This is a genomic window from Shewanella xiamenensis (assembly GCF_014647135.1).
Taxonomy (GTDB): domain Bacteria; phylum Pseudomonadota; class Gammaproteobacteria; order Enterobacterales; family Shewanellaceae; genus Shewanella; species Shewanella xiamenensis.
This window is the reverse complement of the sequence record NZ_BMOP01000002.1, coordinates 1-57,671: the sequence shown is the minus strand read 5'-3', so window position 1 is coordinate 57,671 and position 57,671 is coordinate 1. Positions and strand designations below refer to the sequence as shown.

Here is a 57,671-nt window from a genome sequence, read left to right as displayed (position 1 = left end):
ATGCCACAGAGCAGGCCGAGATCCAGACCCTGCGTGACCAGCTAAAAGCCATTCTTGGCGACGCCTTGGGCAAAGGTGCGGCCAAGCAAGGGGGGCAGGCATAATGGCGATCGAGAATCTGATTACCGACCACCTGGATCTCTGGACTGCGGCGGTGCGCCCCAAAAGCAGTGCCGGGCGCGGCAGCAACAGCAAGCTGGAACTTACTGGTATCAAAAAGTTGCGTGAGCTGATCCTGGAGCTGGCCGTGCGCGGCAAATTGGTGCCACAAGACCCCAGTGATGAACCGGCCTCCGTGCTGCTTGAGCGCATTGCCGCTGAAAAGGCGCGTTTGGTGAAAGAAGGCAAGATTAAAAAGCCCAAGGCGCTACCAGAAATTGCTGAAGACGAGAAGCCGTTTGAGCTGCCGGATGGGTGGGAGTGGTCAATGCTTGCAGAGATCGCAGAGATCAATCCACGTAATGAAAGCGATGATACTGTTGACGCATCATTTGTACCCATGTCTTTAATCAGCACCGCATATAACGGGCAGCATGAATTTGAAGCAAGGAAGTGGGGCGAGATAAAGAAAGGTTTCACCCATTTTTCTAATGGGGATATTGGCATAGCAAAAATAACACCTTGCTTTGAGAATAGTAAGGCTGCAGTTTTTCGTGGTTTAATTAATGGAATAGGCGCAGGAACGACAGAGCTTCATATAGCTAGACCATATACAGATTATGTTTCAGCATTCTTTATATTGTTAAATATAAAATCGCCTATATATCTCAAAAAAGGTGAGGCAGGAATGACCGGAACCGCAGGTCAAAAGCGACTTGCCAAGGACTTTTTCTCATTCTATCCATTGCCAATTCCACCATTTGCAGAACAGCACCGTATCGTTGCCAAAGTGGATGAGCTAATGGCTCTCTGCGACAAGTTGGAGCAGCGCAGCGACTCACAGTTGGCGGCCCATCAGACGCTGGTGGAAGCCCTGCTGGCGACCCTGACCGACAGCACCGACGCCGATGAACTGGCACAAAACTGGGCGCGGCTAAGCACTCACTTCGATACCCTCTTTACCACCGAGGCGAGTATCGAAGCTCTGAAGCAGACCATCTTGCAACTGGCGGTGATGGGCACGCTGGTACCGCAAGACCCGAGTGATGAACCCGCCTCAGCTCTGCTGGAACGCATCGCTGCCGAAAAGGCGCAGCTGGTCAAAGAGAAGAAAATAAAAAAAGAGAAGCCGCTACCTGCGATTAGTGAAGAAGAAAAACCGTTTGAATTACCTAAGGGATGGGAATGGTGTCGCTTGAATGATTTGGCATTATCATCAGAGGCTGGCTGGAGCCCTCAATGTGAAGCCAACCCAAGAGAAAATAAAAATTGGGGCGTGCTTAAGGTTAGTGCCGTGACATGGGGGACATTTAAACCTGATGAAAACAAAGCATTGCCTAATGCTCTTGAACCTAAACCTGAATATGAAGTCCAGTCAGGTGATTTTCTTATTTCTCGTGCTAACACAGCTGAATTAGTTGCAAGGGCCGTTGTTGTTCCAAGTGAGGCTCCACCTTGTTTGATGATGAGTGACAAAATAATTAGATTTAAATTTTCTAAATCTATTTTGGTCGATTACATCAATCTGGTTAATAACTGTGCTTTTTCTCGCGCCTACTATGCAAAAGTCGCAGGTGGGACAAGCAGCTCAATGAAAAATGTTTCAAGAGTTCAAATTCAAAATTTGGTTATTGCTTTGCCACCAATGATAGAGTCACGAGAGATAATAAAAAAGATAAATAAATTGATAGCCCTCTGCGATCAACTTAAATCCCGCCTGCAAACCAACCAGCAGACCCAGCTTGCGCTGGCCGAGTCGCTGGTGGAAGGAGCCCTTGCCTGATGCCCTACGCTCGCCCTTGGCTTAGCTATCAACAGCAACTGGATCAGCTGATTGGGCGCGGTATCACGGTCACCGACCGGGATGCCGCACTGAGCTATCTGGAGCGGATCGGCTATTACCGTTTAAGCGGCTACTGGTACCCATTTCGCCGCTTTGAGCCTGCGGCTGAGGGGGAAAGCAAACGGGAGACCCGGGCGACGGACCAGTTTTGCCCCGATACCCATCTGCTGGATGCGGTGGAGCTCTATCTGTTCGATAAGAAGCTGCGCCTGCTGGTAGTGGATGCACTGGAGCGGATCGAGGTGGCCTTGCGGGTCGATCTTGCCTATCTCCTTGGCAAGCGAAATACCTTTGCTCACCTCGATCGCAGCTACTTCCACCCCAGCTTTATCCGGCAGCCCGCATTCAGGGGGAGTCACCAGACCCGCTTTGAGGCGTGGATGGAGAAATACCGGGGGTTGGTAAAGCGTTCCAAAGAGGATTTTGTGCGCCACTACCATCAGCGCCATGGTGAGGAACTGCCGATCTGGGTGGCGGTGGAGGTATTTGATTTTGGCGCCATCTCGCAGTTGATCGGCATGATGAAGGTGTCGGATCAGCAGCATATCGCCAGCAAATACGGTTTGGACTGGCAGGTGTTTGCCAGCTGGATCTACGGTCTCAGTTACCTGCGCAATATCTGCGCCCATCATAGCCGCCTCTGGAACCGCAACGTGACGACGCAGGTGAAGTTGCCCAAGCCAAGAGAGGTGCAATGGTGCGATTTCCTGGCAAGAGACGATGAGCGGCTGGCCAAGCCATTCGTGTTGCTGGCCATCACACGGCATCTACTCAAGGTGATTTGCCCGAATACCCAGTGGCATCTGCGCCTGCGGGATCATCTGCTGACGTTCCCCACACAAAAGTCGGTGCGCAAGCTGGGGTTGGCAAATATGGGGTACATAGAGAACTGGCAGGAGTGGTGGTAAATCCACCAAATAAGAACCCCAGCGTAAGTTGCAAAGCAACCAAGAGGCCGGGGTCGTGTTGGTGCAAAGAGTAGTCCGTCATATGGACTTTTGTCAACAAGTTTTACTTGTGGGACCGTAACTGTCACTGCCGTCACCTACGGTCTTTTTGTGCGCAAACCTAGTTATATTGCTCCAGAGATTCAATTAGTTATTTTGAATTAGGTTACTAAAATTAAAAGGACTTAAGGGGTAAGTTGATGAGCATTTACAACATTTCCAACAAGAAACTCCAGCCGCTTGAGCAGACGACCTTTGCTGCAGAGGGGCTACAAGAACGCTATGACTTGCAGGAAGCGCTGAAGCATAACATTGATGCGATTACACCGGATTGCCTGATAATTTCTGATGAATTTTCGGACTGGGAAGACAGCCGTCGGCGCATCGATTTGTTGGCGATAGACAGAAATGCCAACTTGGTGGTGATAGAGCTGAAGCGGGACGACACTGGCGCGCATATGGAACTACAGGCGCTGCGTTATGCTGCCATGATCGCCAACATGACCTTTGATAAAGCCTGTGAGTACTTTGAGGCTTATATCGAGCAGGAGGGGCTGGACATTGATGCGCGCAAAACTCTGTTGGAGTTCGCCGAGTTAGATGAAAGCAGTCTTGATGACTTTGGCACCGATGTACGTATTGTGCTGGTGTCCGCCGATTTTGGCAAAGAGTTAACGACGTCGGTGCTGTGGCTGCGCGATAAAGGACTCGATATCAGCTGTGTACGGCTGACACCATTTAAGTTTCAGGGCAATGTGCTCATCAACTCCGAGCAAATTATTCCTGTGCCAGAAGCGGAAGCTTATCAAATCAAATTCCGCGAGAAGCGGGCGGAAGAGAAAAAGAGCCAATCAGGCGGGCGGGATTACTCCCAATTCAGATACAAAGGCGAAAACTATAACAAGCGCAATTTAGCCCTAGTGTTGTTGAAGGACTGGATAGAAAAGAACTCCCCAGCAAATTTAGCTGCGATTTTGTCAGTATTTGACCGAACTATCCACCGTAGCGGCGTTGCCATCTTATGGGATGACATTAAAGAGTCGAGGATGAAACGTTATCACTCCAGTGATGATGCAACAATCCTGCTTCGTTCTGGTGAATGCATCGCGATTTCGAATCAATGGAGTATTGAAGGCATCACTCGGCTGATTAACAAAATGGCCGAATTTGGAATTGTGACAGAAAAAGTTAATCAGTGAGCGCTAGAGCGAATTAGGAGAGGGCACTCTTTATTTTGGGAACTTGTGGATTAACCTTGTGCAAGGATGGCAAATATGAAATTAGGTGTACCTTTCGGGCAGGATAAAATCACTGGCGAATGGAAAGATGTTGCAGAGGTCGAGCGGGGGCTTGCCTGCGATTGTATTTGCCCTTCTTGTCATTTGCCTTTGTCCGCCCATCAGGGAGATGAGCGAGAATGGCACTTTACCCACCACACCAGAAATACACCTAAAGCAGACATTGTTGATTGCGAATTTTCTTTTGAAGTTTCAGTGAGGATGATGATCCATCAATTGCTGCGGCAAGGCGCATCGCTCAAGTTACCTGAATATCTTAAGCCTGTTAGTGTGCCAAAGGTTTTGCGAGAAAAGTATCCTCCCGAAGTTAAGGTATCTAAAGAGCAGGAGTTAAAAGTCACTGCGGATGTAAATCTTACAGTAGACGCTGATTTTTGCGGGCATAAAGTTGATGCTTTATATGAATTCAATAAAGCCTCTCTAGTGATCTATTTGGAATACCGAGGGCGCAAATGCCAACTCGAAAGGCCATTATTACAAGAGTTGAATGCTGGTGCAGCAATACTCAATATCGATGCTTTATCAACGTTTTTTTATCATCAGCCGATGGTCGAAACAGGGAAACTAGGAACTGCCAGAGCCCAGTTATTAGGCTGGCTTCAAACAAGTATCAAGGCTAAAGATTGGTATTATCATCCCCGAGAGAAGGCGTGTATTGCTAAGAGAGATGAAGATATCAATAAGGCACTGAAAGAATTAACTACCGGAAGCCATGTTTTATCTATCCCTGCACATCAACAACTCAAATGCCAGTGCCTTGGTTGCGGCAAAATGTTTATGGGTATTCGTAATAAGGTTAACCCCTGTCCAGACTGCCAAACACATCTTTATGTCACAGATAGATAGATAGGAAGCTACGAGGGTGTGCAACTTCCTAGCTATTCAATAAGTAAATGCGATTACAGGGTGGCATATGGTGTTGTAATGCATTTTTATAATCCAAATCAAAACGTAACAGACCAATCGCCATCATCGGTAAGCACATCGACTTGTTTTACATCACAATCACCATTGGCTATCACTGAAATCGATTCTCCAAATTTAAGTAATTTAGGGAGTCCCGACATTATGGTACCGCCACAATTCCCCCTGTTTATGATGACTTTGTTTATCGTTACAGTATCGCTAATCGCTTTGACGTTGATACTTGGGTACATATAGCCAAATGTTGTTTGATATTCGTAAGTAATTTCAATGTTAGCTGCGAGTTTCCACAGCCAAAAATCATCAAAGTTAAAGCTAAAATAACCAATGTTTTAATCATATAAACCACACTTTTACTGTATGTCAGAGTATCGTTGAACTCTATCAACTTGTTTTAAACCAAGTTGATTTTCAATGTTCTAGACCCACGCCCTTTGCTTTTTCAAAGGGCGAAGGTGAGTCATTACGAGGCACTATTAGTGAGCTTTTTGGTTTGGACGAAAACGGTGATTGAGTATCCAATCCCGTATAACGCTGAAAATATCCCCCATCCGGCAGAAGCTTCTAAATCAACTTCTGCAAACGCAGAGGCAAGAATGAGGCATAAAGGGAAAAACACCATTCCTATGATTGACATGGTTTTTACGACAGACATGTATAACTCCTTTTAAAAATTGTGTTTAACGACATCGCAGATCTTAAAAAGACGCTTACTTGCAATAGAAGCATTTTTTAGACCTTAAATATCAAAATGATAACTATACAGGTCGAAATGCATCATTTATGGTGTGGTTTGTCTATAGCCAGTGCTTGAGAATTATCCAGTATTCAATGCCCTGGAGTTCTCAAGTGAATGATGATGAAGTATTAAAAATGGGGATGGCCTTCGGCCGAGCGGTTAAGTTACGTCGTGTTGAGGTGGGGTTTAACCAAGAGGAACTAGCGAATAAAGCTGAACTTGCCAGATCATTTGTATCAAGTGTTGAGCGTGGTGTGGCTAAGGCATCTATCGCTTCAGTGTGGAAACTTGCCCAAGCGCTAAATTGTCACCCCTCAGACCTTTGGATTACGGCTGAAAGACTTTATGGCACTCGAAGAGAAGATTAAAAATAAAAAACTTACTACCTAAGTCTGATGGTAGTTATGGTCTACTTAAATCTAGATCTGAAGCTATATTCGAGAAATAGGAAGGTATAAGGACAATAACCCCCTTCTAAGAGAAGGGGGCATTAAAACAAGGTTGATTACTTAATCGAATTGGCTACTTGCTCACCTGCTATTCGTCCAAATACTATGGTGTCAGCAATTGCATTCCCTGCCAATCTATTTGCACCATGAACTCCTCCTGTCACTTCTCCAGCAGCAAAGAGACCTTTTATTGGTAAGCCATTGTGATCGATGACTTCAGTTTTCGCGTTAATTTTTAAGCCTCCCATGGTGTGATGGACGGCGGGTTTAATTTTGACCGCATAAATTGGGTATTGAAGATCATCTGCCATATTTTTACGGCCAAAGTCTGCATCTTTTCCCTTCATTTTAAAATCGTTATAACGTTTAATTGCGTGGTCAAATTTTTGAGCATTCATTTTAGTTGCTTTAGCTATTTCATCTGCTGAGTTGCCTTTAAAAATAATACCTAAATCCAACATTCCACGTAGTTGGCCTAGTCTATCCAAGACGGTTTCATCAAAAACTAACCAAGCATCCTTACCTTCTTGTGCCCAAATACATTCAGACACCTTATCTCTTGGCCCCATTTCATCACAGAACCGGTCACCATCATTATTTAACATGATTGCTCCGGCACCTCGTGCAGTCCCTGAAATAACCATTTTCCCTGCTGCTGCCGTTGGAAAGGCTTGAATTTCTTTTATATCAACAACCTCTGCACCTGCTTTGGGGGCAAAAGTTAGCGCATCTCCTACGTTACCTGGATTGTTTGTTGCATCGACTCCTTTCAAATCTGGGCGATATTTTGCCACTAGTTCATTATTTCGAGCAAAACCGCCTGAAGCAATAATGACTGCTTTAGCTCCAAGTATATGTAGTTTCGAGTGTTTTCCTTGAACAAGGACGCCAGTGACAACCCCTTGTTTATCTTGTACTAGCTGGATGACTTTACTATTTGTACGCGTTTCAATCCCGAGTTTCTTTGCTGTTTCCTTTAGGGTGTTAACGATTTCAGGACCTGATTTCGCCCCACCTGTAGGCCTATGTAAACGCTCAGCATTATGCCCCCCAGCACTTGATGCTGACGTTAAATCTGCTCCCATTGCTTGTAGCCAATCAATCCCAGCGCTGCCGTTTTCTGTCAAGATTTTAACGAGATCGGGGTTGTTTATGTTATGTCCACCTTTCATTGTATCTTCGTACCACAGTGCCTTACTGTCAGGATAGTTTTTAAGGGCTTGTGTGATTGTTTCTGCGGCAGACATTCCGCCTGCGGCTAACATGCTATTCCCTCCTATATAGGGTTGCTTTTCAAGAATAACGACATCTGCAACACCATGTTGTCTCGCTGAAATAGCCGCAGCATGTCCTGCTGCACCTGCTCCAATAACAACAACTTGGTGTTGTTCAACTGGAGCTTTTGCAAGGGCTGTATCAATCATTTCTTGAGTAACTTTAGGGAATTGATAGCTATCAAGAATGGGCTTGTCATCAGAAAAGGGAATTTTGAACTCATTTTTAAAAGAGTCGTGACAAGTTTGGCAGACGAATACCGGTTGTTTATGGCCTGAGTGGCAACTAGTACATGACACATCAATAAGATGGCTATGGTGTGGGGATAGTTTTGTTTTTGATTTAGTAGCTAATTTATCCATAGTACCATGACAACTTTCACAGGACTTATTTTCATAACTTTCTGCATCATCAACCTTTATAGGCTTTGTGTGACATGATTGGCAATTATTACCATTATCAATATGGAATTCTGATAATGTTTGACCATAACTAAATGTTGATATAAAAAAAGCAGATATAGCTAACGGTAATAACTTGGTGTTAAACATTACTCTTACCTCTCTAGTGTTTTAATTCATGTTTATCATTGCTGCAGAGTTGCATGTTGACAAAGCAAAAAAATTAATTTGTCAGAATAGAAAAATTCACTTAACACAAGGAAATGGCATGAGAGTTATACCTCCGATAAAATCGATTATTTATTTTGAGGCCGCTGCTAGATTGCAAAGTTTTAAACTTGCCGCAATGGAACTGAATGTTACGCCTGGTGCAATTAGCCATCAGATAAGTACATTAGAAGATTTTATTGGTAAAAAAGTATTTGAAAGAGGTAGTAGGAAGATTACTCTAACCTATTGTGGTTTAAGATATTATTCTAGAATATCTTTGATTTTGCAAAATATGGAAGAAGCTACGGTTGACCTGGGTATTGAAGGGAGTAAGCCAAAAATCAAAATAGCTATACCTCCATCATTATTAAAGAATTGGCTTCTACCAAGGTTAGTAGATAACAAGCTAAAAGAGCTTAATCGTAGTGTTGAATTTATTGATACATTAGATTACCTTGAATTTTCTAAGTGTGATTTAGATCTGGCAATACGTTATGGCTACGACTCTTGGGATAATCTCTACTCAGTTTTTTTATTTCATGAAGAAATGATTCCGGTATGCCATCCTAATTATTTTAATTCTGATGTTCTTAGCTTTAATCAGGAGATTGTCGATAAACATACTTTGATTTTTACCAACAACCGTTTAGTTCAATGGGATATTGTCATGCAGTATTTTGGAGTAGAGCGAAAATCGAGCCAGAGTAAACTTATCTTTCAAAACTCTATTCAAGCAATAGAAGCTGCAATTCAAGGTGCTGGTATTGCTTATGTGAATCGAATTCTAGTCTCAAAAGAGTTGGCTAATGGACGTTTGATTAAGCCATTCGATATATATATGCCAAAACATAAATCTCCCGCGTATCATCTTGTCAGTACTTATGAGCACATGCAGGATGAATCAACATTTAAGCTATATCAAACAATTTTAGGTTTTGCTAAATCAGTTAATGCTCAATAATTTTTGATGTCATAATTTTGTTATTTTTTGAGATTAGAACGCTAAGATATTTTTATACTATTTAATGTAAGCAATGCTCATAGCATTTATGAGCTCGATTGATGTTTTTGTTAACCGAGCTCGCGGTGTTTTTATTTAGCTATTTACAACTTTAAATCCTTTAAAGCTTGATGCAGATAGAGACCCTTTCGAGGCTTCTTCTATATGTCCACTCCACCAGCTCATCATCGGGCGTCTTCTTTCCAAAAAGTCTGTCCTGTTATATGCAGTTCTAACTTGATTTGAGTCTACGTGTGCTAATGCCGATTCAATCAAATCTGGTTCAAAACCCTGTTCATTTAATGTTGTACTGGCTAGAGATCGTAAGCCATGACTGACAAGTCGGTTTGCAAAGCCCATACGCTTTAAGGCCATATTTGCAGTTTGGCTATTGCAGTGCTCTAGAGGATTGCGATCTGAAGGGAAGACATAAGGCCTGTGTCCACTAATGGGCTTCATTGTCTCAAGAAGTGCCAACATTTGCTCTGTCAGTGGGATTGTGTGAACTCGTCTTTTTTTCATTTTCTCAGCTGGAATAGTCCAAATTTTTTCTTCGAAATTAAACTCATCCCAACGTGTTGAAGCGGCTTCAGAAGGTCTAGTCATAGTGTGTAATTGCCATTCAATTAGGCAACGGGTAGTGCGTTTGATAGAGGCATTTGCTAGGGCTAACATGAGCTCAGGTAATTCTTCAGGTTTTAGGGTTGCCATATTTTCTTTTACCGGTTTTTTGAAACCAGCTTTTACTCCAACAAGTGGATTGGCAAAAATTAGGCCGCAGTTAACAGCAAATACCATGACTTCATTTAGGCGTTGAGTGAGCCTTTTCACTGTTTCCAAACTGCCTGAAGCCTCAATAGGGCGAAAAAGCTCAATAATCATCGGTGATGTGATTTTTGATATGGGCATATCTTTGAGTTTGGGGAATACGTGACGCTCAAATGAGCGCCATATATCTGTTGCGTAATCAGCTGTCACACTATGTTTTTTGGTCTCAATCCACTGAGATGCAACATTAAACAAGGTATGTTCGGTGACACTTTGTTCTTCTAATCGCTTTTGGCTTCTGTGTTCTTTGGGATCAATTCCTTGAGCAACCAATGCTCGATTTTCGAGAGTCAATTGCCGTGCTTGAGCTAAAGATATTTCTGGGTAAGTACCTAATCCAATATTGATACGCGCTTTGGTAGTGGGATGACGATAGTTAAAGTTCCAGAGTTTAGACCCATTACATCTGACTCTGAGTTGCAGTCCGTCCCCATCCGATAAGACCTTATCCTTGTCATCGGGCTTGATTGATTTGATTTCCTTATCACTAAGACGAGTCGCTCTGGCACACATAAACTATCTCCAAACCGTTTTGGTATTCCAAATAATAGCGACATTTCGCTTGGAATACCATTTGGAATACCAGAGTATATGGCAGTTAATGGACGTTTATGGATAGTAACGGATTGTAAGCTGTTGATTTTACTTTGTTCTAGGCAAGAAAAAAGACGTCCTGAGACGTCTTCGTTCTTATATTTGGTGGAGGCGGCGGGACTTGAACCCGCGTCCAGAAAACCTACATCCAAGGCGCTACATGCTTAGTCTTTCTATTGTTTAACCGTTTGAACTCCGAAAGACAGGATCCCAAACGGTGAGTCCGGTACTGTTTCGCGGTTCACCCCCGGACAGGGTTCCCTCGCTAGCACGATGTGAGATGACCATCAAATCCACTGCCCATGTGCGAAGCGTGTGGTAGATGGCTAGCGGCATTAAGCGGCTAGAGCGTAGTTATCGTCGTTTGCAACTATAACTTTGCGGCTTTTAACGAGGCCAACCGCCCCTCGGCATGCTCCCAGGGTTTCGTGAATCCTGTCGAATCCAGAATCGCCCCCAAGAAAGTTGATTGTAACTCGTAGCGTAAAGATAACCTAGTATCATTTGCTGCAAGTTCAATCGTTTGTTCATTATCCGCGCGTTTTTTCCTTTTTCATTACGCGGGCTTTTTCGACTTCCCATTCGCGCGCTTTAGTATCTTCACGCTTGTCGTGATCTTTTTTACCTTTACCTAGGCCGATTTCCACTTTGACCCAAGCCCCTTTACGCCAGTACATGGAGATAGGGATAATCGAGTAGCCTTGGCGTTCCACTAAACCTGCTAATTTGTCCAACTCTTTACGACTTAACAGTAATTTTTTGAGTCGTATAGGATCGCACACCACATGGGTTGAAGCGGTGTTTAGCGGAATAATGGTACAGCCGTGCATAAAGGCTTCGCCATTTTTTAAGAAGACGTAGCAGTCCGATAGGTTCACTTTGCCCATGCGGATAGACTTCACTTCCCATCCCATGAGGGACAGGCCGGCTTCCATTTTTTCTTCGAAACGGTATTCGAAGGTTGCGCGCTTATTACGTGCGATTGTCGCAGGCGCGGCTTTTTTTGAGTTTTTCTTTACCATAGTGGCGCCATTATACGCACGGTGAATCAATTTGAAATGGATATAAGGGTTTATTTGAGCTATTTCAAGCCCTCATTAGTTTGTTGCTGGTTTTTTATACGGTTTTTGCTGTGTCATCAGAGGGATGTGTGAGGGGTGCGTTTTTTAAGTATCGTGGTAGAATCCAAACCAATTTTGTTAGCTTCCCTAGAGATTAGGGCGCGCGGAGTTCACTTGAGACAGCGTGTTTCCTTAGATTGAGAGTGCCAAGCCCTATGCCGCAGATTTCTCGAAGTGTGTTAGTTCGTTTTAGTGCGATGCAAATGTATGATTTAGTCAATGATGTTGAGTCGTACAAAGAGTTTTTACCCGGTTGTGTTGGCGGTAAAGTGCTTGAGTTTGATGGTAAAACCATGGTGGCCTCGGTCGATGTGAGTAAGGCGGGGATCCGTAAGACCTTTACCACGCGCAATCAGGTGGTGCCGGGAAAGAGTATCGAGTTAAGACTTGAAAATGGGCCTTTTAAACACTTATTCGGCCAGTGGCGTTTTACCGAGTTGACTGAAGATGCCTGTAAGGTGGAGTTCGATTTAAATTTCGAGTTTTCCAGCTCATTGGTCGATATGGCTTTTGGTAAAGTGTTTAATGATCTTATGGTGTCAATGGTGACGGCATTTACCAGCCGCGCTAAGGTAATTTACAGTGACAAATGAAGCAGATAAGTTCGTCGTCGATGTTATTTATGCGCTGCCGACTCAGCAGAAGGTGATTTCGGTTAGCGTATTGCCCGGCACGAGCGCGATTGACATAGTGCGTCAGAGCAATATGGTGAGTTTTTTCCCTGAGATTGATTTAGAAACGGTTAAGCTTGGGGTGTTTAGCAATGTGATTAAGCATGACCAAGTGATTTTACCTGGGCAGCGAGTGGAGATTTATCGCCCGTTGATTGCCGATCCTAAGGATGTGCGCCGTCGCCGTGCCGATAAGGCCAAGGATGAAGGTCGTGCCAATAAAGTGACCGGTGGACGGGTGTCTTAATCTGTCTGCAACACCAGCACACAAAAAAAGCGCCATGGGCGCTTTTTGTTTTTAAGGCAAGTGTTAAACCAGTGTGCTTACTTGATTGGCTTTTGAACTTGCGCTTCGGTTTGGTTTTCTTTCACTAATGGCTTTTCGTCAGGGCGCTGTGCTGGCACCTGTGGCGCAGATTCTGCGGTGTTTACCATCGGCAACTTACTTTGCTCAAGCGGCGTATTAAACTCTGGGCTTAATTCATAGTCGCCCTTCACTAAGCTTAATTTGTTACCCGTAAAGTGCAGGATCAGTTCTTTGTGGGTAATGCTCGCATCACGGCCACTCTTATAGTGGTACACATAATACCAAGTGTCATCGGCAAAGCTGTCGCGCAATACTGGGCGACCAAGAATGTATTCGGCCTGCTCTTTGGTCATGTCGATACGCAACTTTTCAACCTGTTGCGGCTCCATGTAGTTGCCTTGCGGAATATCGGGCTTATAGATCAGCCAATCAAACACGCTACAGGCACTGAGCGAAACTGAGAGCGCAATGGCACTCAGCAGGGTAAGACTTTGCTTTTTATTGATCATTGTATGCGCTACTTCTGAAAATCTGGCGGCCATCATACCCAAGCACTCCCCCTTATGACAAGGGTAATTGGGCGTTGCGGCGCTTATCGTTGCAATTGTGTGAGTTTTCGACCTAAGCGGTTGGCTTTAGTTCGCTGTGTGTGAAGATTTTTATAATGGGCGCTGATTTACGGTGATTGTTACCTGTATCGCTTTTTATTTTATATGTACCGTGTAGGGCGGTAATTAGGTCAGAAAATTTTACCAAATAGAGTATTGTGTTGTGGCATTGTTAACTAAAGATGGGTAGAGTTGTGAAGGTTTTTTGTGTTGATGATTTCAGCGATGATATTGGTTTTAGAGAGCGTTATTTCAGCGCTTGAATTTATGTATTAATCCGCCGAGATCGCCTTTTTAGGAGAGACCATTGGGATCACTCGTTTGTGTGGGTACGGGGTTACAGCTCGCGGGGCAAATTAGCATATTAAGCCGCAGCTATATTGAACATGCCGATATTGTATTTTCACTCTTACCCGACGGTTTTTCGCAGCGTTGGCTGACGAAGCTCAATCCCAATGTCATCAATTTGCAGCCGTTTTATGCGCAAAATGGTGAAGTTAAAAATCGCCGAGACACCTACGAGCAAATGGTCAATGCCATTCTAGATGCGGTGAGAGCGGGTAAAAAAACCGTGTGTGCACTCTATGGTCATCCGGGCGTGTTTGCCTGTGTATCCCATATGGCTATCACTCGCGCCAAGGCAGAAGGGTTTTCAGCCAAGATGGAGCCGGGGATTTCGGCCGAAGCTTGCCTGTGGGCCGACTTAGGGATTGACCCTGGCAACTCCGGGCATCAAAGCTTTGAAGCTAGCCAGTTTATGTTTTTCAACCATGTGCCGGATCCCACCACCCACTTATTACTCTGGCAAATCGCGATTGCGGGCGAACATACCTTAACCCAATTTCATACCTCGAGTGATAGGTTGCAGATCCTCGTGGAGCAGTTAAATCAATGGTACCCGCTCGAGCATGAGGTGGTCATCTACGAAGCGGCTAATTTGCCAATCCAAGCCCCGCGTATCGAGCGTTTACCTTTAGCGAATTTACCCCAAGCACACTTAACACCGATTAGTACGTTGTTAATTCCGCCAGCAAAAAAGCTGGAGTACAACTATGCTATTTTGGCTAAGTTAGGGATCGGTCCCGAAGATTTGGGCTAAATTGGAGTGTGATATTGAGTCATTATTAACAATAAGGAGAAAACATGTTTGCATTATCGGATTTTTTTACCCTGTTAGGCCAAGATGCACAGTTAATGGAAGACTATAAACAGAATCCCGAGGCGGTGATGCGTGCCCACGGATTAACTGATGAAGAAATTAACGCTGTAATGACTGGGGATATGGAAAAGCTCAAAACGTTAAGTGGCGATAGTAACTATCAATCCTACCTTATTATTTCATGCGGTATTGGTGATTAATTGAAGTTTTTTAGTGTTTTCATGTCGGTAATCTTGTGCATATTCTGTATGCGCTTGATTGCTGCACCTATAAATTATGATGAAACACTGACTAAGATTGAAACATTACAACATTCTGATTTACCAGCTGCTATTAACCTACTCAAGGACGTTGAGTCTGAGTTTGGTTCTATGTCTCGCTTGCAGCAGGGACGAGTTTTGCTCTTTAAAGGCGCTGCTTCTATTTACTCAGGGCAATATCAAACTGCTATTGAGTTATTGGGCCAAGCAGAAGCCTTACTCAAAGACTCGGAAATGCTATTTTCTGCATATAGTTATGAGGCAACAGCCTATATTGCTCTTCGTCATTTCAATGATGCATTTATTGCAATGGGAAAGAGTCTAAGTTTAATCGAACGAATCGAGGACATAAATCTTAAGCGTGCCTCTTATTTACGTTTAGCGAGCTTGTATTCGGCTATGGGGATCTCAGAGGAGGTTGCTACATATGCCACTAAAGCGCTTGCGCTTGCCTCCCAAAGTGATGTTAAGGATATTTGTGGAGCCAAGCTTTATCTATCTGTACACCAATTAGAGATAGCATCGTATTCGCAAGCATTTGATGAATTTAAGTCTACTCGTAGTTATTGTGAATCCAGTGGTTACCCACTAATTGCGAATATTGCATTAAAAGGTATGGGAGAATCGAGTCTTAGATTGAATGAGCCACAGTCTGCTATCTCTTACTTACTAGATTCTCTAAAGGGGTATGAATCATTTAATTTTGAGCTGGAGATTAATAGCGTACATGAGTTGCTCAGTGAAGCTTATTTATTGTTGCAAGATTTTACGAAAGCTGAGTTACATGCTCAATATGTGATGAATCTTTTAGATGATTCTAGCAATACAGAGCTTAAGCACGGTGCATCAGGTGTACTCGCTAAGATTTATGCTCAAAAACAGCAATTTGAGCAAGCCTATGAATACTCCAGAAAAGAGCAACATTATAATCAACTGATTTTTGATGAGTCGAAGATGAAAACCCTTGCTTATCAAGCGGCTAAGTTTAATGCTGATGAGCAAACGCGTGAAATCAACTTGCTAAACAAAGAGCGCGAACTTTACATCGCTCAGCAAACGGTAAAAGAGCGCGAGTACACTAATATGCTGATGTTTATCACGATATTAGTGGGCGGGCTGTTTTTCCTCGCGATTTTGTTAGTCGTGGGCAATTTGCAAAAACGGCGTTTTATGCGTATGGCCAGAATGGATGCTTTGACGGGCGTGCTTAACCGTGGTGCAGGGCAAGACCTGGGTGAAAATCTGTTTGTGCAAGCCGCTGCCCGAGGGGGCGATTTTTGCGTGATTTTATTCGACTTAGATCATTTTAAACGGATTAATGATTCCTACGGCCATGGTACGGGTGACTGGGCGCTGAAAAAAGTCGTGGAAGTATTAAAACCCCATGTGCGCAATGGTGATGTGTTTGCCCGGATTGGCGGTGAGGAATTTGCACTATTCTTGCCTTACGCCAGTGAATCTAAGGGGATGGAAGTTGCCGAACAATGCCGAAGCCGAATTGAAGCCATTGATACGCATCTGTCGGGGCATAAATTTACTATCACCGCGAGCTTTGGGGTTAGCGGTATGACAACAGAAGACTTAAGCCTAGACCCTCTACTACACCGTGCCGATATGGCACTGTATGCCGCAAAATCGAATGGTCGTAACAGTGTATTCTGTTATGAGGACGCTTTAGCCTCCGATAAACGCGCCACCAATATTACCAGTCAGTTGGTAAGGCCGTAGGGGGTAGAGTTGTATTGTCTGTGTAACTGACTGTTTAGGTTAATGTAACGCGGTTTTCTTCTTTCGCTTTTTCGCTTATTTCTTGCGTTTTCTCGATGATTTTTAGGTCAATTTTTCACACTTTTTCCTGCCTAACTAGAGTATGATTGCCAGCGGTAGCCGAAGCTTTTTTGCTTAAGGCTATACCCTATTTTTGCCTTTCGTTAACGTTGTGGAGCCCTAATGGAAGAGTCGAGTCTGCTCACTTCTGTACTGTTATTTTTATTGGCCGCGGTGATTTTTGTACCCTTGGGCAAACGTTTTGGCGCAGGACCGATTCTGTCTTATCTCGCTGCTGGGGTGATTTTAGGGCCTGGCGGCATGGCGCTGGTGTCTGATCCCGCCGCCGTGCTGCATTTTGCCGAGCTTGGCGTGGTACTCATGTTGTTTGTGCTCGGGCTTGAACTCAATCCGAGCAAGTTATGGGAGCTGCGCAGCGCCATCTTTGGTCTCGGCAGTGGTCAGTTACTCCTTTCTTGGGCGGCAATTGGCGGTTTAGCTTGGGGATTTGGCTTATCCATTGAGGCAGCATTAGTGGTTGGCGCGGCGTTATCCTTGTCATCGACGGCTTTTGCGGTGCAGTTGATGAGCGAACATCGATTACTGACTACTCCGCTTGGCCGCGATGCCTTTGGGGTGTTGTTAATGCAAGATCTCGCCGTGATCCCCATGTTGCTATTAACCGCTTATCTTGCGCCTAATTCGGCCCAGATTGAGCACCATGCGGTGCCTTGGTATTGGACCTGTGTGGCCTTAGTTGGCTTTGTGTTAGTGGGCAAATATCTGTTGCCGCGGGTACTTAAGCTTGTCGCCAGCAGCGGGGTTCGTGAAGTGTTAACCGCCTTTGCATTATTGCTGGTGATGGGCAGCGCCGAATTGATGGAGTGGCTGGGGCTATCGGCGGGTATGGGGGCATTTTTAGCTGGGATTATGCTGGCGAACTCCAGCTACCGACATCAGCTCGAAACCGATATCGAGCCTTTTAAGGGCTTACTGCTTGGGCTGTTTTTTATGGCGGTCGGCATGAGTATGGATCTCAAGCTGTTTTTAACCGATCCCTTACTTATCCTCGCGATTTTGCTGGGCATGCTGCTGATTAAGACTCTCGTGCTAATGCTGCTAGGCCGTTTACGGCACCATACATGGCGCCCGAGTATTGCCCTAGGGCTTATCTTGGCAGAGGGCGGTGAGTTTGCCTTTGTGCTGTTATCGCAGGCGCAATTATCCAGCATAGTGGATGATAAAATCGCCCAAATCTTAGTGCTCGCCATCGGTTTATCCATGGCAGTCACACCGATGATTTTCACGCTTTTTAGAGCCACTAAACCTAAGGTGGTGGATACTCGTTTACCCGATACCATTAATGTGACTGAATCCGAGGTGGTCATTGCCGGATTTGGGCGGGTAGGGCAGATCACTGGGCGGATTTTAGCGTCATCGGGTATTCCATTTGTGGCGTTAGATAAGGATGCCAGCCATGTGGATGTGATCCGCAAATACGGTGGTGAGGTCTATTTTGGCGATGCCAGACGTTTAGATATGTTGATGTCGGCGGGGATTGCACGCTCGCGCCTGTTGCTGCTGGCTGTTGATAATGTTGAGGATTCGATTGAAATTGCCCAGCAGGTGAAAACCCATTTCCCCCATATCAATATCGTCGCTCGGGCGCGGGACCGTAACCATGCCTATCGATTAATGAGCCTTGGGGTGACCGATGTGTTCCGTGAAACCTTTGGTTCGGCTTTGTCTGCCAGTGAGAAGATTTTGCAGGGCTTAGGCTTATCACAGGTACAAGCCAATGAAAGGGTGAAGATTTTTGCCGAGCACGATAAAAAGCTGGTGATCGCCAGTGCTGCCCATCAGCATGATTTAGCAAAACTGATTGATTTATCCAATAAGGGTAAAGCTGAGCTGGAGTCGCTGATGCGTGGCGACCGGGAGAATGTCAGTTAAGCCTGCCAGCTAAAACAACAAGAGAGCCGATGGGCTCTCTTGTTGTTTATGGGCTTAAGGAAAACGCTTAGAAACTGTAGCTATATTGCAGTTTCACATTACGCTCTTCGCCTGGCATGCCGCCGAGGAACATGGCTTTGCTGTAATAGTCTTTATTGAATAGGTTGTTGATATTCAATTGTAACTTCCAGGAGTCGGTGGCATAGCTGATGGCAGAATCCACTAAGGTGTAGCTAGGCACATAACCATCTGGGATACCAAATGAGCTTGAGTGCGTGCTTCTATCATCCACATACTTGGCGCCTAAACTCAGCTCAATTGGGCTGGATAAGGCAAACCAGTCTGCACCATAGGTTACCCAAGCACTGGCGGTAACATAGGGTACACCTTTTTGGCGGGTGTCGTAGTTGGCTTTGTCATTCGGGTTTTGTTTATCCCTCGCATCCTGATACATGCCGTTGAGGTTGATGCGCCAGTTATCGTTTAAGTGGGCATTGAGATCCAACTCGACCCCTTTGGTATCTTCGCTACCATCGTAAAAGTACACGGGCACCTCGGCACCTGACACGCCAGCGTTATAGTCTGGGTTGTTGTAAGGCACATTAGTGCGTGAGCTTTTAAAGAACACCAGTGATGCCAACATTTGATCATCAAAGGCTTTAAAGCGCATACCGAGATCGTTACTGACGGATTCTGAGTCTTCGCGGTCGGTATTTTCCCCAGTGATTGAGCCTAAGATGCTATAGGCGGTGCGGCCCTTTGAGTGATTAACGAAAAACGATAAATCATCAATGGGCATATAAGTTAAGCCCAAGTTGTAGGTCACACCGTTATCTTTACTATCTTCCTCAGGGGTCGGGCTCGCTTGACTTGCGCTGTAGCGCTCATCCACACCTAGGTGCTCATAGCTCTGTTTGATTTCGTTAAAGGCCACGCCAACACGGGTGGTAAAGCCATAACCTAAATAACCCACATGTTGCACGCCTAAGCCCCAAGCGCTGACTTTTTTGTTGTAGTTGGCGGTTTTGAGTGGATCGTAGTCGGCAAATTTACCCGTTCCCCAGTTTGGATTACGGATATCGTAAATATAGGGTAGCGAACCACGGTAAATCACTTCGCCTTGTTTGTTTTTAATGACTTGATCTGCATCGTAAATTGAGAATTGCTCGAGGCGAATATCGCGGTCTTCGTAGTTAGCGTTCACCAGTAATTCGTTGTCGATATTGCCGATTTGGAAGTCGTAACGTAGATCAGCAAAATACTGCCATGAGGTTTCTTCGGCATCGAGTTGGCGGTATTCCTGACGTCTGGCGGCAAAGGGATAGAGCACGCCATTTTCAACCAGTGGCGCGCGGGGATCCTGGTTAATCACATCAGTCGATACGCCACCAATCTTGATGTTTCGCTTCCAGTACACATAGTTGTAAGCCCCTGTTTGACGGGCAAAACCTGTGGTGTAGTCGCGATATTGCAACTGCTGATTGAGGAACAGATTATCGGTAAAGTAGATATTGTGGGTTAGCTTGAATCTTAATTCTTCACCTTCATTATCCTTTGCCATGGGAGAAATTAATCCCGCGTCACCAAAGGAATAGGGAGTTAAGCCATCACCACTTGCGAGTGATGCCGCCAATTGCTGACGCTGCTCGTCGGTTAGTTGTATGCCCAGCCCTTTAGGATCGTTTATCAAATCTTGCCAAGTGACTTCGCCCGCTGTTTTGCCGCCGACAGAATCGGCATTGTAGATACGGATTGGGTGGCCGATGGAGTCAACGGCAATGGCGTCTTTGATATACGCGCCGGATAGCATCAGATCTTGGCTATCACTTAATACCCACTTGAGTGAGCCGAACACTTCATCACGATCGGCGCCTAAATCACGGTAGCCTTCACTGCGGGCGGTTTTGGCAACTAAACGATAAGCAAGATCATCGGTAATTCCACCCGTGCTATCGATGGCTAGCGAGTAGGTATCCCACTGGCCAACTTCAGTGGTGAATTTGTGTTTGGACTCAAATTGCGGTTTCTTTTCAATCAGGTTGATCACACCGCCCGCGCTGCCCATACCGTAGAGTCCTGTTGCTGGGCCTTTTAAGACCTCAACGGATTCCACATTGGTTAAAGAGCGAGTGGGGTTAAAGGTGTTACCAAGGCCAGCTCCGCCATACATGCCGTCATAGGTGTAGTTTGCACCGAGGCCGCGAATCACTAAGTTATCCCCAATGCCATAGTTATTGCCTGCTTGAGTCACCCCGCTGATATTACGAATTAAGTCTTGAAGATTGTCGACTCCTTGGCTGTTAATCAGCTCTTGGTCAACGATAACTACCGCCGCAGGGGTTTCCATCAAGGACATATCTGACTTAGTCGCAAGCCCAGAGTTTTTCACTACGGAGTTTTGTCTGCCGTAGACCGTTATGCGTTCGATGTTTTCATCGCGAGCAGAAGGTGTGTCATCGGCAAAAGCGGTATGTGGTAAAGCACTGAGGCAGGCGAGTGCAATAAGTGATAAACGAAATATAGGTTGTGATACTGACATATAAAGTTCCCCCAAACAGAATGGTCGCGAATGATAATGATTTTCATAACCATTGCAACCTTTGATTGATAGGTCTTGGGAGTTAAATGTTTGTCATCTTTACGTATGATTAACGGTTTGTGGATTAATCCTGCGGTGAGTTTTGCCGCCACTAGGCGCGCAACTTGAAGCAACTCTTAGTCAGATTTCTAATTTGTTTCATTTTTTTTATAAAAAAGTGATTTATTTTTTGGGTTAACCACATCGACTCGACTTTTTGATCGAGAAACATAACCCGTGATCCCTATCACTCTCATCCTATCCTGATGACTGTTTACGTAAACGTAATATTTAAACGAGTGTTTAAATTTATGTAGTGTTTCAATTTTGTTAACTTGTTGTTTTTGTTGGTTTTACTCGCTTTCCTTAAGGTGGAGTTCAAAACGCTGTCTGTTTTCTACTTAGGTCGAATAAGGTAAAAGTGGTGTATATATTAATTTTCATTATGTAATTTAATTACGTATAAAATTACAATGCACTTGAAGTGGTAAAGTTGTCAGACAAATTTCATCACTACCAAAATAGTAATTATCGCTTAAATATAAAATTATTTTAAATCAAATATTTATATTTGAAAAATCATTTTGGTCAGACCAATTTTGTCATGGTTTTTGGTCAATTTTTTTAGCTGTCATGACACTTTTGGATAGTTGCAAATACAAATGTTTGTCTGTAAGTTTTGGTTCTAAACGAACATTTGAATGTTTTGCGGTGAATGTTTGTACATGTTACCCATGTCTTTACTGGTAATGAGTCGTAAACGAGCAAGAGTTTTGCCTCTTGGGAGGGGGAGAAGATGACGGAACAAACTTTAAGTGAGCAGCAATTGAATTCGGCACAGAATAAGACCACTGCGAATGGCGCGCTGACCATAGTGGGAAATACTATCCCTGGCCAAGAAGTGATTTTTACCGAAGGTGCGCTGGCGTTGCTTGAGTCACTTTGCCGGGAATTTGCAACTGAAGTGCCCACCTTACTCGCCAAACGTAAAGACAGACAGACGCGTATCGATAAAGGGGCTTTGCCAGACTTTTTACCTGAAACTCGCGCTATTCGTGACGGCGCATGGAAGATCCGCGGTATTCCGAACGACCTACTTGACCGCCGTGTCGAAATCACCGGTCCCGTTGAACGTAAGATGGTGATCAATGCACTTAATGCCAATGCCAAAGTGTTTATGGCGGATTTTGAAGACTCTTTAGCACCAAGCTGGCAGAAGGTGGTTGAAGGTCAGATTAACCTGCGTGATGCCGTGCGCGGTGAAATTGAATACACAGCGCCTGAAACCGGTAAACACTATAAATTAGGCCCAAATCCTGCGGTATTGATCTGCCGCGTACGTGGCCTGCACTTAAAAGAGAAGCATGTTGAATTTAACCAGCAGTCCATTCCTGGCGCGTTATTCGACTTTGCGATGTACTTTTACCATAACTATCGCCAATTGCTGGCGAAGGGCAGTGGTCCTTACTTCTATATTCCTAAACTCGAGAGCCATATTGAAGCGCGTTGGTGGGCAAAAGTGTTTGCTTTTGTTGAAGAAAGATTTTGCCTACAGCCTGGCACAATCAAATGTACTTGTTTGATTGAGACCTTACCCGCGGTGTTTGAAATGGACGAAATTCTCTATGAATTACGTTCAAACATCGTCGCACTAAACTGTGGTCGTTGGGACTATATCTTTAGTTATATCAAAACATTAAAGCGCCATAGCGACCGCGTGTTACCTGACCGCCAAGCGGTGACTATGGATACGCCTTTCTTAAGTGCCTATTCAAGACTGCTGATCAAAACCTGCCATAAACGTGGCGCACTGGCGATGGGAGGTATGGCGGCCTTTATTCCGGCGAAGGATCCTGTACAGAACGAAGCCGTGTTGCAACGGGTGCGTAAGGACAAAGAGCTTGAGGCTCGCAATGGACACGATGGTACTTGGGTCGCTCACCCTGGTCTTGCGGATACGGCGATGGGGATTTTTAACGAATATATCGGCCAAGATCATCAAAACCAATTGCATATCACCCGTGATGTGGATGCACCGATTCTCGCCGCTGAGTTATTAAAGCCCTGTGATGGCGAGCGCACTGAGCAAGGGATGCGCCTGAATATTCGTATTGCTCTGCAATACCTTGAGGCGTGGATCAGTGGCAACGGTTGTGTGCCGATTTATGGATTAATGGAAGATGCGGCAACCGCTGAAATCTCCCGCGCCTCGATTTGGCAATGGATCCAACATGGCAAGTCACTCTCCAACGGCAAACCTGTCACGAAACAATTGTTTAAAGACATGCTGGTGGAAGAGTTAGCAAACGTGAAAAAAGAAGTGGGCAGTGACAGATTCACCCACGGCAAATTTACCCAAGCGGCGGTATTGCTTGAGGATATTACCACTTCGGATGAGTTGGTCGACTTCTTAACCTTACCCGGTTACGAGATGCTAACTGCTTAATTATAAATGCGTTAACACTTAATGCGTCCTATGGAATGCGTTATGGCGGTGAAACCGTCAATTAAACCAATGGGCAGGGTGACGCGGTGGGGCAGCGTCACTTGCTACAACATCATACAGAAAGGAGTGACACTATGACTAAGGCAACACAGACTTCACGTCAGGCGCAGATTGACGCGATCAAAAAAGATTGGGCAGAGAATCCACGTTGGAAAAATGTTCGTCGCCCATACACTGCAGAAGAAGTCGTGGCACTTCGTGGTTCAATTGTTCCAGAAAACACCATTGCCAAGCGTGGTGCAGCTAAATTGTGGGATCTCGTCAACGGTGGCGCAAAAAAAGGTTATGTGAACTCGTTAGGCGCACTGACTGGCGGCCAAGCGGTACAACAGGCTAAAGCGGGTATCGAAGCGATTTATCTGTCTGGTTGGCAAGTGGCTGCCGACGCTAACTTAGCGGGCACTATGTACCCAGATCAATCCTTATACCCAGCTAACTCAGTGCCTGCGGTCGTTTCACGCATTAATAACTCCTTCCGCCGTGCTGACCAAATCCAGTGGAGCAACGGGGTTAATCCGGAAGATGAAAACTTTGTCGATTATTTCCTACCCATTATTGCCGATGCTGAAGCCGGTTTTGGTGGCGTACTGAATGCGTTCGAGTTGATGAAGTCAATGATCGACGCAGGCGCCGCCGGTGTGCACTTTGAAGACCAATTAGCGTCAGTGAAAAAGTGCGGCCACATGGGCGGTAAAGTATTAGTGCCAACCCAAGAAGCTGTACAAAAACTGGTTGCAGCACGTCTGGCTGCCGACGTAAGCGGTGTTGAAACCTTAGTTATCGCTCGTACCGATGCGAACGCGGCGGATTTATTGACCTCTGATTGCGATCCGTACGATCGTGACTTTGTGACTGGCGAGCGTACCAATGAAGGTTTCTACCGCGTAAAAGCGGGTCTGGACCAAGCGATTTCTCGCGGTCTAGCCTACGCACCTTATGCGGATTTAATTTGGTGTGAAACCGCTAAGCCTGACTTAGAAGAAGCACGCCGCTTTGCTGAGGCAATCCATGCTCAGTACCCAGACCAATTGCTGGCCTACAACTGTTCACCTTCGTTCAACTGGAAGAAAAATCTGGACGATGCAACGATTGCCCGTTTCCAACAAGCACTATCAGACATGGGCTACAAGTACCAATTCATCACTTTAGCGGGTATCCACAACATGTGGTACAACATGTTTGACCTAGCTTACGATTACGCTCGTGGTGAAGGTATGAAGCATTATGTTGAGAAAGTTCAAGAAGTTGAGTTTGCGGCAGCGAAGAAAGGTTACACCTTCGTGGCGCATCAACAGGAAGTGGGCACAGGTTATTTCGACCAAGTGACTACGGTTATCCAAGGTGGTCATTCATCGGTGACTGCGTTGACTGGCTCGACTGAAGAAGAGCAGTTTTAAGCGAAGTCTGTTGTATCGCGAATAGGTTCTACCCGTAAGATGTTGTACCCGTAAACCCTGTGTTTAGCTGCATTGCAGCTGTTGTCCCCCGTGCAGTTCGCCTACATGTGCTGCACGGGTTTTTAAGTCAACTCTTGTGACTTAACTTCCCACCCAGTCAATACTTTGCTTGCCTGTGCTTGGCGACTCTCTGAGTCGCTATTTTTTTATCTAATTGATTATTCTGGTGCAACTCTGACTCGAGTTGGTGCAATTTTTTAACCGTTTTACAAAGACTTAATACTATCTCATTGTTATTCAATGGCTATTTATCTTGGCCTAAATAATGCTGTGAATTGGCCGTAAAACTTAGCATTCACAGTGAGGTCACCGTCATGAAATATTACAGTCGTCGTTTAGTCAAACCTGAACATTTAAATCCTGCAAATACCCTATTTGGCGGCCAGTTATTGAGTTGGATTGACGAGGAGGCGGCTATCTTTGCTGCATGCCAGATGAAAAGCACCAGCCATGTGACTAAGCTGATTTCTGAAATCAATTTTATGACGCCGGCGCGCCAAGGGGATGTGTTGGAATTTGGCTTGGAGCTTGTCAGCCTCGGGCACAGTTCCATTACGGTCAGTTGCCAAGTGCGTAATAAGATGACGCAGGCGCCTGTGGTGAGTATCGATAAGATGGTGTTTGTAAATGTGAATGCGCAGGGATTACCGGTTCCCCATGGTATTCGTGCTAATGCGGCCTAAGGATTGAGCCCCGATAAAGCAGAGTGACGCACGGGCGTCACTCTGAGTCTTTAGTAAGATCTTCTTTGACCGATTTCACTGCATCTCTTGAAGCATGACCAATGGCTTTGGTGGTGTCGCGGGTGGCATGACCAATCTCTTTAGTGACATCCTTAGTGGTGGTGCCGATAGCACGCCCCGCATCCTTTAAATCGGCGCAGGCCGTGGTGACAAGTAGCAATGGCAGTATGAGGAGTGTAGCTTTTTTCATGGTTATTCATCCTGAAAACTAACGGTTGCCTCGCAAGATACCAAATAGTTACGCAAAACGCCTTAATAATCTTGCTAATGCAATTTGAGATGGGGATGAATAATGCGACTAATACCTTTAGCAAACATTAAAAGGCTGCCTTTTACCACACCGTGCAGTTCAATTAAATGTCGCCGATAGAGAGAAGTGTAAACAAAGCGAGCGATTTTACCTTCGACCATCACTCCACCGCCGATAAATGACAGCAAGTTGCCCACAGTATGAAACTTCGACAAGTTAACAAGCGACCCAAGATCTTTATAAACATACTGATGACGGGCGTCTTGTCCTGCAAGCAGTAGCATAATATTGTCGGCCGTCATGAGTGCCATTTGTCGTGCAGATTGCCCCCTTGGTGGAACAAAAGTACCGTTGGGTTGTGGGCAAGCAGCACAGTCACCAATTGCAAAAATATGCGGATCGCGGCTGGTTTGCATATTCTGTTTTACCACCAACTGGTTAATATGGTTGGTTTCTAGTCCACCAATTTCCTTCAGAAAATCCGGTGCCTTTACCCCTGTAGACCAGATCACTAAATCGGCGGGGATCATCTGCCCATCTGTTGTGGTCAACCCCGTTTCATCCACCTGATTAATGCGTGTTTCAGTCATGACCTTAACGCCGAGCGCGGCTAATTCTTTGGTCACTGAATCTGAAATTTCGCGCTTTTCTACTTTAGGTAAAATCCGTTTATCAGCTTCAATGAGGGTGACCTCCAAAAGACGTGAATCGATGTTATAGCCAAACCCGCGCAGCTGATCCACGGCATGGTGCATTTCCGCAGACATTTCTACTCCAGTGGCCCCTGCACCTACAACAGCAATTTTAATTTTATCGGCCAGCAGGCTATGGCTGGCATAACGGAGAAACTTATTCAGCAAAATTTTGCGGATTGCCATTGCTTGCTCTGTATTATCAAGAAATTGGCAATGTTCACGTACGCCTGGAATGTTAAAGTCATTAGCGATGCTGCCAATGGCGACCACTAAATAGTCATAATCAATATGACGAGATGGGAGTAGTACATCACCTTTATCATCACAAATCGCTGACAGCACTACTTGTTTGTTTTGTCTATCGATATCCGTCATAGCGCCCTGCTGAAAATGGTAACCATGGGCGGCTGCATGGCTTCGATAGCTTAAAGCGTCGATACCGACATCGAGTGCGCCAGTCGCAACCTCATGCAGTAGTGGCTTCCAAATATGGCTTTCAGCACAATCGATTAACGTTATCTTTGCTTTTCCTTTGCGCCCCAGTTTGTGGCCTAATTTAGTCGCAATCTCCATCCCGCCAGCACCACCACCCACGATAACAATGTTTGCTATAGCCATGCCGCTTATTCCTATTCGTTGTGTCGTTAGATTGTGCAGAGGGTAAGGTTGTGAAACAAAATATTAACCTTAGCTTTATGTCTCAAGCAATGAGGCCATATGTTGGGAAGTGAGTCAGGAATAATGATTATTTATTGATTTTATTAGTCTTATTTTTTTATGGGGGTTGAGTGTATGATTATGCTGATCGCAAATTGTGATGTGTGTCGTGTCACTTTTTGGTGAAATGTGCGCTGGCTCACCTGCTTGTGTCGGGAGAGTTCTTTTAACTGAAACGCTTTATGCCGCTTGTGAGCACCATCGTCATCAGTTAACTAAATCCTAGGGCGCATTGATGTATCGAGATTACATTTCATTCCGACAAGCTAGTGCTCGCGAAACGAAGAATAATGCGTAGTTATTCTACTCAAATGACATGCGGCTCTTAATGACAGAAAGTAAGAGCAAGTGCTTGTCTGACGAACTCTTCGGGCAGCGTTTCTGCTGCGTTATTGTCCGTTTATGTAGGATGACTACAAGCACGGATTTTGCCTTGTATAAACACTGGCCAAATTGCTCCAAAAACTGAAACGTCAACACGCCCTAGGCATGAGATCACAATTGCTTGCTGCAGCTTTGACTAAAGTACTTAACAAAAAGGCCAAACGTTGGTTTGGCCTTTGGGATAATTGGGCATTTGACGCTACATGCCCACGGCGAATGGTGTTCTATGCCTGTTCTAGCTTGGCTAAACGTTGCTGATAGTCTTGGATTAGGTGCTGCATAATTTCTTCAGGAGCGGCCTTGTCGCAACAGGTATCGAGGAAAATTTTAAAGGTGACGAGCGCATGACCATCATTTTTAAGTCTATCGCTTTGCATCGAAAAATAGGCTTCTTCATTTTCGGCTTTGCGGACGACAAACTTACTGGTTTCAAAGGATTTAGTGCCTGAGAGTTCATGCCATTTGGTGATACGGTTTAATGCAATTTCACTCGATTGGTTTAATTCAATGTGGTTTAACCAACTTGCGGTATGTTCGGGATCTTTGTAATGCGGACATCTAACTGTGTAGTTATATACATGAGTAATTGCTGTCATAGCGTACCTACCTGTAGAGGATGTTGCTGCCATCATAGGCATCGTTTTTGAATTCGGTCAATCATTAATTACGCTGATACCGTCCTAGATAAATCACCGTTTTTACAAGTGTTTTTATATAAAAATGAGCGAGTTAATTTATTTGCCATAGCTGTTATTTAGCATGAGTTTTTAACGAATAACTTTGGGCTATCTCTCAGTTTTGCATTCAAATTCGTTTTTGCTTAACTACTGCGCAATAAAGCACCAATTAATGATAGGTATAAAAATGTTTTGATGAGTATGCTATTTAACATTAGCAAAATATGAGGGAAGTGCATGGTTGATGAGGGCTTGAATGGACAGAGGCCCGTTCCTTAAAACGGGCCTCTCAGCTGGCTTCATCTTTTGCAGGGAAAAAGCGAACTGGAGCCAGTCTAGCGGATTTGTAACAGCATGTAACCCACCAAGATCACGTTTTTGCGCTATTTGATGGAATTTTCGATCTGCGCGATCTCAATTGCCGAAGATTAAGACGTTACGGCGGTTTTTGCTGTGATCATGTGGTGTTAAAGGTGTCTTTGATGCATAAAAAGAAAGGCCCAAACAAGGGAACTTGTTTAGGCCGATTCTATGTCGTTAGCTTGCGCTAGCCGAACAACATCCTGTCAATTGGCGCGCTGATAAGCGTTAGAGCTTGTATGACTTATAACGCATTCGTGAAGATCTGGCAGATCTCTTCATGGGTTGCCTGTTTAGGGTTAGTGAAACCACAGGCATCCTTCAAGGCGTTTTCAGCCAGCGTTGGAATATCTTCTGCTTTAACCCCGAGTAACGTCAGGTTTTCTGGAATATTTACCGCAACGGATAGGGCTTTAATCGCGGTGATTGCAGCCGCAGCACCTTGCTCATCCGTCATATTGGCAACATCGACACCCATCGCTTTGGCGATATCTTTTAAGCGATGCGGTACCACTTTAGCGTTGTATTCTTGCACATGGGGTAATAAGAGGGCGTTACACACACCGTGGGGCAGATCGTAGAAACCGCCTAATTGGTGTGCCATGGCATGCACATAACCTAAGCTGGCGTTGTTAAAGGCCATACCCGCTAAGAATTGCGCATAGGCCATTTGCTCACGGGCCTCGATATCTTGGCCTTGTTTTACCGCATTCACTAAGTTGCCCTGGATAAGCTCAATGGCCTTAATGGCGCAGGCATCGGTAATTGGGTTCGCTGCGATAGACACATAGGCTTCAACCGCGTGGGTCAGCGCGTCCATGCCCGTTGCAGCAGTGAGGCTTGCTGGTTTTTTCAGCATCAGCTCTGGGTCATTCACAGACAGTAATGGGGTGGTGTGTTTATCGACAATTGCCATTTTGATATGGCGAGCTTCGTCAGTGATGATACAAAAACGGGTCATTTCACTGGCGGTGCCGGCGGTGGTGTTAATGGCTACTAATGGCAGTTGTGGCTTAGCGGATTGGTCTAAGCCTTCGTAGTCTTTGATGCTGCCGCCGTTGGTTGCCACAAGAGCGATACCTTTAGCGCAATCGTGTGGTGAGCCGCCACCGAGTGAAATCACAAAATCGCATTGATTGGCTTTTAACAGCGCAAGACCCGCTTCAACGTTCCCAACGGTTGGGTTAGGTTGTACGCCATCAAACACGGTTGAGGTAATACCATTTTGGCCGAGTTTTTCGACAACTTCACCGACTAGGCCAATATTAACTAAAGGTTTATCCGTCACAATTAGCGCGTGTTTAAAGCCTAAGGTTTTGATATCACCAATAGCATCATCTACTGCGCCTTTGCCTAATACGTTGACGGAAGGAATAAAAAATTTAGCAGCCATATATCCACCTATTTGCTTGTATATTAAATTTGTTTCTTTCTGGTGACCAAACTACCAATTAAGGGGTAGCCAAGTTGTGATCTAGATCGGTTTAGATAGATTCCTGAGGTGAAATTCGCACTAAAGTTGGAACTAGATAACTAAATAATGAATTTTTATGACAGAGATTAAGGGCTGCATACGCTATGTTTTTTAACGTTTTTTTCAGCTTTTGCTTGTTTAGTTAAACTCAGATTATTACGCGATAAAATTGCCCGCCAAGGTGAGTTGTGGTTGAGTTTCTGGTAAGGTGCGGCCGTTGAGTTGATGAGGAGTATGTGAAGTACGATGGAAAAATATGAACAACTGCTGATTTCACTGCGCCGCGTGATCCGCGCTATCGACATTCATTCGCGGCAACTCAATAAGCATTCCGGCTTGACGGGACCACAGTTGATGGTGATGCAGAAGATTGCCCAACTCGGCGCTCCCTTAGCCAAGCAGGTGGCCGAAGAAATCACCCTCAGCCCAGCCACTGTGACAACAATTATTGATAGGCTCGAAGGGCGGGGATTAGTGATCCGCAAACGCAGCGAGTCCGATAAGCGTAAAGTCCATTTGTATTTAAGTGATGCGGGGCGTGCACTTTTAGAGGCGTCTCCTAAACCACTTCAGGAACACTTTATTAAGCAATATCAAAATCTTGAAGAGTGGGAGCAGAGTCAGCTACTCTCATCGGTGGAGCGAATTGCGGCCATGATGGACGCCGATAAAATCGACGCAGCACCTATGCTGTTGGTGGGTAAAATTCAAGGGGATGAATAATCTCCTTGGGCCGAGAATAATAAAAAGCACTGATAAATCAGTGCTTTTTATTTAACCCCGAGTATTTATCAAGCTTTGGGGCAGTTGGTTTCTGTCACACTATTAATCAAAATCTCAGTCACTGGTGTGTCGTTAAAACCGTTGCTGGTTTTGGTCGGCACAATGCTTATCTGATCGACCACATCCATCCCTTCGATGACTTTACCAAACACAGCATAACCATAGCTGCTTGCCGAAGCATCGAGCTGCGGATTATCTAACACATTGATAAAGAACTGTGATGTTGCTGAGTCTGACACTGTGGTACGCGCCATCGCGATTGTGCCACGTTTGTTGCTGATGCCGACGGCGGCCTCGTTTTTAATCGGCGAGCTCGTTGGCTTGCTCTGTAATCCCGTGGTGAAACCGCCGCCTTGGATCATAAAGTTATTAATGGTTCTGTGGAATAAGGTGCCGTTATAGAAGGACTTATCGACATACTGTTTAAAGTTCTTGCCCGTGATGGGCATATGGGTGAGGTCGATGGCTAAGGTTAAATCCCCCTTTGTGGTACTCATTAAATAACAGACATCGGCACTTAAGCTCGGTGGAGTTGGGTCGGGTTTGGGGATATTGGGAGTGAGATCATCTTCGCCACCGCCGCAGGCACTGAGGACCATGCTCAAACTGCTGGCGAGTAAAAGTCCCGTGATTCTTTTCATATCAATTTCCTTATTTTTGCGTTGTTCGCCACGCCTTTGCCTGCTTGGATAATGTAAGCGGGCATGGGTAAATGTTGCGATTAAGTGTTGTTTTTGTTTTGTGCGCGCATAGTGACAGAGCGATGAAGGGAATTTCAAGATGAAAAATGTAATTGATACAAAGTGTTGCAGCTAGTTGCCAATCTAATCACCCCCGTGCCAGAGAGGCATTCAACCTAAGGGATAAAGCTCACTAATGTACTCAAAGATAAGATGCTGTTTTGCTTGCGCCATTTAAGCGCGTTGCACCTTTTTTAATCACTCCCTGCTTCAAACTAGTGCGTTTGCTAGATAGCTCGGTGGGCAAAGGCTTGGGTGATAAAGGCACGTATTTTATTCAAGATGCTGATTTATAAGTTTTCTTTGTTGTCATCTGGCTGACACAAATCTGTCTTCATGCTGTTATTTTGCGCTGGCATGGTTACTGCCTATCTAAGACTATGGATGAGCAGTCGCGGGGGCGACAAATATGGGGCTGGAGAAGTTGCTGTATTTGCGGGGCGTGGGGGCAGACTTTACCGACTGCTTTGGCCAGTACATCCGCATTCCCGAGGCTGACAGGCAAGGGATTTTGACCTGTATGTTGCAGGAAAAAAATACTCAGTCCTGCGAGGCAAAGGATGAACCGTTAACGAGTTTACCCAGTGGCGACGAGCTTGACGCTCAGGTGTATCAACTCGATGCACACCATTGGACACAAGTGTTGCCAGCGTTTCATTGGTGCTATGTCGACGAACCTTGGGTCTGTCTGTATTTACCTCAATCTTACCGTGGCGATCTGCTGCTCACCTTTACCTGTGAGCAAGGGGAGAGGGTTATCCTCGAGGTGCCGTTTTCGGCGCTAAAACCCATTGGGGATTATCGGATTCAGGCGCAGGAGTTGGCGCAGTTTGGCAATAGCCCCTTTGCCAATGAGTGTCAGTTCCTGCAATATCGCCTCGACCTCTTAGGTCATGAGTTTTATTGCCGTGATGTGGACGATACCAGTGAGCCATATATCGATTCAGAGACTCGCCGTTCATGGGAAAATGTTAGCACCGCGCCAAATACATCTGACAATAAAGACAACTTAAGTGATTTATCTTGCCTGGGGCTTGGGTACCACACCCTGAGCGTCAGTTTGCTTGGGCTGGCGGATGATCAGCAAGGCGTATCAAGTGCAGGAACCTCAGCAGCAAGTATATCTTCTGCAAGCAAGGTGACTGAGTTCCATGGCACTTTTATGGTGGCGCCGAGAACCGCCTATCAAGGGGTGATGAGCGCTGTGGCTCAAGGAAAGCGCCATAAACCTTGGGGTGTGAGCCTTCAGCTTTATAGTCTGCGCAGTGAAAGCCAATGGGGCATGGGCGACTTTGGCGATTTAGAGCAGCTTATCGGTTTAGTGGCCGAGTATGGCGCCGATTTTATTCAACTCAATCCATTGCATGCTTTAGATATTGCCGTGCCGGAACATCCGAGTCCCTATAGTCCCTGCGATCGTCGAAGGCTTAATCCGCTATATATTCATTTACCTAGCGTGCCTGAATTTGAGCCATTAAAGGCGGAGTTTGCCACAAAGGAATGGCAAGAAGCCATTGCCCTACTCAATGCGGATAACTGGCTTGATTACCCCAAAGTCAGCGAGCTTAAGTACCGCGCCTTTGCACGTTTATACACTGTCTTTTGCGAACACCATTTACAGCCAAACACTCCAAGGGCGCAGCGTTTTAAGGATTTTGTGGCAGAGCAGGGCGCGCCGCTCAGGGAATTTGCCCAAGCCGAATCGCTACGCAGTCCAAGGGCCATCGCACAGGATGAAGGCTTTTATTTATACCTGCAGTTTGTGGCTGAAGATCAACTGCAATTGTGCCAACTCAAAGCCAAAGAAGCGGGAATGGGCATAGGGCTTATCCGCGATTTAGCCGTGGGCGCAGCGTTGCAGGGCGTTGAGGTTCAAGCCAATTCGCAGCAGTTTTGCTTAAACGCCAGCATAGGCGCACCGCCAGATCCCTTCGCGCCGCAGGGACAAAACTGGGGTCTCACGCCCCTCGATCCCGTCAAACTAAAGCAGCATCAATATCGTCATTTTATTGAGCTGACTCGCGCCAATATGACCCACTGCGGTGCGCTGCGAATCGACCATGTGATGGGGCTGCTGCGACTCTGGTGGTGGCCACTGGATAAACGTCTGGGCCATGGCGCCTATGTGTATTACCCGGTCGAAACCCTGTTGGCGATTCTCTGCCTTGAGAGTCAACGTGCTCGCTGCGTGGTGATTGGTGAGGATTTAGGCCTAGTGCCGCCCGATATTATTCATCGCCTGTATCAGGCGGGGATCTATTCCAACGAGTTGTTCTACTTCTGCAAAGACCATCAGGGCTTTAAGCCACCAAGCCAGTATAAGTTCCAGAGTTTGATGATGCTGGCAAACCACGATGTACCGACCTTAGTGGCTTGGTGGACGGGCAGCGATTTGCACCTGAGGCGACAACTCGAACTGCTCAAGACTGATGATGAACTGGGAGAAGCGCTCGCAGGGCGAGAGCAGGAAAAACACCAGCTCGCGCAGTGCTTAATCTCCCAGGGCTTATTAGCCGAGACAGATATTCAACAGATTGATATTGAAGATTTATTAACGGCGTGGATGCCCTTTGGCGCCTCGGGCAATAGCGCGCTTTACAGCGTGCAGTGGTGCGATCTGCTCGGGGATCGCCATGCGGTGAATATTCCCGGCACTTGGCTCGAGTACCCTAATTGGCAGCGGCGATTGCCCATCAGCCTAAGTGAAGCCGCAGCTAGGCCTACGCTGGCTAAGCGTTTGCAACGCATTGCTGCGGCAAGACATTTGCCAGAGACGGCTGCGCATACAGATACCCTTTGACTAAAAATGGAAGCCAAATGATGACTCAAGCCCAGACTTACTTCTATGACGGTAGCGATGTCGCGCTGTTAAACGGTCAATATACGGATGTGTTTTCCCTGCTTGGTATGCACAGTATCAACGAGGGCAAGGCCTTGGTGGTGCGCTGTTTTTTACGCAATGCCCAAAAGGTTGATGTGATAAGTCTTAAGGATGGCCGTAAGGTGGCGAGCCTTGAGCGCGTCAATGAGGCGGGGCTGTTTGCGGGCACGCTTGGCAGACGGGTTAAGCCCTTTTTGTATGCGCTACGGGTGACTTATCCCCTTTGCGAGCTGAATATTATCGATCCTTATCAGTTTGGTTCACTCCTCGATAGTCAGGACTTATACCTCTTCGGCGAGGGAAGTTCTGAGCAGGCCTATCGCTTTTTAGGTGCGAACTGGCACCAAGTCGATAGCGTAGAAGGCGTCCATTTTTGCGTATGGGCACCCAATGCTAAACGAGTCTCTGTGGTGGGGGATTTTAACCACTGGGACGATACTCGCCATGTGATGCGCCAGCATCTGGCCAACGGCTTGTGGGAGATTTTCCTGCCTGATGTTGCCGAAGGCGCGCACTATAAGTTTGATTTGATTTATCAAAATGGCGAGCGTCACGCTAAATCTGACCCTATGGCGACCCAAATGGAATGTGCGCCGCACAATGCCTCCATAGTGCCGAAAAAACACCAACACCCTTGGGCAGATACACAATGGATGGACAAACGGGCGAGCACGGCTTGGCACCGTGCGCCCATGTCTATCTACGAAGTGCAGTTAGGCTCTTGGCGCCGAAAAGGCGAGTTTGGTGAGCAATATTTTGATTATCAAGACTTAATCGAGCAGTTGATCCCCTATGTGAAAGAGCAAGGCTTTACCCATATCGAGTTGATGCCGATCAGTGAATATCCCTTCGATGGCTCTTGGGGGTATCAACCCGTTGGTCTGTATGCGCCGACCCATCGTTTTGGTGATGCTAATGGCTTAAAGGCCTTTATCGATGCCTGCCATCAGGCCGAGATTGGCGTGTTACTCGATTGGGTCGCGGCGCATTTCCCTAAGGATCCCCATGGCCTTGTGCGTTTCGATGGCACTTGCCTCTACGAACATGAAGATCCGCGCAAAGGCACGCACCCCGATTGGGATACCCTGATCTATAACTACGATCGCGGTGAGGTGCGCAGCTTTCTGCTTAGCAATGCCTGCTATTGGCTGCGGGAATTTCACCTCGATGGGCTAAGGCTCGATGCGGTGTCATCCATGTTGTACCTGGACTACAGCCGCGAACCTGGGCAATGGCTGCCCAATGCCTATGGCGGACGGGAGAATTTAGAGGCGATTCATTTTCTGCAAATGTTGAATCAACGTTTGTATCAAGCCTTCCCTGGCATTTGCATGATAGCCGAAGAGTCAACCGCCTTTGCGGGGGTGACTAAGCCGACGGATAGCGGCGGGCTGGGGTTTGGTTTTAAGTGGAATATGGGCTGGATGAACGACAGCCTAAGTTACTTGGGCCGCGATCCCATCTATCGCCAATATCACCATAACCAGCTGACCTTTAGCCTGATGTATGCCTATTCGGAGCAATTTATGCTGTCGATAAGCCACGATGAAGTAGTGCACGGCAAGGGCTCTTTGCTGCATAAAATCCCCGGCGATGATTGGCAAAAATTCGCTACCCTCAGGGCCTATTACGGCTTTATGTGGGGGCATCCGGGCAAAAAACTACTGTTTATGGGCAGCGAGTTCGCCCAGCGCGACGAATGGAACCATAACCATAGCCTCGATTGGCATTTGCTCGCCTTCGAGCCTCACCAAGGCGTGCAGCGCTGGCTTCGGGATTTGAATCAGCTCTATCGCCAATTCCCCGCCTTATCCGTGCTCGACTATGACTCGCAGGGTTTTCGCTGGCTCGATTGTGACAATGGCCGCGACAGTATTTTTAGCTTTGTTCGCTATGGCGAGGGCAGTGATGTGCCCTTAGTGTTTGTGGTGAATATGACACCAACCCTGCACCAAGGATTTCGTATCGGCTTGCCCCAAGGCGGGGATTTTTGTGAGTACCTCAATAGCGACAGCCATCTCTATGGTGGCAGCAATCAGGGGAATGCGGGCAAGGTGGTTGCCGAAGATTTACCTTGGCAGGGAATGGCATCGAGCGCGTTGATCACTGTGCCGCCCCTGGGTTGCTTAATCCTCGGGCCTGCGACGGATGCGCCCGACAGAGATGTTAGCCTATGACGAATCCTGTACCTGTAAATGCTGATGGCTCAACCGCCTTTAACCTAAGTGCGGGGCAGCCTTTTCCCTTAGGGGCGACGGTCGATGATGGCGGGGTGAATTTCGCCCTGTTTTCGGCCCATGCCACAGGGGTGGAGTTGTGTCTGTTTGATGCCCAAGGCGAGGTGGAAATTCAGCGCATCGCCTTGACGGAGCAAACCCAGCAAATCTGGCATTTGTATGTGCATGGGCTGAGTGCTGGCCAGCTGTATGGCTACCGTGTCTATGGTCCCTACGAGCCGCAATTAGGCCACAGATTTAATCCGCATAAATTGTTGTTAGACCCTTACGCGCGCCAGCTCGTGGGGCGTTATCATCACCATATCGCCAACTTTGGCTATGAGATAGATAGTCCTAATGAAGACTTATCTTTCAGCACCTTAGATAACGCGGCTTTTGTCCCCAAATGCAAAGTGGTCGATACTCGACCTCTTTTTAATGCCGCTAAGGCGCATACTATTCGGCCTCTCTCGAGTAAGCGTGAGCCACTACCGCTTGAGCAGTGCATTATCTATGAGATGCACATAAAGGGTTTTACCGCACTGCACCCTGAGATAGATACGCCGCTGCGTGGCACCTTTGCTGGGCTAGCATCGAAGGCGGCGATAGATTACTTAGTTAATCTCGGCGTAAATTGCGTCGAGTTACTGCCAGTTCAGGCATTCTTCTCCGAGCCTTTTTTACTTGAAAAACAGCTATCTAACTATTGGGGCTACAACAGCATTGGCTTTTTTGCGCCTGAGCCGAGTTATCTCTCGAGTGAGGATATCGCTGAGTTTCGTAACATGGTGGATGCACTGCATGGCGCGGGTATCGAAGTCATTCTCGATGTGGTCTATAACCATAGCGCCGAGGGCAGTCGCCTCGGGCCGACCTTTAGCTTTCGCGGTATCGACAATCTGAGTTATTACCGCCTGCATCCAAATGATAAACGCTTTTATATCAATGATACTGGCTGCGGTAATACCTTAAACCTCAACCATCCGCGCATGTTGCAGTTGGTGTTAGATTCGCTGCGTTACTGGGTCGAAGTGATGGGCGTTGATGGTTTTCGTTTCGATTTAGCCGCCTGCCTTGGCCGTGAAGCCTATGGATTTGACCCCGGAAGTGGTTTTTTCGATGCGCTGCTGCAAGACCCTGTGTTGTGCCGGGTGAAGCTGATTGCCGAGCCTTGGGATATTGGCCCAGGTGGGTATCAGCTCGGCAATTTCCCGGTGGCCTTTAGCGAGTGGAATGACAGATACCGCGACACTATGCGGCGTTTTTGGCGCGGCGATCATGGCATGTTGCCCGAGTTTGCGCGGCGTTTTCATGGCTCGGGGGATTTCTTTGAGCATAGCGGCCGGCCTCCTGCCGCCAGTATCAATTTTTTAACCAGTCACGATGGTTTTACCCTTAAAGATTTAGTGAGTTATTGCGAGCGGCACAATTGGGCCAACGGTGAAGAAAACCGCGACGGCCACCATGAGAACTTCAGCTATCACTATGGGGTAGAGGGCGACACTAAGGATGCCACCATTCTTGCGCTGCGCGCCCGCCAGCAACGCAATCTATTGACCACGCTATTTCTCTCCCAAGGGGTGCCTATGTTACTCAGTGGTGATGAGGCGGGCCGCACCCAAGGCGGGAATAATAACGCCTATTGCCAAGATAACCCCTTGAATTGGTTCGATTGGTCATCGGATGGCATGGATAGCTCATTGCTGAATTTCACCTCACAGCTGATTGCCTTGCGTAAACGCTTCCCGCTGCTGTGCGCCAAACGTTTTATCCATGAGCAGCTAGTGGCCAATGCCTTCAATTGGTCGCCTGAGGCATCTGCAATCCAAGCTGCAAGCCCTGTCTCAACCCGTGCGGGGGTGAGGCTGGATTGGTTTAGCCGTCAAGGTGAACCTATGAGCAAAAGTCTGTGGAGCGAGTCTATGGGCCGCAGTCTTAGTGTGGTGTTATCAGGCAATTTAACCGCAACTCAGCCGCAGACTCAGGATGACAACCTTCAAGCACTGCTGTTGATGGTTAATGCTGATGAGCACCCTTTGGCCTTTACCCTGCCGGTTTTTGACGGTTTAGGGCCGTGGCAATGTCTGTTGCATACCCAAACCGATCCGCAATTTTTAACTCCCACTGAGCCGCTGGATGCTCAGTCCTCACCGACGCGGTACTTGCTACAGGATCGCAGTCTTATGCTGTTTCATGCTGATTTTATAAGGAATTAACTATGAGTCATAACAGTGAGCTGAGCCCAAATACCAGCGGCGTTACTCCCAAAAAACGTTCAACAAAAGCCGTTGAAACTAAGAAAAAACCAGCACCCGAACCCTGCGAGCCCTGTGATGCCTTGCCCGCTTCGTTTACTCGCCATGTTCGCTATGGATTAAGCCGCGGCGAAGGGGCGCGTGGTGAATTATTTCAAGCGCTGGCTCTCAGCGTAAAAGAGCAAATGCTGGATGATTGGCGTGAGACGCGCATCAAAGATAGCTGCTACGACAACAAACAAGTGGCCTATTTGTCACTCGAGTTTTTAATGGGCAGGACACTGGGCAATGCCTTGTTAAACTTAGAGTTAGAGCAAGATAGCCGCGAGGCGTTAAGCCATTACTCTGTTTCACTCGAGGAGATAGAAGAGGCCGAACATGACGCGGGCTTAGGCAATGGTGGCCTTGGGCGGCTTGCTGCTTGTTTTCTCGATAGTTGCGCCAGCATGGATTTATCCGTTACTGGGTATGGCATTCGTTATGAATACGGCATGTTCGCCCAAAAGATAGTTGATGGTTATCAGGTTGAGCGCCCAGACCGCTGGTTACGTGAGGGCAACCCGTGGGAGGTGCGTGTTCCGCACCATAATGTGACGGTAAAGTTCTTTGGTCACACCGAATCCTATGTCGATAAACAAGGGCGCAGGCACATGATTTGGGTCGATACCCAAGATGTGCTCGCTGTTGCCTACGATATGCCTGTCCCCGGTTATCGTAATGGCCGCGTGAATAGCTTAAGACTTTGGAAGGCTGAAGCGACGGATGATTTTGACTTAGCAGAATTTAACCAAGGCGATTACACAGAGGCCGTGGCGCGTAAAAACCTCGCCGAGCAGATCACTATGGTGCTTTACCCCAACGATGCCAGCGAAAACGGTAAGGAGCTGCGGCTGCGTCAGCAATATTTTTTGTCTTCCGCTAGCTTACAGGCAATTTTAAAACGTTGGGTACATCACCATGGCAATGATTTCACTCATTTTGCTGAAAAAAATGTGATGCAATTGAATGACACTCATCCCAGTATTGCTGTCCCCGAGTTAATGCGGCTGCTGGTGGATGAATATGGTCTCGAATGGGATGCCGCTTGGTCGATCACCAGTCAAACCATTGCTTATACCAATCATACGCTGCTACCCGAGGCATTAGAGCGCTGGCCTGTGCGTATGATGGCATTGATGCTGCCGCGTATTTTAGAAATCATCTATGAAATCAACGCCAGATACCTCGATTTAGTTGCCCACCACTGGCCGGGGGATGGTGCCAAACTGGCCAGCATGTCGATTATTCAAGATGGCCCCGATCCCCATGTGCGCATGGCCTATTTAGCCATAGTGGCCAGCTTTTCGGTAAACGGTGTCGCTGGATTACATACCCAATTGTTAAAGTCGGGCCTGTTTAAGGATTTTTATAGCCTGTGGCCGGAGAAGTTTAACAATCGTACTAACGGCGTGACACCAAGACGTTGGTTAGCCCACTGCAACCCTTCACTCGCCAAACTGTTAACCAACCATTTAGGCAAAGGTTGGGTGACGGACTTAAGCCAACTGACGGCGCTCAATGCCTTAACCCAAGACGCCAGCTTTATTCAAAAGTGGCGTGAAGTGAAGCAAGCCAACAAGGCTGTACTGGCCAAGATGATCGCTAAGGAATGTGGCGTCGAGTTTGACCCTTCAATGCTGTTTGATGTGCAGGTCAAGCGGATCCACGAGTACAAGCGTCAGCTACTCAATATTCTGCATGTTATTCATCTTTACCATCAAATCCAGCAGGGGCATACAGAGCATCTGGTGCCACGTTGCGTGCTGATCGGTGGCAAGGCTGCACCCGGTTACTTTATGGCGAAGCTCATCATCAAACTCGCCAGTAATGTTGCCCATATGGTCAATTGCGATCCTGTGGTGGCGCCTTATCTGCGCTTTGCGTTTCTGCCCAATTACAACGTCAGTGCGATGGAAAAAATCTGCCCCGGCACCGATGTCTCCGAACAAATCTCCACCGCGGGTAAGGAGGCCTCTGGCACGGGCAATATGAAGTTTATGATGAACGGCGCACTCACCATAGGCACCTTAGATGGCGCCAATATCGAGATGCTCGAAGAGGTAGGCGAGGATAACTTCTTCCTCTTTGGCCTCAACGCCGAGCAAGTGGCCCAAATGCGCTGTGATTACCAACCTCAGCGCATTATCGCCGAGTCCCACGCCTTATCCGAAGTCATGGCTTTACTCAAGAGCGGCCATTTTAACCTACTGGAACCGGGAATTTTCGACCCGATTATCGCCTCGATTGAAAGCGCGGACGATCAGTGGATGACTGCGGCGGATTTCGATAGTTATCGCCTCGCCCAAGAGGCTGTGGCTAAGGCTTATAAAGATCCGAAAAAGTGGACGCAAATGAGCATTCGCAACACGGCGGCCAGTGGTCGCTTCTCCAGTGATGTGACGATTGCAGGCTATCGGGATGAAATTTGGAAACTGTAAGGGAGTCGTTAATGAGCGAAGGAATACGCAGTTGTATGCAATCCTGCGGCCTTAGGGCGGCAGGGAAGAGTGGTTGTGAAGCAATCGGCACTGATGTGCTATTTGGGGAGTAGAGCCTATGTCTAATGTACGTTATATCAGTAATTTAACTCGTGAAACCTATGCATTGATTCTGGCTGGTGGCCGAGGCTCGCGTTTACATGAACTCACCGACTGGCGTGCTAAACCCGCGCTGTATTTCGGTGGTAAGTTTAGGATCATCGATTTTCCGCTGTCGAATTGCATTAACTCGGGGATCCGCCGCGTTGGGGTGGTGACCCAATATAAGTCGCACTCGTTAATTCGCCACGTGATGCGTGGTTGGGGCCACTTTAAAAAGGAATTAGGTGAGTCGGTAGAAATTCTGCCCGCCTCACAACGTTACTCTGAGAATTGGTATCAAGGCACGGCTGATGCGGTATTCCAAAATATCGACATCATCCGCCATGAGCTGCCCAAGTACGTGATGGTGCTCTCGGGTGACCATGTGTATCGTATGGATTACGCCGGTTTACTGGCCGCCCATGCCGAATCTGGCGCCGATATGACAGTCTCCTGCCTTGAGGTGCCCGTGGCCGAAGCGGCGGGCGCATTTGGGGTGATGGAAGTCGATGACGAGATGCGCATCCTAGGATTTGAAGAAAAACCTAAATACCCTAAACATTCCCCAGGCAATCCAGAGAAGTGCCTCGCCTCGATGGGCAACTATGTGTTTAACACTGAGTTTTTGTTCGAACAGTTGAAGAAAGACGCGCAAAACGCCAATTCCGATCGAGATTTTGGCAAAGACATTATTCCCTCGATCATCGAAAAACATAAAGTGTTTGCCTATCCCTTTAAGAGCGCCTTCCCGAATGAGCAAGCCTACTGGCGCGATGTGGGCACCTTGGATTCTTTTTGGCAGGCCAATATGGAATTGCTATCGCCCACGCCGGCCTTAAACCTCTACGATGCCAAATGGCCGATTTGGACCTATCAGGAGCAATTGCCTCCCGCTAAGTTTGTGTTCGACGATGACGATAGACGCGGCATGGCGGTGGATTCGATTATTTCCGGCGGCTGTATTATCTCGGGCGCGACTGTGCGTCGCAGCGTGCTGTTTAACGAGGTGCGAGTCTGTTCCTACTCCGTGGTTGAGGATTCAGTCGTGCTGCCCGATGTGGTGGTGCTGCGCCACTGCAAGATTAAAAACGCCATCATCGATAGGGGGTGTATTATCCCCGAAGGCACAGTGATCGGTTATAACCACGACCATGACAGGGCAAAAGGCTTTAGGGTGTCCGAGAAAGGCATTACCTTAGTCACCCGCGATATGTTAGGACTGCCGGTGGGCTACGAGTAAGGCCAACCCATTAATTAGCTTGAATATTAACCCTGTTGGAGTATGAAGTTAGGTGAAACGCATATTAATGGTCGCGGCCGAAAATGGGGCGCTGAAAGGGGCGAAAGTGGGCGGCATGGCAGATGTGATCCGTGACTTGCCCCAAGCGCTGGCGGGGGTTGAGATCCAAGCTGATGTCATTATGCCCAGCTACGGATTTTTAACAGGCTTTGACGCCAAACTTATCCATGAGTTTGAGGTGAGTTTTGCCGGGCGACAGGAGCCGATTAAGTTGTATTGGCTGGCGCACCCCAAGGTGCAGGGCGCGAATATTTACTTGCTCGAGCATGGGCTCTGGCAATCGAGCCCCGGGCAGATTTATAGCCAAGGCACAAGTGATCGCCCCTTTGCCGATGATGCGACTAAGTTTGCGCTGTTGTGTGCAAGCGTAGCCAAGGCCTTAGTGGCAGGGCTTGTGCCTATGCCTGAGCTTTTACATCTGCATGACTGGCACACGGGATGTTTAGCCATGCTGCGAGCGCTGGCGCCTGAGTATCAAGCGTTAAAAAGCATAGCATGTGTGTTTTCGATTCATAACCTTGCGCTGCAGGGCATTAGGCCGCTGAGCCATGATTCGTCAAGCTTTGCGGCTTGGTTTCCTCACTTATTTGCCCAGTTGGATGAGGGCCAACGCGCCCAGATTATCGACCCCCGTTATCCCCATTGCATTAATCCGATGCGGATGGGGATTAGGCTGGCGGATAGGGTGCATTTAGTCTCACCTACCTACGCGAAGGAAGTCTTGCTTCCCTCTCGCCCAGAGTTGGGCTTTTTCGGTGGCGAAGGGCTTGAGGCGGATTTACTACATAAAGCTGATCAGGGGCGAGTGCTAGGCATTTTAAACGGTTGCGAATACCCAGAGGCTTTAGCGCAAACCTCCCTCGAACGTATGGGATTAACTGAGTTTAGGGCGCTACTGAATTGCATTGAGTCGGCTTTAGTGCAGTGGCAGGGCGGGCGCAGTCAGGTGAGTGGCGTCGATATGATTGCCTTTACGCGGCTGCAAGCCCTGTGGCGCCAAGCCTCTGTGGGGGAGTTCCCGAACTTTCTGTTGACGTCTGTTGGTCGGCTTACCGATCAAAAAGTATTGATCCTGCGCCATATTTTACCTTCTGGCTTATCGGTATTAGAGACATTACTGCAACAGTTGCAGCAGACGCAGCCCAAGGCGCTATTTGTGCTGCTTGGCAGCGGCGACCCAGAGATAGGGCTGTTTTTTCAAGCCCTTGCGGCTAAGTATGCCCATTTTGTATTTCTGCAGGGATACCATGAGGAACTCTCCCAGTGTCTTTATCAAGTGGGTGATTTGTTCCTGATGCCGAGTTCTTTTGAGCCCTGTGGTATTAGCCAAATGCTCGCCATGCGTAGCGGTCAGCCTTGTTTAGTGCATGGTGTGGGCGGATTACAAGATACGGTCGAGGACAATGTCGATGGTTTTGTGTTTTATGGCGAAGATATCAAAAGCCAGGGCGAGGCTATGCTGGCAAAGCTGGCTGAAGCACTCGATAAATTTAATACGCGTGATTGGATGCAATTAAAACGCAAGGCGAAAGCGCGGCGCTTCGATTGGCATAGCATCGCCCTTGATTACCAGAAACAACTTTACAACATTTTGTGAATTACCCCATGTAATTAGATCATGATTTGTAAGCAATTCTGCTACACTTTTGGGGGAGAGTTTTCGTAAGATAGACCATTTCCTCATTTTTGGAGTTGCTTCCACATCCATGGATAAAAGCATTTTCTTACCCTTAGTACAAAATGCAGCGTTACTGCTCGCCTTAGTGTTTTTGTACGATGCGATTCCTAAAAAGCATCAGCGGCAGTATTTTTTACTATGGCGGCTGGGGATTGGCTTATTTATCGGTGGCATTGGTGTCGCGATTATGAGCACCCCATGGATGTACGAACCCGGTATTATCTTCGATACCCGCTCTGTACTCTTGTGTGTTTCGGGCCTGTTTTTTGGTGGCTTACCGACGGTGATTGCCGTTGTTATCACTTCGCTGTACCGACTCAGTATTGGCGGTGTCGCCATGTGGGTTGGCGTTGGCGTAATTATCAGTTCCGGTCTTATCGGTGTGATATGGCGGCATTATCGTAAGTCCTATCTTGCCAATATTTCGGGTAAAGAAGTCTTTGGTTTTGCTTTTTTAGTGCATTTAGTGATGTTGTCATGGTTTTTTCTGCTGCCTAACCAGCTTGCATTGCCCGTATTGTCGAAAATCGCCTTACCAATATTATTGATTTATCCCCTTGCTACCTGGCTGCTAAGTCTTTTGCTATCTCGCCGTTTTGAGCTAGAGCGGGACGAGCAAATTCGCCTGCAAGATGATTTTTTATTCCGCAGCCAATTTAACGTCGGCAATATTGGGATTGCCATTACTGGCGTCGATCAAAAGTGGATCAAGGTGAATCCAAGGTTATGCCAGATGCTTAAATACTCAGAGGATGAGTTGCTGCATATGACTTGGAAGCAGCTCACTCACCCCGATGATGTTGAAGCTGATCTATTAAAGTTTGAGCTAATGCTTGAAGGAAAAATTGATAACTACGAATTAGATAAACGCTTTATTGCCAAGGATAACTCGATTGTTTACACCCATATGACAGTGGCCTGTAAGCGCGCAAATCATCAGGTATTATTAGTGATTGCAGGCTTTTTGGATGTCACGGCGCAAACATTAGCTGACATGGAGGTGCTCGCCAGTCGTGAGCAACTTGAGTTGGTATTGAGCAGTAGCGATCTTGGGGTATGGGACTGGGATATTCGTAATGACCATATCGAGCGAAACGCCCGCAGTGCCGATATTTTAGGTTGCGATATCGATATGCTCAATGCCAATAGTCGCCAATGGATGGACTCGATAGTGGCTGAGGATAGGCCCAAAGTATTGCATTCTATCGAGGCCCATATTCGTGGCGAAACGCCGCAACATAAGATGGAATATCGCTTAAAAACCCTTAACCGCGACATCCGCTGGATTTTAGATACCGGTAAAGTGGTGAGCCGTGATGCCAATAACAATGCGCTCAGAATGTGCGGTACTTATACCGATATCACCGATGCTAAGTTGATTGAAGAGTCTTTAAAACTCTCTGCGTTAGTCTATAACAATAGCTCCGAAGCCATGAGTGTACTCGATGAAAACGGAGTGATTATTACCGTAAACGCCGCATTTACCGATATCACTGGCTATAGCGAGTCTGAAATTCGTGGACAGCATATTCGTATGATGTATTGCGACCTTAATGGTCACGATTTTTATCAGCGCATGAATAATGACATTCGCGAAAAAGGCGAGTGGCAGGGTGAAATGCGCCAACGGCGTAAGAATAATGAAGAGTATGTCATTTGGCTAACCATTAATACGATTAATAATGCCGAGGGTTTGCCTTATCGTCGTGTTGCGCTTTTTTCTGATATTACCGATAAAAAACAAAGTGAACATTTAATCTGGAAACAAGCCAACTACGATACCTTGACTGGCCTGCCTAATCGACGCATGTTGCTCGAATATTTAAGTGCCGAAATCAAGAATGCTGACCGTAATCGCAATCACTTTGCGCTGATGTTCCTCGATCTCGATTACTTTAAAGAGGTTAACGATACCTTAGGTCACGCCATGGGGGATCAATTACTGATCGAAACCGCCAGTCGCTTAAAATCCTGTGTGCGGGATGCCGATGTGGTGGCGCGACTTGGCGGTGATGAGTTTACCGTAGTATTAAGTGCTATGGCTGATCATAAGGGGATTGAGCGAGTTGCCGAACATATTTTAAGGCGTATTGCCGATCCCTATCTGCTCGGTGAAGAAACTGCTTATATTAGCGCTAGTATTGGTATCACGCTTTACCCCGATGATTCGACTAGTATTGAAGGTTTACTTAAACATGCGGATCAGGCTATGTATGCGGCAAAAGATCAAGGCCGCAATCGGTTTAACTATTTCACGCCATCGATGCAGGAATACGCTAAGTACCGCATGCGATTAATTCACGATCTCCGTCAAGCCGTGCTGAATAAAGAATTTGAACTGCATTATCAACCGATAGTAGCGATGGCGACAGGGGAAGTGGCTAAGGCAGAAGCCTTATTGCGCTGGTTCCATCCGGAGCGCGGCTCTGTATCGCCAGCAGAATTTATTCCCGTTGCTGAAGATACTGGGCTGATTGTTGAAATCGGTAACTGGGTATTTGAACAAGCAGCACGCCAAAGCGCCCAGTGGCGCAAGACGTTGGGCGTGGAAATTCAGATCAGTGTTAACAAATCGCCTATACAGTTCCGTGACGAGGGCACACTGTTACACAATTGGCTTGAATTACTGCAGCAGTTAGATGTCACTGGTACTGGCGTTTGTGTGGAAATTACCGAGGGGCTATTGCTTGATGCTAGCATGGGCGTGACCGAAAAATTGTTAGCCTATCGGGATGCGGGCGTGCAAGTTTCCTTAGACGACTTTGGTACCGGGTATTCATCACTGGCCTATTTGAAGAAATTCGATATCGACTATTTGAAAATAGATCAATCATTTACACGTCATATTGATACGGATGAAAATGACCACACCTTGTGTGAAGCCATTATTGTGATGGCTCATAAATTGGGCATGAAAGTCATCGCCGAAGGGGTTGAAACCGAGGCACAGCGGCAGGTGTTGCTCAATGCAGGCTGCGACTATGGCCAAGGTTATTTATTCTCTAAACCCGTCAGTGCCAGTGAGTTTGCCAGCAAGTATTTGCTGACATAAACACCTAGGCGAGAAAGGTTTATCAGGCGTGCGACGTTTTGCCTATAAATCCGCCGCGAATTTTGCTAGACTCCGCGGCCCCATTTAAGGGCATGATGCAGAAAATTAATAATGTTGAAGAGTACAACAAGTCATCTCTTCGATTCGTCTCTTTTTTGCTGCGCATTGAGCAATTCCACCGACTAACACCTAAGAGTTCCTATGAAATTTGACACACTCGGCTTATCTTCACCTATTTTGAATGCGATAACTGAGTGTGGCTATCAGCAACTCACTCAAGTGCAACAACAGGTTATTCCTCTCGCCTTAACGGGGAAGGATATTATGGCCTGTGCTCAGACTGGAACGGGTAAAACCGCTTCCTTCGCCTTGCCCGTGCTTGAGCAACTTGCTGCCCAGCCTGCCGATAAACCCTTGCTGCGCGCCTTAGTGATGACACCAACCCGTGAGTTGGCAATTCAAGTTTGTGCGAATATTCAAAAATATAGCCAGTTTTTGCCCCTTAAAACCTTAGCGGTTTATGGCGGTGCGAATATGAATCCGCAGCGTAAAGGCGTCGAGCAGGGCGTCGATATCCTCGTCGCAACCCCTGGGCGACTATTCGATGTTATTGGCCAGTTCAATTTAGACCTGTCCAGTGTAACGACCTTAGTGATCGACGAAGCGGATCGTATGCTCGATTTAGGCTTTGTACGCGACATTGAAAAGGTGAAGCGCCTTATTGCCCCAGTACATCAAACGATGTTGTTTTCAGCCACCTATAGCGATGCGGTGAAGCAACTCTCCCATAAGATGCTCAATCAACCTGAATGGGTTAATGTTGCCGAAAATACCACGGCATCGACCGTAGAACAGCTAGTGTATCGGGTCGATAAGCGCCGCAAAGCAGAGTTATTATCTGAGCTGGTGGGGCGCAATAATTGGCGCCAAGTGTTGGTGTTCGCCAGTACTAAGGAATGCGCTGAGCATTTATTGCAGGAGTTAACACTCGATGGGATCAGCGCGGGCGTGTTCCACGGGGATAAAACCCAAGGCGCGCGTAATCGTGTGCTCGATGATTTTAAAGCCGGAAAACTGCGCGTGTTGGTGGCAACCGATGTGGCGGCCCGCGGGCTTGATATTCAGGCGCTGCCCTTAGTGATAAACCTAGAGTTGCCTTTCCTCGCGGAAGATTATGTCCATCGTATTGGCCGCACTGGCCGTGCGGGCCTGTCAGGTCGAGCGATTTCATTTGTCAGTCCAGCAGATGATGAAATGCTCGCAGAAATTGAAGCTTTAATTGGTCAGCAACTCCCTGTCACCGTGCAGCCTGGTTACGAGGAGGGCACGCCACTGCCTGCACGTTACCGCGATGCTCCCGCGGCAACCACTAAAACTAAATGGAGTTATAAAGCTCCAAAAGATCGCACTATTGGCAAAGTCAGTGCTGCCGGAAAGTCGAGTGAGAGCCAAGCTAGAGCAAGAAAATCTCCTACCCGCGAGGGTAAGTATTCAAAAGATAAGGCTAAATTTAGCCCATTTCAAACTCAGCGTTCTGGTGGTAAGCCGCAGGGCGGCAATAAAGTAAAATAGTGCAGTACGCAGCGCGCCCAAGGCGCGCTTTTTGTTGAGCTTTAACTAGAATATCCTACACTCGAATGCCCCTAAACGTTGCCCGTTACCCTGCGAGTGTTGTCCATGATCGTCAAAGCCATTCCCACCAATATCATCACAGGTTTTTTAGGTGTCGGTAAAACAACGCTTATAAAACAACTTTTGAAGACTAAACCTGAGGGCGAAACTTGGGCGATATTAGTCAATGAATTTGGTGAAGTCGGTATCGATGCGGGCCTCTTAGAGGCAAACAACAGTGGGGTGCAGATTCGTGAAGTTGCCGGGGGCTGCATGTGCTGCGCGGCGGGCGTACCCACGCAAGTGGCAATCAATCAACTGATCGCCCGTGCTAAGCCTGATCGCTTGCTGATTGAACCTACGGGACTTGGGCATCCTAATGAAATTATTAAAGTCCTCAGTGCGCCCCATTATCAACATGTTATCCGCCTTCAAAGCACTTTATGCCTAATTGATGCCCGTAAATTAATGGATGAACGCTACCGCGGACATGATAATTTTGTGCAGCAGTTGCAAGTAGCCGATGTGATCGTTGCGACCAAAACCGATTTATATCCTGAGTTTGAGGCATTGCAGGGCAGGCAATTAGCTCAGGAATTAACTCATTATCTCAATGCCTTACAACTCGATAATACGCCAGTGGTGGAGCATAGTTCGCCTCAAGGCTTATCGGCTAAATTACTTGAGCTCCTTAAGCAACCCCGCCGTGATTTACCTAAACCGGCCAGTAACCTAGCCGTTAGCATTAACGCATTGAGCCAATCTCGGAGTGTGTTGCGTAACACTGCCGACACTTTGGGTTTGCAGGGGCTGTTTACCGAGGAGGCAAGCGAGCAAGTCTACCAGTTTGATGCGCGTGGCATAGTACGTAAGCAAAATCAGGGGGAGGGCTGTTTTAGCTGCGGCTGGGTATTTGAACCTATGCAAGAGTTTGATTTTGATAAATTAATGCAATTTATTACCCTCCAGACCCAAACAAATCCTACTTTACTTCGGTTAAAGGCTGTAATGATTACCAGCGATGGTATTGCGGGGATCAATTGGAGCAGTGGGGATATGACTGTCACTGAACTTGATGATTGTGTTGATTCTCGGCTTGAAATGATTGCAACCCAAGAGCTGGATTGGGACCACATTGAACTGGCCTTAATGGAATGTTTAGCTGGTTAATTGAAGGGGATTAATCGGTGAGCATTGAGGTGGGAATGGTGACGCCACGTACTTTTGCCAGTGTAGCCAATTCGCCTGTCTCAACCATATGTTGCATAAATAGATCGAAACGTTGTTGAAGTGGTTGAAATTTTACGTCTTTTGGAAAGGCCATAAAGCCATCTTGGATATCAATTCTTGGCATTATAGGTGTGATTGCCTGTGGAATTTTGATTTGCGCGAGCACTGCTTGAGTATTGCGTATGTTGGTGGCAAGCAAATCGAGATCGCCACGGGATAAGCGTTCAATACCACTTTTGAGATCTGCAAATTCATTAATTGTGAGCGTTTTGGTGCGTTCGTTAAATAAATAGCCGTAACTCCAGCCTTGCATTTTGCCAATTCTTAATCCATGGATACTGGCATAACTACCATCCCAAGGCGTGGGATGATTGACTCTGGCATAAAAAACGATTTCATCGCGATAAAAGGGTTGGGCCGAGAAGGCTAAGTGCTTTTGCCGTTCTTCCGAAAAATAGGGGCCAATTAAAATATCTGCTTGGCCGCGCTCGACCATAGATTGCGCTCGGCGCCAAGGCGCTATTTGATAATGAATGGTCACTTTTTGTTGCTGGGCAAAACGGTTGAGTATATCTACCCCTAAGCCGATGTATTCGCCGTTCGGTTTTTGTTCAAAAATTTGGCTAAAACGAGTCCCTACAGCAAAGAGCTCCTCTGCTTTTATAGGGGCGACTAAGCAAATGAGGGTGAGCAAAACTAACCTTCGCAAGGTGTTCTTTAATGCCATTTCATTCCTGTGATGGTTGCTTCATTCCAAGTGGAATGTGGTGCAAGTAAGGGGAGTTTGTTAAATAAATTGTTACGTACTTTGAATATCAGCAAATTGTACACTGATTTAGATCCCTATCTGCACGTACCTGTCATCAATGCGGATAACCGTGCCTCAATAACCGGAAGATAACTAAATAAAAAGATTGGTAATTTTATAATATAAATCCTTAACCATGTTTGTTTCAAATTGTATCCTTTGTGATTAGTGTGATGGCGGAATACTTATATTATTCAGGCAAGCTCAAGCAAACTGGGTTATGCTGCGCCGCCAATGCGTATTTTGATAAAAAGAGAGCCCATGAAGTTACAGCAAATTGATAAATCCCTTTATCGTAGCAATATGAACCTGTTTATGGTGGCCTTAGTGTTGGCCTTGATCGTTTGCTCCCTTGGCTTTGGGGCTGGATTAATTGCGCTCTTTGGCGTAGAGGCTTTACCCGGTGAGCCTACAGGAAATTTCCACTGGAATTTACTCGGGGTGATTTTGGCGGTATTACTTTGTAGTGCTATTGTCTATCAGCTAAAAACTCAGCCCTTTTTTAAAGAGATTTATTATGTGTGGCAGTTAAAGCAACTGCAAAATCGCATTTATCGCAAGCTGGCTAAAGTCAAAGCAGCTGCGGCGGACAATGATATAAATGCGTTGATTACATTGCTATTTTACTTCACCAGTTTACGCCAGGTGTATTTGCTGGATGATAATACCTTGACCTTATCAGCGGTTGATAAGGAGCTTGCACAGTTACAGGCACAATGTGACGTTTTAGGATTAGCGCTATCGGCTGAACAATTTGAGGTCGAACTGTTAGCGGGTTTTTAATTCTAGATTTAATGATTTAGTCGCGTATCAAGACCGTTAAATAAAAAGTGAGTGCATGCACACTCACTTTTTAATTGGAATCGATTAGCGGCTTCGATAACGCGGTTAAGGTATTAGTTCGCTGCCTGCTGCGCACGTTGCAGCGTCAGTAACCACTTACCATAGAAATAAATACCCACCGCCGAAATAGTACCAATCGCCGCAATAATATACCAAGCCATACCAATGTTGTGGCTGTGGTAAAGCAGCTGAGTCAGATCATGGGCATTTTCACCGGTAAAGCTGACTAGGGTGGTAAAAGCTTCACCCTGCGGAATGGCATTCACATCCGTTGCGCTCATGCCGCGCTCGAGTAATAAGTCGCGTGAGAACAACTCTTTCGAGGCGAAAATTTCATAGAGTTTTGGGCCAAAATAACCTTCTAAGCCCCAACCAATCCCTTGAGGTAGCATGACAAAACCAAGGTACATGGCTTTTTTACCTTCGGGGGCTATGTTACCCATAAATTCGTTTTTCTTTGGGCTAATCATCATTTCGCCAATCGAGAACATCGCGATGGCGAGCACAATAAACCAAGCCGCATGGAAGGCACCGATAAACACAAAGGCTAAAATACTGAGTAAACAGCCAATCAACATGGCAGTAGTTATGCGGTATTTGGCGGTCAGGGCGGCAATTAAAAAGCAGCTCGTCATAATCAAGCCGGCGTTGAGGTTAAGCATGCCCTCAGGCATCACTTTCGTGCCTTCATTATTTAATCCGAGCCAGAATTGTAAAATACCGTTGCTGGTGCCTTCACTACCAAAGAGCGAAGTGACAATCACACTGGTATCGACCCACTCGGAAATATGAATCGGTAGTACGTCAAACAGCGCATTAAACAAGAACCAAAAACCTGAAAATACCAGCATGTAATAGATCACAATTGGCTTTTTAAGCTCATGCCAAGCGTCTCGCCATAGGGACTCTTGTTCGACTTCACCTGATTTAATTTGTTGATTACGGATGAGGCGCTCGGCTTTTCCTGGCTCGGTATATGTCAATAAAAACAGGAAGTTTAGTGAGATAATTGCGGCGCAGGCATAAAACACATTATCCCAAGAAAGTTGACGCATATGCACGGCAACCAATGGGCCTAAGAAGCCACCGATATTCACGACTTGGTAAAATATCCCCCAAGCCATGGAGGTATTATTGCGATTGGTGGAGAGCACTAAGGTGCCTTGAATACCGGGTTTAAAGATACCCGTACCGATGGCGAGTAGCAGTGCCCCCGATAAAAAGCCCCAAAAGGTAGGGAAGAACGCCATAGTCAGGTAGCCCATGATTTTAATCACAGTCGAGCCGAAAATGGTTTCCTTGTAGCCGACTCTGTCGGAAATCCCGCCAGTAAAGACGGGTACAAATGTCTGCATAATCGCCCAGAGCGAAATAATAATGCCATAGTCGCTGAGGCTGATCCCCAGACCGCCAGCCGATTCAGGCGCTTTGGCGTATAAGCCAGCACTGGCTTTTACGCCGTAATAGGCGATTCGCTCGACCAGCTCCATGCCGCCCACTAACCAAAAAATATAACTTAGGCTAGTGATGGAGGCCCACATACCTAACTGTTTGACTTCGCGCAGATCATTCTCTGCATTTGGACTATTGTGACTCATGTCCTTCCCTTTATTATTGTTATTGACTTTAATTTAACTAATTCATTATTAATTAAATGGTTAGCTCAATTGCAGAGACAAATAATGCCTCGATAATTAACTCATTTCTGGCAATATAAACCTACACTTTACCTAATTAAGGGGTAAATACCAAAAAAGTAGTGAAAAATGATGAGTTTCGCCACATCTGTTATTGAGTAGTGTTTTATTTGTCGTGATGGGTTGGTAAAAGTGTGCCATCAGTAAGATATTGTGTAGATTAGTTTTTGTTATAAATTTATCCTGCTAATCGGGTTTGGTATTAAAGTAAAATTTAGGTACAATCCATTGCCGCATTTTTGTTCATCATTCTATTTATCTAAGTGAATACCGCTAGAACAATCTGAGTGCGCACCCTGCCTTTATTTTTGTGAGATTTGGTTATGACTGCTGTTTCCCATAGCGCAACGGATCAACGCCTGCTGCAAGAGCCGATTTCGAAGCTTTTCTGGCGCTATACCATTCCAACAATCGCCTCCATGCTGGTGACTGGGGTATATGTCACCATTGATGGTATCTTCGTCGGCCATTATCTCGGTGAAACGGGGCTTGCTGGCATGATGCTGGCTTATCCCGTGGGCGCGATTCTCTACGCCGTCGGTGCCATGATTGGCATGGGCAGCGCCGCGTTAGTCTCGATTAACTTGGGGCAAGGCAATATAGCCAAGGCGCGTAAATTGCTCGGTAATGCCTTTAGTTTATGTTTACTCGCGGGGGCATTTTTTGCCTTAATCGGCGGGATTTTTTCGCGAGATATTTTAATCGCCCTCGGCGCTGAGGGGGAAATACTCGAAAATGCTAATGAATACCTGTTCTGGTATTTTGCCTTATGTCATTTCCCTATTATCTCAATGGCATTTACCACCTTGCTGCGTAACGATGGTCGCCCATCCATGGTGACCTTTGTGCTGATCTTAGGTGGCGTGCTGAACACCTTTTTAGATTGGCTGTTTATTGTGGTGTTTCCCTTCGGTTTAGCAGGGGCGGCGATTGCCACCATGTTGTCGCAGGCTGTGACTGGCTTGCTCTGCCTGCAGCATTTTTTTGGGGCGCGCACTCAGCTCAAAATCAACCTAGAGCAGATGAAGCTTAAGCTTGATAACTGCATCAACATCGCCCGTGTTGGTTTGCCAAGCTTTTTAATGAATCTGTATCTGTCGATTGTATTGACTCTGCATAACACCGCATTTTTATGGGTTGGTGGCCCTTTGCATGTGGCAGCATACGGGGTGGTCAGTTATACCGAAGCGTTTTTCTACCTGATTTTTGAGGGGATTGCCCTCGGTACTCAGCCGATTTATAGCTTTAATGCGGGAGCAGGGCGCTTCGATAGGGTTAAACAGGCACGCAATATTGCCTTTGGCATGACCCTACTCACCGCCGCACTTGGCTTACTGTTGATTTATTCCCGCCCTGAATGGTTGGTGTACCTGTTTGCCGGTGATAACCCAAGCCTTACGCCCGTCGCGATTGAAGGCATGCGTTGGTATTTCTGGGGCTTGCCGATGGAAGGCCTCATTTTAGTGGGGGCGAGCTTTTTCCAAGCGATTAATTGTTCGAAACAAGCATCGATTCTAACTGGCGCAAAACTCATACTGATTGCTGCGATTATCTACTGTTTTGCTTGGGCTTTTGGCGTGATCGGTGTGTGGATATCGCTCGCGACCTGTAGCACGCTATTGGTCATTTGGATGTTCATTGCCATGCAGCGGCTTAAGATTAAAGCCTAATTTTTGTTTAGTTATTATCTTAGTCTTGAAACCGACTTAATACTGGCGTGTCGGCATGCGCTCTGATACATTTCGCTGGTTTAAACCCTGCTTAAAATGAGCTCAGTCTGTAGTATGAGTGTTGTCGATAAAATACCGTTACCGACTGACAGTAATGCAGGTGGATAGGATAAATTCTGGGCCACTTTGTCTGGCTTTTCGTTTGTTATTTAAGTTTTAAGAGGCTCTTATGCACACCGCTGCAGTCATCTCTATGCTGTTGTTTGGCGTGTTAACCAGTGTTAACGCCAGCGCCAAGGATAATGAGTTAGTGTTTGCTAGCGATTTTGAGGGTAACCGCTTATCACAACCTTGGTCTTGGATCATGGGGTGCCAATTTGAGGGTGCTGAGCCCCATAGTGGCGAGAGTGCGTTGTTATGTGCAGAAGGCAATAGCAGTATTGTCAGTAAATACCCTGTATCGGAAGCGGGTCTATTAGAGTTTTGGGTAAAAACTCAAAATATCCAAACCCAATATCGGATTAATGTGCTCACATCGCCCGTATTAAAACTGGATGCCCAGTGGCAGCATGTGGCGCTTATCGATGTTACTCCTGGCACAAATGAATATTTAGCCCATCGGGTGTCGATTGACGATCCGAGTCGTCAATATGTTCGCCTCGATATTGAAGCGATTAATGGCCCTATCAGTTTGGATGATTTAACCCTCGATAAAATTCGCTTAGATATTGCCCTGCAAAAAAACGAGCAAAAAATTATCGGCGGCATTTTAGATAAACTTAAAGAAGACAAAAACTACGAGGTTCAGGCCGAATCCTTTAGAACGCTGGGGAAAAACTACGCCGCCCAGCTCGAAAGCCAAAGACAATACCTTGAGTATTCGAACGCGATTTATTCCAGTATCACCTTTGTACTGGCGACCTCTGAGCGCAATAAAATGTCTAACCCTTTGGGTTATAACACCTTTAGGTCAGTTTTAACCGATGCTAAGCGTGTGGCATCGCCGATTCAACAGGCGCGTTTAGGCTCTATGGTCAAGCCCTTTGGTGACTTAGCAACCGCCACCTTAAATGTGGTGAGTGCTGGTGCCTACTCAGCCTTTGCTGAACCTTTTAAATCCTTCCTTGCGGCCACCTTTGATCGCTCAAACTATGACAACAGCGACTTAAGTCGCAGTGATAAAAAGTTTGCCGAGGAAAACGGCCTTAAGATTTACCAGCAGGCCGAGCGCTTTATGTCTGAAATCGAAAAAGAGTTGCAACAGGTGACCGCACTCGATAATGATTTAGTCAGTATGCAGAAGAACTTAGACAATTTCCGCAAGGATTTAGACAAACATCTGCGTAGCTATCTGCAACACGCCAGCATTGCCCGTACGCCCGAAAATTACAGTAAGGTGATGAGTAAAGATGAGCAGACTCGGGCGCAAATCATGGCTGAAGTGAATGCCAATATCAGCGCCAAAGCCGAAGCCTTACTTGCCTCTAATAGTAATGCTGAACTGGTACAGTACATGATTAAAACGACTGAAAAAATGGATGAGTTTCAGGAGTTTAAAGAACGTTTTAATCAAATTACTTCAGCGATGTTAACCTTCTATGACCGCTTTGAGCGCTCGATTGCCGCCGAGCAAAATCCCTTTACCGACCCAAGCGATAGGGCGGTATGGGAACAACATGCTCAAAGTGCACGCAATTATATTCGCCAGTCGAAGGAAGCCTTTACGAAAGCCTTTATGTAGCAGGTTGTTGTAGAAACATAGATTGAGCTTTTTCATAAAAATGGCGGAGAAACAATTTTTCTCTGCCATTTTTTATATACGCAATTTACCCAACCGATCGTTTAATAAACCATTTTAATCTGAGCGTGGGCTTTGTTTCCTAAATCGATTCAGCGAACAAAGCCCCTCATAATCGTCTAAATATCAAACTACACGGTAAGTTACAGGCATGCCTAGCCCAGTAAGTTTGTTCAAAGCCCTAATCATCGCGTAAG

At 46.5% G+C, this 57,671-nt stretch carries 43 protein-coding genes and 1 other RNA gene (1 of these 44 running past the window's edge); 29 read left to right on the top strand and 15 right to left on the bottom strand.

Annotated features, from left to right (window positions below):
• The 5 genes from IEY09_RS01875 to IEY09_RS01855 form a co-directional block, all read left to right on the top strand.
• Nucleotides 1–104 carry the 3' portion of an N-6 DNA methylase gene (locus IEY09_RS01875; RefSeq protein ID WP_188869627.1) on the top strand. The gene continues 1,399 nt to the left of window position 1, outside the view, so the window shows 104 of its 1,503 coding nt (coding positions 1,400–1,503); its start codon lies off the left edge, out of view; it ends in the stop codon at nt 102–104.
• Nucleotides 104–1,882, top strand: coding sequence for a restriction endonuclease subunit S (locus IEY09_RS01870; RefSeq protein WP_188869625.1), 1,779 nt, complete (start codon nt 104–106; stop codon nt 1,880–1,882). The genes IEY09_RS01875 and IEY09_RS01870 overlap by 1 nt, the downstream gene beginning before the upstream one ends.
• The gene (locus IEY09_RS01865) at nt 1,882–2,850 is read left to right on the top strand and encodes an Abi family protein (protein WP_188869623.1); all 969 of its coding nucleotides are present in this window, start codon (nt 1,882–1,884) and stop codon (nt 2,848–2,850) included. The genes IEY09_RS01870 and IEY09_RS01865 overlap by 1 nt, the downstream gene beginning before the upstream one ends.
• 239 nt (nt 2,851–3,089) lie before the next feature.
• Nucleotides 3,090–4,088, top strand: coding sequence for a PDDEXK family nuclease (locus tag IEY09_RS01860; RefSeq protein WP_188869621.1), 999 nt, complete (start codon nt 3,090–3,092; stop codon nt 4,086–4,088).
• Between the two features lie 75 nt (nt 4,089–4,163).
• Nucleotides 4,164–5,033: a competence protein CoiA family protein gene (locus IEY09_RS01855; RefSeq protein ID WP_188869619.1), complete on the top strand. Its 870-nt coding sequence runs from the start codon at nt 4,164–4,166 to the stop codon at nt 5,031–5,033.
• A gap of 98 nt (nt 5,034–5,131) precedes the next feature.
• Here IEY09_RS01855 and IEY09_RS20305 read toward each other — a convergent pair whose 3' ends face one another.
• Nucleotides 5,132–5,254, bottom strand: coding sequence for a hypothetical protein (locus tag IEY09_RS20305; protein WP_268240554.1), 123 nt, complete (start codon nt 5,252–5,254; stop codon nt 5,132–5,134).
• Nucleotides 5,255–5,574: 320 nt separating this feature from the next.
• The gene (locus IEY09_RS01850; RefSeq protein WP_037415839.1) at nt 5,575–5,766 is read right to left on the bottom strand and encodes a hypothetical protein; all 192 of its coding nucleotides are present in this window, start codon (nt 5,764–5,766) and stop codon (nt 5,575–5,577) included.
• A 194-nt stretch (nt 5,767–5,960) separates the two neighbouring features.
• On the opposite strand from IEY09_RS01850, the gene IEY09_RS01845 reads away from it, so the two are divergent.
• Entirely contained in the window at nt 5,961–6,218 is a 258-nt protein-coding gene (locus IEY09_RS01845) for a helix-turn-helix domain-containing protein (protein ID WP_229777650.1), read from the top strand.
• A gap of 137 nt (nt 6,219–6,355) precedes the next feature.
• On the opposite strand, the gene IEY09_RS01840 is transcribed toward IEY09_RS01845, so the two are convergent.
• A complete protein-coding gene (locus tag IEY09_RS01840; RefSeq protein WP_144345620.1) occupies nt 6,356–8,125 on the bottom strand; it encodes a flavocytochrome c in 1,770 nt (589 codons plus the stop codon).
• 28 nt (nt 8,126–8,153) lie between these two features.
• Here IEY09_RS01840 and IEY09_RS01835 point away from each other — a divergent pair, with 28 nt between their 5' ends.
• The gene (locus tag IEY09_RS01835; protein WP_229777648.1) at nt 8,154–9,146 is read left to right on the top strand and encodes a LysR substrate-binding domain-containing protein; all 993 of its coding nucleotides are present in this window, start codon (nt 8,154–8,156) and stop codon (nt 9,144–9,146) included.
• Nucleotides 9,147–9,281: 135 nt separating this feature from the next.
• Here IEY09_RS01835 and IEY09_RS01830 read toward each other — a convergent pair whose 3' ends face one another.
• The 3 genes from IEY09_RS01830 to smpB form a co-directional block, all read right to left on the bottom strand.
• Nucleotides 9,282–10,526 (bottom strand): integrase domain-containing protein, encoded by a 1,245-nt coding sequence (locus IEY09_RS01830; protein ID WP_188869615.1) that lies wholly within the window; start codon nt 10,524–10,526, stop codon nt 9,282–9,284.
• Nucleotides 10,527–10,710: 184 nt separating this feature from the next.
• Nucleotides 10,711–11,065, bottom strand: a transfer-messenger RNA (tmRNA) gene (ssrA, locus tag IEY09_RS01825).
• Nucleotides 11,066–11,137: 72 nt separating this feature from the next.
• Nucleotides 11,138–11,629, bottom strand: a complete 492-nt coding sequence (gene smpB, locus IEY09_RS01820) for an SsrA-binding protein SmpB (protein ID WP_011071661.1) — start codon at nt 11,627–11,629, stop codon at nt 11,138–11,140.
• Between the two features lie 254 nt (nt 11,630–11,883).
• On the opposite strand from smpB, the gene IEY09_RS01815 reads away from it, so the two are divergent.
• The gene (locus tag IEY09_RS01815; protein ID WP_011623526.1) at nt 11,884–12,321 is read left to right on the top strand and encodes a type II toxin-antitoxin system RatA family toxin; all 438 of its coding nucleotides are present in this window, start codon (nt 11,884–11,886) and stop codon (nt 12,319–12,321) included.
• The gene (locus tag IEY09_RS01810; RefSeq protein ID WP_037415988.1) at nt 12,311–12,646 is read left to right on the top strand and encodes an RnfH family protein; all 336 of its coding nucleotides are present in this window, start codon (nt 12,311–12,313) and stop codon (nt 12,644–12,646) included. Before IEY09_RS01815 ends, IEY09_RS01810 begins: the two co-directional genes overlap by 11 nt.
• Before the next feature lie 77 nt (nt 12,647–12,723).
• On the opposite strand, the gene IEY09_RS01805 is transcribed toward IEY09_RS01810, so the two are convergent.
• Complete coding sequence (locus IEY09_RS01805) at nt 12,724–13,215, bottom strand: outer membrane protein assembly factor BamE (RefSeq protein ID WP_037416135.1); 492 nt, start codon at nt 13,213–13,215, stop codon at nt 12,724–12,726.
• A 406-nt stretch (nt 13,216–13,621) separates the two neighbouring features.
• On the opposite strand from IEY09_RS01805, the gene IEY09_RS01800 reads away from it, so the two are divergent.
• The 4 genes from IEY09_RS01800 (at nt 13,622) to IEY09_RS01785 (ending at nt 18,453) form a co-directional block, all read left to right on the top strand.
• On the top strand, nt 13,622–14,413 hold the full coding sequence (locus IEY09_RS01800) for an SAM-dependent methyltransferase (protein ID WP_188869613.1): 792 nt from the start codon (nt 13,622–13,624) through the stop codon (nt 14,411–14,413).
• Nucleotides 14,414–14,457: 44 nt separating this feature from the next.
• Nucleotides 14,458–14,673 carry a hypothetical protein gene (locus IEY09_RS01795; protein ID WP_188869611.1) on the top strand — a complete coding sequence of 72 codons (216 nt, stop codon included), beginning with the start codon at nt 14,458–14,460 and terminating at the stop codon, nt 14,671–14,673.
• A 48-nt stretch (nt 14,674–14,721) separates the two neighbouring features.
• A complete protein-coding gene (locus tag IEY09_RS01790; protein ID WP_188869803.1) occupies nt 14,722–16,461 on the top strand; it encodes a tetratricopeptide repeat-containing diguanylate cyclase in 1,740 nt (579 codons plus the stop codon).
• Between the two features lie 222 nt (nt 16,462–16,683).
• Entirely contained in the window at nt 16,684–18,453 is a 1,770-nt protein-coding gene (locus IEY09_RS01785; protein ID WP_037425544.1) for a monovalent cation:proton antiporter-2 (CPA2) family protein, read from the top strand.
• 67 nt (nt 18,454–18,520) lie between these two features.
• On the opposite strand, the gene IEY09_RS01780 is transcribed toward IEY09_RS01785, so the two are convergent.
• Nucleotides 18,521–20,992: a TonB-dependent receptor gene (locus IEY09_RS01780; RefSeq protein ID WP_188869609.1), complete on the bottom strand. Its 2,472-nt coding sequence runs from the start codon at nt 20,990–20,992 to the stop codon at nt 18,521–18,523.
• 835 nt (nt 20,993–21,827) lie between these two features.
• Between IEY09_RS01780 and aceB the strand changes: the two genes are divergently transcribed.
• The 3 genes from aceB (at nt 21,828) to IEY09_RS01765 (ending at nt 25,677) form a co-directional block, all read left to right on the top strand.
• A complete protein-coding gene (gene aceB / locus IEY09_RS01775) occupies nt 21,828–23,477 on the top strand; it encodes a malate synthase A (RefSeq protein ID WP_188869608.1) in 1,650 nt (549 codons plus the stop codon).
• A 134-nt stretch (nt 23,478–23,611) separates the two neighbouring features.
• Complete coding sequence (gene aceA / locus IEY09_RS01770) at nt 23,612–24,934, top strand: isocitrate lyase (protein WP_037425548.1); 1,323 nt, start codon at nt 23,612–23,614, stop codon at nt 24,932–24,934.
• A 374-nt stretch (nt 24,935–25,308) separates the two neighbouring features.
• Complete coding sequence (locus tag IEY09_RS01765; RefSeq protein ID WP_007646510.1) at nt 25,309–25,677, top strand: acyl-CoA thioesterase; 369 nt, start codon at nt 25,309–25,311, stop codon at nt 25,675–25,677.
• Nucleotides 25,678–25,714: 37 nt separating this feature from the next.
• Here the strand turns inward: IEY09_RS01765 and IEY09_RS01760 are convergent, their stop codons facing one another.
• The 4 genes from IEY09_RS01760 to yiaY form a co-directional block, all read right to left on the bottom strand.
• Nucleotides 25,715–25,927, bottom strand: coding sequence for a hypothetical protein (locus IEY09_RS01760; RefSeq protein ID WP_037425550.1), 213 nt, complete (start codon nt 25,925–25,927; stop codon nt 25,715–25,717).
• Nucleotides 25,928–26,001: 74 nt separating this feature from the next.
• Nucleotides 26,002–27,300, bottom strand: a complete 1,299-nt coding sequence (locus tag IEY09_RS01755) for an NAD(P)/FAD-dependent oxidoreductase (RefSeq protein WP_037416017.1) — start codon at nt 27,298–27,300, stop codon at nt 26,002–26,004.
• Nucleotides 27,301–28,007: 707 nt separating this feature from the next.
• Nucleotides 28,008–28,379: a hypothetical protein gene (locus IEY09_RS01750; protein ID WP_037416019.1), complete on the bottom strand. Its 372-nt coding sequence runs from the start codon at nt 28,377–28,379 to the stop codon at nt 28,008–28,010.
• Between the two features lie 685 nt (nt 28,380–29,064).
• Entirely contained in the window at nt 29,065–30,213 is a 1,149-nt protein-coding gene (gene yiaY, locus IEY09_RS01745) for an L-threonine dehydrogenase (RefSeq protein WP_037416021.1), read from the bottom strand.
• Between the two features lie 327 nt (nt 30,214–30,540).
• Here yiaY and IEY09_RS01740 point away from each other — a divergent pair, with 327 nt between their 5' ends.
• Nucleotides 30,541–31,017: a MarR family winged helix-turn-helix transcriptional regulator gene (locus IEY09_RS01740; RefSeq protein WP_037416024.1), complete on the top strand. Its 477-nt coding sequence runs from the start codon at nt 30,541–30,543 to the stop codon at nt 31,015–31,017.
• A 68-nt stretch (nt 31,018–31,085) separates the two neighbouring features.
• Here IEY09_RS01740 and IEY09_RS01735 read toward each other — a convergent pair whose 3' ends face one another.
• Entirely contained in the window at nt 31,086–31,718 is a 633-nt protein-coding gene (locus IEY09_RS01735) for a peptidylprolyl isomerase (protein ID WP_037416025.1), read from the bottom strand.
• 508 nt (nt 31,719–32,226) lie between these two features.
• Between IEY09_RS01735 and malQ the strand changes: the two genes are divergently transcribed.
• From malQ to IEY09_RS01690, 9 genes are all read left to right on the top strand, one after another.
• Nucleotides 32,227–34,617 (top strand): 4-alpha-glucanotransferase, encoded by a 2,391-nt coding sequence (malQ, locus tag IEY09_RS01730; RefSeq protein WP_188869606.1) that lies wholly within the window; start codon nt 32,227–32,229, stop codon nt 34,615–34,617.
• Between the two features lie 17 nt (nt 34,618–34,634).
• A complete protein-coding gene (glgB, locus tag IEY09_RS01725) occupies nt 34,635–36,875 on the top strand; it encodes a 1,4-alpha-glucan branching protein GlgB (protein WP_188869604.1) in 2,241 nt (746 codons plus the stop codon).
• Nucleotides 36,872–39,130, top strand: a complete 2,259-nt coding sequence (glgX, locus tag IEY09_RS01720) for a glycogen debranching protein GlgX (protein WP_188869602.1) — start codon at nt 36,872–36,874, stop codon at nt 39,128–39,130. The genes glgB and glgX overlap by 4 nt, the downstream gene beginning before the upstream one ends.
• A 2-nt stretch (nt 39,131–39,132) precedes the next feature.
• Complete coding sequence (locus IEY09_RS01715) at nt 39,133–41,646, top strand: glycogen/starch/alpha-glucan phosphorylase (RefSeq protein WP_188869600.1); 2,514 nt, start codon at nt 39,133–39,135, stop codon at nt 41,644–41,646.
• A 118-nt stretch (nt 41,647–41,764) separates the two neighbouring features.
• Nucleotides 41,765–43,027, top strand: coding sequence for a glucose-1-phosphate adenylyltransferase (gene glgC, locus IEY09_RS01710; RefSeq protein WP_047535906.1), 1,263 nt, complete (start codon nt 41,765–41,767; stop codon nt 43,025–43,027).
• 67 nt (nt 43,028–43,094) lie between these two features.
• A complete protein-coding gene (locus tag IEY09_RS01705) occupies nt 43,095–44,684 on the top strand; it encodes a glycogen synthase (RefSeq protein WP_188869801.1) in 1,590 nt (529 codons plus the stop codon).
• 109 nt (nt 44,685–44,793) lie between these two features.
• On the top strand, nt 44,794–47,817 hold the full coding sequence (locus IEY09_RS01700) for an EAL domain-containing protein (RefSeq protein WP_188869598.1): 3,024 nt from the start codon (nt 44,794–44,796) through the stop codon (nt 47,815–47,817).
• A 201-nt stretch (nt 47,818–48,018) separates the two neighbouring features.
• Nucleotides 48,019–49,389: a DEAD/DEAH box helicase gene (locus IEY09_RS01695; protein WP_188869596.1), complete on the top strand. Its 1,371-nt coding sequence runs from the start codon at nt 48,019–48,021 to the stop codon at nt 49,387–49,389.
• Nucleotides 49,390–49,494: 105 nt separating this feature from the next.
• Nucleotides 49,495–50,598: a CobW family GTP-binding protein gene (locus IEY09_RS01690; RefSeq protein WP_188869594.1), complete on the top strand. Its 1,104-nt coding sequence runs from the start codon at nt 49,495–49,497 to the stop codon at nt 50,596–50,598.
• Nucleotides 50,599–50,608: 10 nt separating this feature from the next.
• On the opposite strand, the gene IEY09_RS01685 is transcribed toward IEY09_RS01690, so the two are convergent.
• Entirely contained in the window at nt 50,609–51,385 is a 777-nt protein-coding gene (locus IEY09_RS01685; protein ID WP_069454558.1) for a substrate-binding periplasmic protein, read from the bottom strand.
• Between the two features lie 342 nt (nt 51,386–51,727).
• Between IEY09_RS01685 and IEY09_RS01680 the strand changes: the two genes are divergently transcribed.
• Entirely contained in the window at nt 51,728–52,249 is a 522-nt protein-coding gene (locus IEY09_RS01680; RefSeq protein WP_172590079.1) for a DUF3087 domain-containing protein, read from the top strand.
• A 113-nt stretch (nt 52,250–52,362) separates the two neighbouring features.
• Here IEY09_RS01680 and IEY09_RS01675 read toward each other — a convergent pair whose 3' ends face one another.
• Nucleotides 52,363–53,907, bottom strand: a complete 1,545-nt coding sequence (locus tag IEY09_RS01675; protein WP_069454560.1) for an MFS transporter — start codon at nt 53,905–53,907, stop codon at nt 52,363–52,365.
• 422 nt (nt 53,908–54,329) lie between these two features.
• Between IEY09_RS01675 and IEY09_RS01670 the strand changes: the two genes are divergently transcribed.
• Complete coding sequence (locus tag IEY09_RS01670) at nt 54,330–55,676, top strand: MATE family efflux transporter (protein WP_088585854.1); 1,347 nt, start codon at nt 54,330–54,332, stop codon at nt 55,674–55,676.
• A gap of 229 nt (nt 55,677–55,905) precedes the next feature.
• Entirely contained in the window at nt 55,906–57,417 is a 1,512-nt protein-coding gene (gene bdpA / locus IEY09_RS01665; protein WP_188869592.1) for a BAR domain-like protein A BdpA, read from the top strand.
• Nucleotides 57,418–57,671: the final 254 nt, after the last annotated feature.

Excerpts from the sequence above, each read along its gene's own strand:
- IEY09_RS01850 (WP_037415839.1), bottom strand. The coding sequence starts at position 5,766 with ATGTCTGTCGTAAAAACCATGTCAATCATAGGAATGGTGTTTTTCCCT.
- glgB (WP_188869604.1), top strand. The coding sequence starts at position 34,635 with ATGATGACTCAAGCCCAGACTTACTTCTATGACGGTAGCGATGTCGCG.
- aceA (WP_037425548.1), top strand. The coding sequence starts at position 23,612 with ATGACTAAGGCAACACAGACTTCACGTCAGGCGCAGATTGACGCGATC.
- bdpA (WP_188869592.1), top strand. The coding sequence starts at position 55,906 with ATGCACACCGCTGCAGTCATCTCTATGCTGTTGTTTGGCGTGTTAACC.
- IEY09_RS01860 (WP_188869621.1), top strand. The coding sequence starts at position 3,090 with ATGAGCATTTACAACATTTCCAACAAGAAACTCCAGCCGCTTGAGCAG.
- IEY09_RS01735 (WP_037416025.1), bottom strand. The coding sequence starts at position 31,718 with ATGAAAAGAATCACGGGACTTTTACTCGCCAGCAGTTTGAGCATGGTC.
- IEY09_RS01835 (WP_229777648.1), top strand. The coding sequence starts at position 8,154 with ATGTTTATCATTGCTGCAGAGTTGCATGTTGACAAAGCAAAAAAATTA.
- IEY09_RS20305 (WP_268240554.1), bottom strand. The coding sequence starts at position 5,254 with ATGTCGGGACTCCCTAAATTACTTAAATTTGGAGAATCGATTTCAGTG.
- IEY09_RS01755 (WP_037416017.1), bottom strand. The coding sequence starts at position 27,300 with ATGGCTATAGCAAACATTGTTATCGTGGGTGGTGGTGCTGGCGGGATG.
- IEY09_RS01840 (WP_144345620.1), bottom strand. The coding sequence starts at position 8,125 with ATGTTTAACACCAAGTTATTACCGTTAGCTATATCTGCTTTTTTTATA.
- IEY09_RS01815 (WP_011623526.1), top strand. The coding sequence starts at position 11,884 with ATGCCGCAGATTTCTCGAAGTGTGTTAGTTCGTTTTAGTGCGATGCAA.
- IEY09_RS01750 (WP_037416019.1), bottom strand. The coding sequence starts at position 28,379 with ATGACAGCAATTACTCATGTATATAACTACACAGTTAGATGTCCGCAT.
- IEY09_RS01780 (WP_188869609.1), bottom strand. The coding sequence starts at position 20,992 with ATGTCAGTATCACAACCTATATTTCGTTTATCACTTATTGCACTCGCC.
- IEY09_RS01795 (WP_188869611.1), top strand. The coding sequence starts at position 14,458 with ATGTTTGCATTATCGGATTTTTTTACCCTGTTAGGCCAAGATGCACAG.
- IEY09_RS01760 (WP_037425550.1), bottom strand. The coding sequence starts at position 25,927 with ATGAAAAAAGCTACACTCCTCATACTGCCATTGCTACTTGTCACCACG.
- IEY09_RS01765 (WP_007646510.1), top strand. The coding sequence starts at position 25,309 with ATGAAATATTACAGTCGTCGTTTAGTCAAACCTGAACATTTAAATCCT.
- IEY09_RS01805 (WP_037416135.1), bottom strand. The coding sequence starts at position 13,215 with ATGATCAATAAAAAGCAAAGTCTTACCCTGCTGAGTGCCATTGCGCTC.
- glgX (WP_188869602.1), top strand. The coding sequence starts at position 36,872 with ATGACGAATCCTGTACCTGTAAATGCTGATGGCTCAACCGCCTTTAAC.
- smpB (WP_011071661.1), bottom strand. The coding sequence starts at position 11,629 with ATGGTAAAGAAAAACTCAAAAAAAGCCGCGCCTGCGACAATCGCACGT.
- glgC (WP_047535906.1), top strand. The coding sequence starts at position 41,765 with ATGTCTAATGTACGTTATATCAGTAATTTAACTCGTGAAACCTATGCA.
- IEY09_RS01790 (WP_188869803.1), top strand. The coding sequence starts at position 14,722 with ATGCGCTTGATTGCTGCACCTATAAATTATGATGAAACACTGACTAAG.
- IEY09_RS01715 (WP_188869600.1), top strand. The coding sequence starts at position 39,133 with ATGAGTCATAACAGTGAGCTGAGCCCAAATACCAGCGGCGTTACTCCC.
- IEY09_RS01690 (WP_188869594.1), top strand. The coding sequence starts at position 49,495 with ATGATCGTCAAAGCCATTCCCACCAATATCATCACAGGTTTTTTAGGT.
- IEY09_RS01705 (WP_188869801.1), top strand. The coding sequence starts at position 43,095 with ATGGTCGCGGCCGAAAATGGGGCGCTGAAAGGGGCGAAAGTGGGCGGC.
- IEY09_RS01685 (WP_069454558.1), bottom strand. The coding sequence starts at position 51,385 with ATGGCATTAAAGAACACCTTGCGAAGGTTAGTTTTGCTCACCCTCATT.
- IEY09_RS01855 (WP_188869619.1), top strand. The coding sequence starts at position 4,164 with ATGAAATTAGGTGTACCTTTCGGGCAGGATAAAATCACTGGCGAATGG.
- IEY09_RS01870 (WP_188869625.1), top strand. The coding sequence starts at position 104 with ATGGCGATCGAGAATCTGATTACCGACCACCTGGATCTCTGGACTGCG.
- aceB (WP_188869608.1), top strand. The coding sequence starts at position 21,828 with ATGACGGAACAAACTTTAAGTGAGCAGCAATTGAATTCGGCACAGAAT.
- IEY09_RS01675 (WP_069454560.1), bottom strand. The coding sequence starts at position 53,907 with ATGAGTCACAATAGTCCAAATGCAGAGAATGATCTGCGCGAAGTCAAA.
- IEY09_RS01785 (WP_037425544.1), top strand. The coding sequence starts at position 16,684 with ATGGAAGAGTCGAGTCTGCTCACTTCTGTACTGTTATTTTTATTGGCC.
- IEY09_RS01865 (WP_188869623.1), top strand. The coding sequence starts at position 1,882 with ATGCCCTACGCTCGCCCTTGGCTTAGCTATCAACAGCAACTGGATCAG.
- IEY09_RS01695 (WP_188869596.1), top strand. The coding sequence starts at position 48,019 with ATGAAATTTGACACACTCGGCTTATCTTCACCTATTTTGAATGCGATA.
- IEY09_RS01740 (WP_037416024.1), top strand. The coding sequence starts at position 30,541 with ATGGAAAAATATGAACAACTGCTGATTTCACTGCGCCGCGTGATCCGC.
- malQ (WP_188869606.1), top strand. The coding sequence starts at position 32,227 with ATGGGGCTGGAGAAGTTGCTGTATTTGCGGGGCGTGGGGGCAGACTTT.
- IEY09_RS01670 (WP_088585854.1), top strand. The coding sequence starts at position 54,330 with ATGACTGCTGTTTCCCATAGCGCAACGGATCAACGCCTGCTGCAAGAG.
- yiaY (WP_037416021.1), bottom strand. The coding sequence starts at position 30,213 with ATGGCTGCTAAATTTTTTATTCCTTCCGTCAACGTATTAGGCAAAGGC.
- IEY09_RS01700 (WP_188869598.1), top strand. The coding sequence starts at position 44,794 with ATGGATAAAAGCATTTTCTTACCCTTAGTACAAAATGCAGCGTTACTG.
- IEY09_RS01680 (WP_172590079.1), top strand. The coding sequence starts at position 51,728 with ATGAAGTTACAGCAAATTGATAAATCCCTTTATCGTAGCAATATGAAC.
- IEY09_RS01830 (WP_188869615.1), bottom strand. The coding sequence starts at position 10,526 with ATGTGTGCCAGAGCGACTCGTCTTAGTGATAAGGAAATCAAATCAATC.